Consider the following 57,671-nt stretch of genomic DNA (forward strand, 5'->3'; position numbering starts at 1 on the left):
GGAGCAACCCGAAAGGATAGGATATCTAGGAGCCGTATGAGGCGAAAACTTCACGTACGGTTCTGAAGCAGAGGTGCTTCCCTTAATAGGGGACATCGACTGTAACAATGCCCGGAGGGTAGGGAAAGTCCTCCTTAAAAACCCAATCATCAACTAACAATTGGTGTGTGAACCCAGCAAAAATACGACCCTCAGAAAAATAAATGGTACGGCGGGGCACGCCGAAACCAAGTGCAACAGAAAAGAAACGGACTTTATAAGGCACTTTTCAAAAAGTAACTAAACGCTATCGCGAGACTGTGCCCGCTGGGTCTTTCGTGAACTGACTAGAATCTTGGTCTTGACGGGGTTCAGGTTTAGATATTGCCATTTGGACACGGAGGTTTAAGGCCGGTCGTAGATCTAGGAATCCCCGTCTTTTTAAAGCGGGGAGTGTCAAAGAAAGGGAATGGCAAGCTATAGTTTGAGTCAAACCCCATTGATAACTAACTTCACCTACCGATGGATTTAAAATCTCTGATTCGCGATATCCCTGACTTTCCTAAACCAGGGATTGTATTTAGGGATATCACTACCCTCCTGAGAAATCCAGAAGGACTTCGCTACACTATCGATACCTTAGCTCAAAAATTTCAGCAAGCAGGAGTAAGCGCTGATTACGTTGTTGGTATGGAGTCTCGTGGTTTTATATTTGGACCACCCATAGCTTACCAACTCGGGGCTGGGTTTGTCCCAGTGCGCAAACCAGGTAAGCTACCAGCAGCGGTATACTCGGCTGAATATGATCTAGAATACGGCACAGATACGTTGGAAGTCCATCAAGATGCTTTCACACCTAACTCCCAGGTTGTGATTATTGATGATTTAATAGCTACTGGAGGAACGGCAGCAGCTACAGTCAAGCTGGTAGAACAAGCAGGCGGTCAAGTGGTAGGTCTTGGCTTTATCATCGAATTACGGGCTTTAGGTGGACGTCAGCAACTGCCTGATGTTCCCTTGATCACCCTGGTTGACTATTAGTTAACCATTACTTATTAGTCATTGCTCAAAAGATAAGTTTATAAGAATTAAGAATTAAGAATTAAGAATTAAGAATTAAGAATTAAGAATTAAAGGACTTTAAAGCAATGACGAATGACTAACAACTAACGACTATTATATGACTTCTTCTACTAGAGATTCTAGCATTATCAATCGGTTTGATGGGGCTTGGCATAGACTAAAACTTCTGGTCACGAGTGAGACCTTTCTGTATGTAGTTAAGCGACTGTTGCAGGGTCTTTTGACCTTGCTGTTGGCATCTGCTCTAAGTTTTGCCATTATTCAGCTTGCACCAGGAGATTTTTTGGATACCCTCAGGCAAAATCCCAAAATTTCCCCAGAACGAATCGAGGAACTCAAGGAGCAATTTGGTTTAGATCAGCCAGCAATTGTTCAGTATTGGCGTTGGCTAGTACGAGTTGTGACCAAGTTTGACTTTGGTACTAGTTTCGCTTACTTCCGTCCTGTGTCATCTTTGTTATTAGAGCGGATACCAGCCACCTTACTCTTAGCCGTAGCCTCAATCTTTATTACTTGGGCGATCGCTATTCCTCTCGGTATCCTGGCTGCTGTTAATCAGAATCGAACCACTGACCGATTCCTGCAAGTCATTAGCTACACAGGTCAGGGTTTCCCCAGCCTAATCACTGCTCTGTTGCTGCTCATACTCGCCCAGAATCTTTCCCCCTTATTTCCTGTCGGTAGTATGACCAGTATCAATCATGATGATTTATCTGCCATTGGAAAGGTTTTGGATATTGGCTGGCATATGATTTTGCCAACTATAGCTTTATCGATTACTAGTTTTGCAGGTCTACAGCGAATTACTAGGGGTGAATTGCTGGATGTGCTACGGCAAGACTATATTCAGACCGCTCGTGCTAAGGGACTACCAGAAAATCGAGTTATTTATATCCATGCCTTGCGCAATGCTATCAATCCTCTGATTACCATCCTTGGCTTTGAGTTTGCGTCTCTACTCAGTGGCTCATTTATTGCTGAAATTTTCTTCAACTGGCCAGGTTTAGGTCGTTTGATTTTACAGGCGGTAACTGCTCAAGACCTCTATCTGGTCATGGGAAGCTTGATGATGGGGGCTACAATGCTGATTTTGGGGAATTTGTTAGCAGACTTGCTTCTAAAAGTGGTTGATCCTCGAATACGTCTAGAAGATTTGAAATAGACAATGGATAATGAAGTCTCGAGGATGAAGTGGTAACTCTGTGTTTCCTTGTCCGAAATTCCCTTTTGAGATCAATTTTTGTTGACAACCAAAATAGAATAAGACCTTTGATTAAATCAGGAAAAAAAACTGAAACTATTGTCCCTAATACCTCCTGCCTTATGCCTTCAGCATAGCTGCCTTCCTAACTCGCGGACGTGCCTCAGCACTATTTTCGTAAGTATTCAGCCGTCAGCGATCAGCGATCAGCTATCAGCTAATGGGCTACCCGCACGCTAATTGATACCAAGTTGCGCTCAAAGGTACAACTTTCTCTTCCGCCAATCTCCCTATCTCCCTATCTCCCCATCTCCCTATCTCCCCATCTCCCCATCTCCCCATCTCCCCATCTCCCTATCTCCCTATCTCCCTATCCAACCAATCTACTCTCTTTGAATGCAACTCGGTATGATGTGCTAGCAGACACTTTCACTGCACTGGGTCGGATGAGTAAAATGAGCAGGGATTTTCAAGCAGCAGTACCACTCAGTAAGCTGATTTTATACCTTCCGTTGATTAGCTGACTGCTGACTGCTGATAGCTGAATGCTTACCTATTTTCAAGATGTTCACCCAAATTCATTATCTGATTCTTTCTAGAAGGAACGGTCGTTATCTAGTTGCCCAACCGAAAGCTGGTAGCCCAGAGGCTGGAGCTGGATATCTGTTGATGTTTCGCGAACACTTTGATGCCCTGAGTTATCTCAATACCCACGCTGCTGATTTAGCTGACGAATTTTCTGTAGAGTCGGTTTCAGGGAGTCAGTTGAAGAATTTGCTTGAACGGTGGGGGTTTGTTGGTGTGGGTGTTGTTCAAGATCCATTGGTCCCTCAAATTGAGTTTTTTTCTTACGGATAAGGGCTATTAGGTGACACAAGCAGACTATTCAACTAGTCCAAAAAATAGCGATCGCATTTTCCAAAGCTCTGTGGCTTGACTGTGGATAATTGATAGTCCTACAAACCGTCGTTCCCTGATTAATTTTTTTGAGCAGGCAATGATGGCGAGGGCTGGTTATTCTGTGATTGATATTTCCTCTTGCTTGTCCATCAGGACAACAATGATACCCCATCAGGGCATACTGTTGTTAATATGCATAGATTTTGTTTAAATTTTATTAAGGAGTAAATAAAGGAGTAACTATGAAAGACCTCACTAGTTATCGAAATATAGGTATCTTTGCTCACGTGGACGCAGGCAAGACAACTACGACGGAGAGGATACTAAAACTTACCGGGAAAATCCACAAAATTGGTGAGGTTCACGAAGGTGCAGCTACAACGGACTTTATGGAACAGGAACAAGAGCGCGGTATTACTATTCAGTCTGCCGCCACCAGTTGTTTCTGGAAAGACCACCAACTCAACATTATTGATACCCCAGGTCACGTAGACTTTACCATTGAGGTTTATCGTTCCCTCAAGGTTCTCGACGGTGGCGTTGGTGTTTTCTGTGGCTCAGGTGGTGTAGAACCCCAGTCAGAAACTAACTGGCGCTACGCCAACGACTCAAAAGTTGCTCGGATTATCTACGTAAACAAACTTGACCGTCTGGGGGCTGATTTCTACCGAGTTGTTAAGCAGGTAGAAGATGTACTTGGTGCTAAGCCTCTGGTAATGGTACTGCCGATCGGAACTGAGAACGATTTTGTGGGTGTAGTGGATTTGCTAACCCGTAAGGCATGGGTATGGGATGACTCTGGGGATCCGATGAACTATGAGCTTCAAGATGTTCCCGCCAACATGGTTGATGATGTAGAAACCTACCGCGAGCAGTTAATTGAAATGGCTGTGGAGCAGGATGACGACGTGATGGAACAGTATCTAGAAGGGGAAGAACCAGATCTCGAAAGCCTTAAGCGTTGCATTCGCAAGGGAACTCGTGAGCTGGCTTTCTTCCCTACCTACTGCGGTTCATCCTTCAAGAATAAAGGGGTGCAGTTGGTACTTGATGCTGTAGTTGACTACCTGCCGAATCCTACTGAAGTCAAACCCCAGCCAGAAATCGATCTAGAAGGTAACGAAACCGGTACCCTTGCCTATGTTGACCCAGAAAAACCTTTGCGTGCCTTGGCATTTAAGATCATGGATGACCGCTTTGGTGCTCTGACCTTTACCCGTATCTACTCAGGAACCTTATCCAAGGGTGACACAGTACTTAATACCTTCACCGGTAAAACTGAGCGTATTGGTCGTTTGGTAGAAATGCATGCGGATTCCAGGGAAGAAATTGACTCTGCCCAGGCAGGTGATATTGTTGCCATCGTTGGGATGAAAAATGTCCAGACTGGGCATACCCTCTGTGATCCCAAAAATCCTGCTACTCTTGAGCCCATGGTCTTCCCAGACCCAGTGATTTCCATTGCGATCGCACCTAAGAAAAAAGGTGGCTCTGAGAAAATGGGCATTGCCCTGAGCAAGATGGTACAGGAAGACCCATCTTTCCACGTTGAAACTGACCAGGAAAGTGGCGAAACGATCATTAAGGGCATGGGTGAGCTGCACCTAGACATTAAGGTTGATATCCTGAAACGGACTCATGGCGTTGAGGTGGAGGTAGGTAAGCCCCAGGTGGCATACCGTGAATCCATTACTAAGCGCATCGAAGACAGCTATACCCACAAGAAGCAGTCTGGTGGTTCTGGTCAATATGGTAAAATCGATTACATTATTGAACCTGGTGAAACCGGTACTGGCTTCCAGTTTGAGTCCAAGGTTACTGGTGGTAATGTCCCCAGAGAATTTTGGCCTGCTGTGCAAAAGGGCTTTGAAAGCAGTATTCAAAAGGGTCTGTTGGCTGGATTCCCTTGTGTAGACTTCAAGGTTACCTTGACCGATGGTGCTTACCACCCCGTAGACTCATCGGCTATAGCCTTTGAAATTGCGGCCAGGGCTGCTTATCGGCAATCCTTTGGCAAGGCTTCACCTCAATTGTTAGAGCCAATTATGAAAGTGGATGTATTCACCCCAGAAGATTACATGGGGGATGTAATTGGTGACCTCAATCGCCGCCGTGGGATGATTAAGTCTCAGGAGAAAACTCTTACTGGTGCTCGCATTAAGGCAGATGCGCCTTTGAGTGAGATGTTTGGCTATATTGGTGACCTGCGTACTATGACATCTGGTCGTGGTCAGTTCTCTATGGAGTTCTCCCACTACGCCCCTTGCCCAAATAATGTGGCAGAAGAGGTAATTAAAGAAGTGAAGGAACGCGAGGAAGCTGCTAAATAATATTTTGATTTAAGTAGAGTTCCTGGCTGGTTTGAGACTGGCCAGGAACATCCTTTTATCAATGATTAAGTCTGTGCGATCACCATGCCCATCAAGGCAATCACCGAAGCATTGTAATCAATAGCATATTCATTAGTAGCCCAAGACCGCTCATCATCTACATAACTCAACATTCCCAAGCCTTTAGGGGCAATCTCATCCTGGGCATCAGTATTAGGACCCCCTACCATCAGACCAGGGATAACAATTTTTTTAGCTCGGGAAATCCGGTGATGAACATTACGCACGGAGTTGCTACCAACACCGGTAATAAAGCAAAGATTAAAATGATTCCGCCCCAGCAAATAATCTAACTGCTCAACAGCTGCCTTGTAGTAGCCTCGATTCCCAGTGATGCGGTAGGCATAGAGCAGGGTAATTCCTTCTTCAGCTATCTTGTGATTAGATGCCCAATGGAATTTATCAATAGCTAAACGGTAGCCACTACGGTTAATCTTTTCCATAAGACTATCCGCCCTTCGCATCAGCCTAGCTGTGATTTCTAATTTCAGTTTGTCTGACCCCTTCCTTTGTTTCTGCACCAAATAGTTAACCATTGCTAGAGCAGACGGATCTTTCCAACCAAACTCACCATAGTCGAAGGCTTTGATAGTTTTAGCTAAGTATTTCTCGTAGCTAGTCTCCCCTGTAGTAATAAACAGTTCTACGGCTGCCCAGAAGCGGTCATCTTGATCTGTTTTTAAGGATTCTTGCTGATCCCACTCTCCAAAAAGATACTTACCTGAACCGGTGTCATCTCCTTCTTGCCAATCCACCTTCATAGATCGCTGTTTTTGGAGAAACCCCCAGGCTTTCTGAGCTGCTTGTAAGTAGGTTTGAGCCAGTTGCTTGTCAAAGGGAGTGTAAACTCTAGCAGCCATTGCCATTACTGCTGCAAACTTGCCAGTCTCAGGTGTCGAAATCCCAAAAATGTACCGTGCTTGAGTATCTTGATTGGGTAGAATTTCCCCTGGCCAATTTTTTCCTGACAGCTTGCGGTAGACAGCACCATCCTGCCGCTGCATCTTCAACAGCCAATCTAATCCTACTTTGACCTCATCGAGTAGGTCAGGTCTACCATTTCCGCTTTCTGGTATAGTTAACTGCTTGTCCCTAAATAATTTAGGATATTGCTCGTACAAGCTTAACAACCGTCCGATGGTAACTGTCATTGGCGCTACATATTTACCAAAATCCCCAGCATCATGCCAGCCACCTTGGGCAGATTTGAACTCACCAGCTTTATGAAACTCATCGTTGTGGGCAATAATCCCATCTTTGAGATGGCAGGGGGGATGTTTTACTCCAGATACTGAATCATTTACAGCAACACCACACCGTTGCAAATAGTAAGACCGGAGTAGCTTTGTAAAGGTATCCTTATAAATTTCTTTACCAATACCAAAGGGATAAGATTGACTATAGCCATATTTGAGGTAATAGCTACCTGATTTATCGAATTTAGTAAAATCAATAACTCTGATTTTATCATTACTGGCTTTATCCTTTACAGAGTTTCCGAGGTTGGTCACAAAAACCGTTTTGTGAGTGATTAAATCAACAAGTTCAACCTGCTTGTTTTCCGAATTGGGGGAATTGATTAAAAACGCCAACTTAGGTCCAGTTGGGTAATAACCTATTTGATTGATAACAATTTTTCCTCTACCTGCTGGATTATAGGGTTGAGCATTAACCTTGGAAAAAATTCCATAAGCGATCGCACTGATCCAGCCGATAAAAAATCTTCTATCTATTTTCATCGTGAAGCTTTTACTTGAATGATATCTTGATTATGGGTCTAATGGAAATTTTCCAGAACGAACCTCTGTACTAAACTCCTGCACGGCTTGGGTAATTACCTGGCGCAAATTGACATAAGACTTAGCAAAGGGTGGCTGACGCTCTGAAAGTCCTAGTAAATCTGCTGTCACTAACACCTGCCCATCACAGTGGGGTCCAGCTCCAATGCCAATGGTGGGAATAGTTAATTTTTGTGTAATTGACCTTGCTAAATCCGGTGGAATATGTTCTAAAACGATAGCAAAGGCACCAGCTTGCTCCAATGCGATCGCATCCTGTAAAATCCGCTCCCCAGTTTCCGGTGTTTTTCCTTGTTGCCGTAAACCTAGTAGATTAATAGACTGGGGTGTTAAACCTACATGACCCATCACCGGAATTCCCACAGCGGTAAGCCTCCCCACCGTTTCAGCCATGGCAGGATATCCTCCCTCCAACTTCACTGCCACTGCCCCAGTTTCCTTCAACACTCTACCGGCAGAGTGGATTGCCTGCTGAGGACTTTCCTGATAACTCAAAAACGGCAAATCACAAACCACTAATGCCCGTTTAACACCCCGACACACCGCTTTGGCATGGTGAATCATTTCCTCAAGGGTCACTGGCAGCGTTGTGGAGTAACCCAGGGTAACCATTGCTAGAGAATCCCCGACCATGATTATGTCTACTCCCGCTTCATCCAACAGCTGAGCGATCGCATAATCCGCAGCGGTCAGCACCACAATCTGGCGCTCCTGTTGTTTCCATTGATTCAACTGCTTGATAGTAACTGCCATAACCAATAAAAGTTTCAGTCAATCCAATTACTTATTCTGAAAGATGCTGATCAAAAAAACTAAACTGAACTATGGAAATCTTTGTAAAGAAGCGTCAACTAATGAATTCAGTGTAATCTCATCGTAAGCTCTCAGTTATCAGCTCTCAGCTGTCAGCTGAGAGCTATCAGCTCTCAGTTATCAGCTCTCAGCATTCAGCATTCAGCCATTCGCGTAGCGTGGCCACAGGCCTTGGCCTGTGGCCACGCTACACCCAGCTTTTGAATAAAATAAGCTGACGGCACCTCATGTAGCGTGAGCTAAAAGCTCACGGCTGACGGCTGACGGCTGACCACTGACCGCTGACCACTGAGCACTGACCACTGACCGCTGAATACTTACATGTCATCTGTACAATTGATTTATGACCCATGAACAGTATAGGGGTTAATTAAAGTAATCAAAAAGGTTGAAGAATCCTGGTTGAGTAGGGAATACTAAGAATGAAGCTTCCTCGATCAGGTTCCCTATGTCAGAGCCTCTAATTTCTGCCATCATCTGCACCCACAATCGTGAAGAATATTTGGGTGCCGCCATTGATAGCTTGCTACAGCAGGATTTTGCCGATTATGAAGTAATTGTGGTCGATAATGCCTCAAGCGATCGCACCCGTAACATAGTTGACCAACGCTTAGACAACTCTCGACTAAACTATGTTTATGAACCCGTACTTGGTTTATCCGTAGCTCGTAACACCGGGGCTGCCACTGCCTCTGCTCCTATTTTAGCTTATCTGGATGATGATGCCGTTGCCAGTCCCCGTTGGCTTAAGACAATTTACGAAGCTTATCAAAGTAACGAGAAACTAGCAATTGCTGGTGGTAAAGTAACCCTATTGTGGCCAGATGGCATTACCTCTCCCTCCTGGTTGTCACCAGACCTAGCCGGAAATTTGGGAGCTTATGACCTAGGTGATTCCGTAATTAAGATCCAAAATCCTGGTTTGACTCCCAGAGGTTTAAATTACTCGATCAGGCGGACTTTCCTGGAGGAAATCGGTGGTTTTGATGTCAATTTAGGTCGTGTGGGTAAAAATCTGTTATCTAATGAAGAGTTACATATGACAGAATTAGCTCTCCAGGATGGTTGGCAGGTTGCTTATCTGCCTGATGCTCTAGTAGCTCACAATGTTGCCCCAGAACGAATCAATAAACGTTGGTTTTTGAATCGTGGTTGGTGGCAAGGTATTAGCGAGTGTTACCGTGAACAATTGGTTGGTCGTGCTGGTACTGCCCAATTTTTACGGGGAGGTGAACGAATGATCCGAGGAATCTACAAATCCTTGAAGCACTTCCGCAATCCAGCTTTGCGCTTTGATAATTTGGTTTATGCCTATGGTCAAATCGGTTATCTGAGTGCAGTAATTAAAGGAATGCTACAAAGGAGCAAGTCCTCTCTATCCCACAACCAGTCCAGTCATTAATGAGACTGGATAATAGGTTATCTTATATTATATAGCAATCCGTGTAGGAATTGAGAGAATTTTGATGCGATATTCCCTACTCCCAGATCCGCTGTTCCCAGATCCGCTGTTCCCTGTTCCCTTTGCTATAGCACAGATAGTTTTGGTTTATTGTTGACTGTTAACTGTTGAATGATAAGCCTTAATTTTAGTTAAGGTTTGCTGTTAGTTATTATTGGCCAATATACTTTTCATAAAACTTCCACAATTGCAGGTGTTTAATTATGAAATCCCCTAACACTAAACTTCCGGTATCAGTTCTAATTCCAGCCAAAAATGAAGAAGCTAATTTACCAGCTTGTCTTGAGAGTGTTAATAGAGCGGATGAAGTCTTTGTTGTCGATTCCCAAAGTAGCGATCGCTCCATTGAAATTGTGGAAGAATACGGTGCAAACATAGTTCAATTCTATTTTGATGGGTTTTGGCCCAAAAAGAAAAATTGGAGCTTAGAAAATATTGAATTCCGTAATCAATGGGTATTAATTGTTGATTGTGACGAGCGCATTACTCCAGAACTTTGGGATGAAATTGCTGTTGCAATCGAAAATCCAGATTATAATGGCTACTATATCAATCGTAGAGTATTCTTCCTAGGACAATGGATTCGCTTTGGTGGCAAATATCCAGACTGGAATCTACGGTTGTTTAAGCACGAAAAAGGTCGCTACGAAAACCTGAAAACGGAAGGAATTCCTAATACTGGAGACAACGAAGTCCATGAACACGTTGTGCTACAAGGCAAAGCTGGCTATCTTGAAAATGATATGCTGCACATTGACTTTAAGGACATTTACCATTGGCTAGAACGGCACAATCGCTACTCCAATTGGGAAGCTCGTGTCTATCTGAATCTACTAACCGGGAAAGATGACTCTGGCACCATCGGGGGAAATCTGTTTGGAGACGCCGTGCAGCGTAAGCGGTTTCTGAAAAAAATCTGGGTTAGACTACCGTTTAAACCATTACTGCGGTTTATTTTGTTTTACTTTATACAGCTGGGCTTTTTAGATGGAAAAGCTGGGTACATTTATGGACGCCTGTTGAGTCAGTATGAATATCAAATTGGTGTCAAACTCTATGAGTTACAAAAGTTTAGCGGTAAGCTGAATGTAAAAAAAACTGAACCAGCACAGACACCAGTAACGCCAAAGCCATCAGTTGTCTCTCCAAATCCCTGAGACTCCATTTAGAATTAAGAATGTAGAATTAAGAATTAAGAATTAAGAATTGAGAATTAAGAATTAAGAATTAAGAATTCTACATTCGGCATTCGGCATTCTAAATTCTACATTCTACATTCGGCATTCTACATTCTACATTCTGCATATGACTAATGACTTAAGTAAACTACCAGCGTTAGATTTAGAACCCTTAGTGGATTTACGGCAGTACGACCAATCTTGGTTTGACCGAGGACGTCCGGGCTGGTTCATTTTATTTTGGTGGTTGGTGCAAGCGATCGCATTTCCCTTAAGTCCTCATAACTTGAATGGCTTCCGCCGATGGCTGCTACAACTATTTGGAGCCAAGATTGGTCCTAATGTGATCATTCGACCCACGGCTCGTTTTACTTACCCGTGGAAAGTAGAAGTTGGTCAGTACAGTTGGATTGGGGATGATGTGGTTTTCTACAGCTTGGATAGGATTCGCATTGGTAGTCATTGCGTTATTTCTCAAAAATGTTACCTCTGTACTGGTAGCCACGATATGAAAGACCCAGCCTTTGGTTTAATCACATCTGAGATTAGTGTTGGTAACGGAGTTTGGATTGCCGCCGATTGCTTCATTGCGCCCGGTGTTCAAATTGGAGCCAATGCCGTTATTGGTGCTCGCAGCACTGTGTTTAGTAATATCCCAGAGCAGCAAGTATGCTGGGGAATTCCAGCACGTCCCCGCTATCGACGGGAAATCGAAGAGATAGGGAATAGGGAGTAGGGTGTAGGGTGTAGGGTGTAGGGTTTAGGGTGTAGGGTTTAGGGATTAGGGAGTAGGGAGTAGCTTACAAGGGTAGGTTTTTTACGGCGAGTAGGTACTTTAATTACGTATAAATTCTCAAAAATATGTATTATATTATACAAGTATTTCCGTGATAATTCTCCCCATCTCCCCATCTCCCCATCTCCCCATATTCCCCTCCTGGGAGGGGTTAGGGGTGGGTTCCCATCTCCCCATCTCCCCATCTCCCCACACTCTTAATCATGGGTATTCAATCGGAGGAGATCATACAAGGGTAAGCTGACCAGATCCGGAAAAATTGTCGATAAGTTTCCGGATTTTCATTTTGCCAAAAGAAAAAGATAGTGGACCACTTTAAGTCAGGATTCCATAGTCATGGTTCACAAATTCATTTTCCAAGGTTCAGCTTACCTGTTGTCAGCGTCCGTGATGTGGCAAATGCTTCCCGCAACAGCCGGAATAGCACCTGGGAAGCATGACAATAGCAATGTTAGCACCTTCGAGATTGCTGGATTATTCGATGAGCTCCGCCAAATCCGTCGAGATGTTCAAGAGGTAACCAATACCATTCGTGAAGGCAGACGTATAATCCAAGGCACACGCAGAGCGGTTGATGAGTTTGATCAACTTGGCGACGACCTCAACTCTGGACGAGTGGTAAAGTCTTCTAACAATAATCCCTGTCGTAAAAATGGGTCTCAGAAATCCGTTGCTATCAATGAGCAGGTGATTTGCACCAAAGACGGAGCCTATGAGTTAAGTCAGGAATTGCGTAAGGTACTGATGATGACACAAACTCGAAACCTCTATATTGATGAGTTTTACGGCAATTTTTTGGACAAAGTCTTTAATCGTCCTGTTGAGTTTATGTTCGAGAATAAGGAGGAAATGACTTTAGAGAATCTTACGAAGGTGCTTGCTCTCTATGATCAGAAACGGTGGGATTATAGCAAAATCACACAGATTCTTTTCTCTCCCTCTACTAGTAAGGCTACTTTGATGTTTGGAAAGCGCACCCAACCGGAAATTGTATCTGTCCCTGATTCCATTGGTAAGTTTTCAGATTCCGTATTTAAAATAAAATCTAAGTCTCCATTGAATCAAGAATAACTTGACAGGTAAGCTATCAGTGGTCAGTGGTCAGTGGTCAGCTTATTTTATTTCGGACTTACGAAATTTAGTGGGTTTTGCCCCCCTAGCCCCCCAATTTTGGGGGGTAATGATGTCAAAGTCCCCCAGAATTGGGGGATTTAGGGGGCACTTGCGTAAGTCCTGTTATTCAAAAGCTGTTCGCGTAGCGTGCGCGTAGCGCTTAAGCTGATAACTGATAACTGATAACTGATAGCTGATAGCTGATGGCTGATAACTGATAGCTGATAGCTGTTCGCGTAGCGTGTGCGTAGCACATAAACTGATAGCTAATAACTGTTCGCCTTAATCACTAAAATTTATTTGTGGTCCTTTTGGAACAATACCAGAGGGATTAATAAAGGGATGACTCTTATAATAATGATCCTTAATATGGTCAATATTACAAGTTTTTTCTACCCCTGGCTGATGATAAAGGTCTTTGAGATAATTCCACAAATTGGGATAATCCAGAATTCGTTGCCAATTACATTTGAAATGGAAATAGTAAACTGAGTCAAAGCGTAGCAGAGTGGTAAACATACACAAATCGGCTTCTGTAATGCGATCGCCACAGAGATAAGGCTGTTTAGCTAACACCCCTTCCCAATAGTCAAGGGCATCAAAGAGGTCAGTTACTCCTTCTTCATAGGCTTGCTGAGTTGTAGCGAATCCGGCTCGATACACACCATTATTAATAGGTTGGTAAATGGCATCAATGGTTTTATCAATCTCTTCCCGTAAATTCTCCGGATAAAAGCTGATATCCGACTGAGCAATCCCGTCGAATTCGATGTCAAACATCCGAATAATTTCACGGGATTCATTATTAACAATCGTGCCAGTTTCCTTATCCCAAAGTACTGGAACTGTCACCCGTCCGGTACAGTTAGGGTCAGCTTTGATATAAACTTCCCGCAGATAGCGAGCACCATTGACTGTATCAGGGATACAACCAGGCCCATCGGAAAATTCCCATCCATCTTTATCCATCAATGGGTCAACAATGGACAGGGTAATCGCTTCCTTCAATCCCTTTAAGGCTCGCATAATTAGAGTGCGGTGCGCCCAGGGACAAGCATAGGAAACATAGAGATGGTAGCGTCCAGAGGCTGGTTTATAGTCTGTGGAACCATCAGCACGAATCCAATTACGAAACTTCGTAGGATTACGCATGAATCGCCCTTGGGGGTCTTGCTGATAGGCTTCGTTAGTCCATTGTCCGTTAACGAGCATCCCTGTTGCCATAGTTTTCCTCTGTTCGTGTAGCGTGGCCAACGGCCATGGTATTTTTTTTCATACTATCTATAGCTAAGGGAAAAGGGAGTAGGGAGTCGGGAGTGCATCCCTTAAAACCCTCTTTGCTATTGGCTTTTGGCTTTCTCGGCAACGCCATCCCAAGAAGGTTGGTAATTAAACAACCATTTAAATTGCAAATCTGCTAACCAGGTGGGAGTAAGTTTGTAAATATTGTTGCGTAAGAAACATCCCATTGCAGAGTTGCTTTGCCCTAAGTTACCTACTTGCCGGGACGTACTGAAAACACGATTTACCCTTGGACTGCGCTGACTTTCAAATTCACGTAATAGTGACGGAACCTGGTTATTGTTCAATGTCAGAGTAAGTATTTTAGCTAGTTCAAAGCCATCTTCCACAGCCATACAACCTCCCTGACCGATATTGGGTTGTACGGGGTGCGCTGCATCTCCGATTAAGCTTACCCTACCTCTTCCCCATTCAGTACCCTTTGGTTCCCGGTCAAAAATATCATCTCGGTAAATGCTGCTGTTATCTAAAGTCTGGATAATACTCGGCACAGGTTCCGCATAATCTGAAAATAGTGATTGTAATGCTTTGGATTTACCACCAAGTGTGTCATCATTACCGCCTCTGTCACAATTGTTGAAGGCGTAGAAAGAAAATCGTCCTCCTCCCACATCAAAATATCCAAAGCGATTTCCCCGTCCCCAATATTCCATCCAACTGTATCGCTCATCCAAGGTTATGTTTGAGGTATGGAAATATCCCCGCCAGCAAGTCATACCACTGTACACTGGCTCTTTTTGCCTTTCAGTACCATTTAGGCGAGCACGTACTTTTGAATAAAGACCATCAGCACCTACTAAAATATCTCCTGTAACTGTGCTGCCATCTTGAAAGTGAACCTTGACATTCTCCCCAGTATCTTCAAAGTCACAGAAGTCCATTCCAGTTCGTACTACTCCTGTAGGCAATGCTTCATAGAGAATCTGTTGCAGTTCAGGTCTCAAAAGACATACCCCTAGGTCTTCTTCCCCTACAAATTTGGGTGAATTAATATACAGAGGATTACCTTTTTTGCTAGAGAACCCACCTTTTAAAATTCTGCCTCCCTGCTGATATAAACGTTGATAAATCTTTCCTCCCCACAGTAGTTTGTAAACTCGCATTGCATTTCGTTGAATAAATATGCCCCCTGGTCCAGAGAGCATTCCATCCAGTTGACGCTTCTCATATAGCTCAACTTCTATACCCGCATCAAGGCAGGCACGGGCAAAAGTCAACCCACCAATTCCACCCCCAATGACAATCACCTTCTTTACTGAGGTTTCGATAGCTTTCCCGGATGTTTGCATGGCTTTCTTTCAATCGATGGATAATTCTTCCCTTGATTTACTCTACTATGAGGTGCATTTTTCTAGGGAGCTTCGGAGCTGGGAGTAGGGAAAAGAGGGCGTTGCTGAATCTTCGGATGAATATGAGTGGGGTAGGTATCCTGCCTGCTGGAAATATATTGAAACTGGCAAGATGCCAGTTCCACGCCTGATGCCCATTCCACCCCTGATGCCCGTTCCAATGCCCAGCTTGCAAACCTGGGAATTTTTTTATATAAAGGCAAGAAAGACCTGACGACTGGACTTATAGGTGATAATAAATTAAGGAATTACCTTAGCCCAAGTAATAAAATAACTTATACAAGCACATTAGGTGAGGTGAGCATATAAAGTTACTGAAAATCTCTATGTCATATTTATACCTAGTTAGTAACTATGAAGCTAAAGCAAATACTTAATCTAATCAAAGTATCAATGCCCAAGCTATTAAAAACTTCTCAGCAAGATATTGATATAATAGCTAAAAAAATTTATAATAACCGTAAAATTACAGGTGTCATATCAACTAAAATATAAGATAAGTATAAAGCTGACAAAATTGCTAAAAACCCTTTAAAATTAATATTATTTGAGTGTTATGATCCATTTATCAATTTACTGAAATTAGAAAATAAGTTTTTAAAACCAGTTTTAGAATACCTCAAGAGGTTTGCACTGCTAGAAATTTTAGGACTTGTCGGTAATCTATTTATAGTTGTTGGTGTAATTGTCTTTATTGATGGTGAGGAAAATCGACGAAATAGTGAAGTTTATCAAGCATGGCAGGTAATTACATCAGCTTATAATCAACCTGGTAGTGGCGGTAGAAAACAAGCTCTGGAATTTCTAAACTCAGAACCTAGACGTAGTCCCTGGTTTTGGTTGACCTGGGATAGAGAAAGTTTAGCAGGTTTAGAAGCTCCAAAAGCATATTTATTTAGAGTTCAGCTCTTGAATGCTAACCTAGCTTATGCTAATTTACAGGAAGCTAATTTATGGGAAGCTAATTTACAGGAAGCTAGTTTATGGCAAGCTAATTTACAGGAAGCTAATTTACAAGAAGCTAATTTACAAGAAGCTATGTTAATGGGAGTTAATTTACAGAAAGCTAACCTAACTTATGCTAATTTACAGAAAGCTAATTTAAATAATGCTAATTTACAGAGAGCTCTTTTACCTAGAGCTAATTTACAAAAAACTATATTAGGTCATACTAATTTAGTGGAAGCTGATTTAGTAAAAACTAATTTAAATGAAGCTAATTTAGGTGCTGCAAATTTACAGAAAGCTGATTTACAGGAAGCTAATTTACAAGAAGCTAATTTATGGGAAGCTAATTTACAAGAAGCTGATTTAGTATTCGCTAATTTACAGGAAGCTAATTTACGTAATGCTAATTTACATAAAGCAGATCTTAGAGCAGCTAATTTACCTTATGCTAATTTACCTTATGCTAATTTACCTTATGCTAATTTACCTTATGCTAATTTACAGGAAGCTAATCTAATTTATGCTAACTTACAGGAAGCTAATCTAGACCAAGCTGATTTAAAAAACGCACTTTATTCAGATGGAAATACATCGGAATCTGTATGTAAAGAAATTTATAAAAACTATCCATGTCCTACAAACTTTTCAGAAAACTTTGACCCAAAAGTCGCTGGAATGAAACTAGTAATAAATTTAAAAGATTTATCTAACTGATACGTAATCATTCAGCCGTCAGCTGTCAGCCGTGAGCTTTTGGCTCACGCTAAGCAAACAGCTTTGTGGTACAGGCCACAGTCGAGCTTGCTTCGGATTATTTCAATCGGAGATCAAGACAAATAGGGAGTAGGAAGATAGGGAAATGGGGAGAGCTGACCAAGTCCTATCCTCCCAAAATATCAGGAACGGGCAAGATGCCCATTCCACGCCTGATGCCCATTCCAGAAAACTCTTAAAATCGTTCCATTATTAAGCAAAGCCCCTCTTGCCCTAAGAAAGCTTCGTCAAGAATTCTAAAAATGTTTTAGTTCTTGGTGTTAAGAGGGTGCGGCGATAGGCATCTGCCGCTTTTTTAATTCCTTCTGCTTGAGTTGGATAGGGATGAATTACGCTGGAAAGCTTACTCAAACCAATCTTATGGACAATTGCTGTCGTCACCTCAGAAATCATTTCCCCTGCATGAGTTGCCACAATAGTTGCTCCCAGGATTTGATCTGACCCCTTCTTGTGGTGAATTTTAACAAATCCCTCTTCTTCGCCATCTGCGATCGCTCGGTCTACAGTACTAAAGGGAATTTTAATCGTATTAACATTAAACCCTTTCCCTTGAGCTTCATGTTCATACATTCCCACATGGGCAATTTCTGGATCAGTATAGGTTGCCCAAGGCATCACCAAATTACTCAGTTTATATTTACCCAAGCCAAAGGGAGAAAATAGAGTATTCTTAATCACAATCCGTGCTGCTGAATCCGCTGCATGGGTAAACTTCCAGTCCATGCAAATATCACCAGCAGCATAAATTTTGGGATTGGTAGTTTCAAGGTAATCATTCACCTTAACTCCTTTACGCTGGTCATACTCTACCCCGACCAGTTCCAAATTTAACCCTTCCACATTGGGCGCACGTCCAGCACCAATCAAAATTTCATCTACCGTGACCGACTCTTCCAAACCAGTGCAGCTATTGAAGTGTAAGGTTTTACCTGCTTCTGTCTTCTCGACCCGGTTCAATTGGGCACCCAGGACTAAACGGATACCTTCTTTTAAAAAGACTTTTTGAACAATATCGGCGGCGTCAGCATCTTCTTTATTTAAAATGTGAGAACCGCGATGGAACAGCACCACTTCACAACCTAAACGGCGGAAAGACTGAGCTAATTCACACCCAATTGGACCGCCACCAATAACAGCTAGTCGATTGGGACGTTCTGTCAGAGAAAATACCGTTTCATTGGTGAGATACCCCGCCTCTTCCATGCCCTCAACTCGGGGTCGCACTGCTCTTGCTCCTGTAGCAATTACCGCTTTCTTAAACTTGAGGGTAGTATCGTTTACTTCAATGGTATCATCACCGGTAAACCGACCATTGCCTAAATATATATCAATACCATAGGTATCTTTGAAGCGTTGAGCAGAATCGTGATGGCTAATCCCTGCTCGTAGCCGACGCATTCGTTCCATCACTGCGGGGAAGTCTACTTCAATATTATCTGGAACTTTAACCCCAAAGGCTCCCGCATTGCGCATCTCAGCCACTACCCGAGATGACCGAATCAAACACTTGGAGGGGACACAACCTACATTTAAACAATCCCCACCCATCAAATGCCGTTCAATCAACGCCACTTTCAAACCAACACCGATACCTGCTGCACCTGCTGCGGTAACTAATCCAGCTGTACCAGCACCAATAACTACTAGGTCATAACAATCAACAGGTTTTGGATTAACCCAATCCCCTGGATGAACGTAGTTAACCAACCTCTGGTTATACTCGTCCATGGGTGGAACAATAACTCTTTGGTATTGAGAACTTGACATTTATAATAACTCCTTTGATAGTTCAAAATTCAATTAATTTTTTAGGGAGCAGGGAGTAGGGAGTAGGGAGTAGGGAGTAGGGAGTAGGGAGTAGGGAGTAGGGAGTAGGGAATCGGGAATCGGGAATCGGGAGTCGGGAGTCGGGAAATTGAATGTATCTCATATGTATTAGAACCGCTATATACCTAAGCTGTCGCTAACAACACAGTCTTAAAATCTCTCGACCTTTAACTTCCTAACCTTTAACCTTTAACTTCCTAACCTTTAACCTGCTAACCTTCAACTTTCAACTTTCAACCTGCTAACCTTCAACTTCCTAACCTTCAACCTCCTAACCTTCAACCTTCTAAACTGTCTCCTTGGAAACGCTTTTGTCTAAAGCCTTCTTAGCCACATTAGTGACATAAAGTGTGACCGCAACAGTGGCGATAAAACCAATAATCCGAATTGCCCACTGGACAGTGGGATTGGTGGGTGCGTCACCACCACCGATCATGGCCAGGTCTCCAGCCAGGGAACCGATGTAAACGTACATCACTGTTCCTGGAATCATGCCAATGGAGCCTAAGACATAGTCTTTCAGAGAAACCCCAGTTAGACCATAGGCATAGTTTAAGAGATTGAAGGGAAATACAGGAGAGAGTCGAGTCAATAGGACAATTTTGAATCCTTCCTGACCTACTGCTTCATCAATGGCACTAAATTTGTCATTTCCAGCAATTTTTTGTGCAATCCAGTCCCTAGCTAGATAACGCCCCACCAGAAAAGCAGCCGTAGCTCCGATAGTGGCTCCGATGAACACATAGATTGAGCCTAAGACAACACCAAATACTACCCCAGCCCCTAGGGTTAGGATAGACCCAGGCAAAAATGCTACGGCAGCAATGATATAGATTCCGATAAATGCGATCGCTCCGATGGGTCCTAGACTATCAATCCACTGTAAAGCATTGCGCAATATTTCTTGGGGATTGAATCCTCCACTACTAGCGGATTCCTGTGCAAAACTAGGCTCAGCGTGTACCACCAGTACCATCACCATTGCCAGTAATGTTAATGAAACTAACTTGAAACCCTTCATGACCTTTCGGGGATGAGATTGACTGCTTCTTCTTGTACTTATCATGAGTTGGGAGCGTTGCAATTGAACTTGAGACATAGTAATCAAATTATCTACAGATCTGGTTATCTTAAATGGCTTGTTTGGGGATGAAATTAACAAAAGTTTATAAGTTGATAGGTAAGCTATCAGCTATCAGCTATCAGCTATCAGCGAACAGCGATTAGCGCACGCTACTTGAGGTGCTATCAGCTATCAGCTAATCCCCTACATTGGTTTAATCTCTGTTACCTCAGTTGACGGCTGACTTCTGACCGCTGACGGCTGACCGCTGACGGCAGTTAAGCATTTAGCCTTGAGCCTAGGGCGATCAGCTTTCTAGAGAGTGGCCAACAAACAATTGCAGTATCAATTGCTTGTTGATGATCATAATACAATACTTTTTAGGGGCTAAAGCTAGTGAAACTAATTGAAATTTAATAAGAATATTTGTGGTGATTTTTAAGCTTAAATTTAGCGGGTACTCAGGAAAAAATCAGGTTTATTAATATAGCTGATATTATCTATAAAAATTAGCTCTGAGAACAGACTTTTTTTAGTTATAACAAACAATTAACTAGTTCATCTAAATTAGAGCTGGATTTAAAGTTAAATAGGGGGTGTTATAAGTTACAATTAATCAAGAATATAGTGGTTTTTAGCCTATCGAGACCGTTTGTTTCTGTACTTGACCCAATTAACCCATCAAAAAAGCTGATTCCCTTTTTGCTAACCTATATAATAGACGTTTGTTAACACCTGTACCTATTTCCCCATGTCTGCTAAGGATCAATTCCATGATCTAGTTAAGGATGCTCTAATCAATGATGGTTGGATCATTACTCACGATCCTTATCGCATTGATCTGGGTTTTACCGATATCTACATGGATTTGGGGGCAGAATGCCTGATTGCTGCTGAACGCAATAATGAAAAAATAGCTATTGAAGTTAAAAGCTTTCTATCAGCTTCAAGAATTTCAGAATTCCATGGTGCAATTGGGCAGTTTATTAACTATCGTCTTGCCTTAGAAGATGAGGAGCCTGATCGAACACTTCATCTTGCGGTTCCTAACACTATTTACAGTGGTTTTTTCAGTTATCCCTTCATACAAAAGTCGATCAAGCGTAATCAGGTTCCTATTGTAGTTTATGACATTTCCCAACCCAGGATTAATCAATGGATAAACTAGAGGTATATCGACAGCACATTCAGGACTTGCTTAAAAAACGCGCCAGTATTAAGTCGGCGAATCCAGCCATCGAAACCCAGCTCATTTTTGATACGGAACGGGATCATTACCAAATGGTTCATACCGGTTGGAAAAATAACACCACACGTATTTATGGCTGTTCTGTACATGTCGATATTAAAGATGGCAAAATTTGGATACAGCATGATGGGTCGGAGATTGCGATCGCAGATCAGTTAGTTGAGCTAGGGGTACCAAAGCAGGATATTGTGTTGGCCTATCAGGCACCGATTATGAGGCAGTATACCGAGTTTGCGGTGGGGTGAGCGCACCCGCCATACAGTGATGGAACTAAAAAATCAGCGGTGTGAAGTGTTCTATGACAGGCGTTGCTAAACAGATGAAGGCCGCAGGGTTACCCCTGAAGGATATTGCACAATATACGGGGTTGAGCGTTGATCAGATAGATGGGTTGTAGGTTCAAACGGCTTCATCCAATCTTCGGATATGCAGAACCTCATTTTTCATTAATGACTCAATTTGTGACTCTGAAACCACTAAAACGGCGATCGTTTCCCCGATCCCATTGAAAACTTCCAGACTATAACCATCCTCTCCGTCTTGTATTGGATGGTGATCGACAATCGTTGCAATATCCCCTTGCTGCAACTTATGCTTGGGAAAATCTTCCCGCAGAGCCACCCGTGAAAATAACTCAAATGCCATTATCTAGCCTCCTTATCTGGGTACAGGGTGATAAACTTTGTCTGTTGAGTTTCATGCTCCACCATCCAAATTGTCTTGATGTCTAGTTCAACTCCATTTGGTCCTACTAAAATGCCCCGAATGGTATAAACATCGCCAAATCGGTTGGGTTCATCGCTCAAAGTCGCATCCAATGGCAAAATCTGGGAACGCAAATCTATTTCTAACTGTTGCCAGTTCTCTTGACTATAGCCTGCCTGAGCTAAAAATTTTGACTTATCATCGTTATCACGCCAAAGCAACAAATATCTGGTAAGTTTGGCCGTTGCAATGATGGCATCCTGTGGAAGTTTCATAAACCTATATGGTTATATGGTTATCCAGTTTTGGCGTTATCATCCCTAAACGTTATCATTAATTCCCAGTATATTGATTTTTGCACGTTAGTGTAGCCTATCGATCAAGGAATCGCACCCAACCTGGTTCCACGATGATGGCGTTGGGAATTTTATTCGCGATCGCTTATCTATTCTTGTCAAGACATCCGGTCACACAGGACTGACACTGGCCCTTTGATCCAGGGTTCTTTAGTAGAAGAAAGTAGGTTTTTTCGGTAGAGTGGGCAAAACTTACCCACCCCACTTAAATTCAATATTAAGTCTCTACTTGGAAGTAAACATCAACCATGTCGTGTCTAGTACTGACTCTCCCTGTAGTAAGGTAAAGTTGTAACTTATATGAACCAGTGGTATCTATCATCTAAAACTTGTTCTCGATGCTAACCCCAGCTAAGTAATTCATAGACTCTGCCATGATTGCCAATCCCCAGTCCCAGAAAATGACTGTCGAAGCTTACTTGGAATGGGAACCACACCAGGAACTTCGATACGAATTTATTAATGGTGACATTTTGGCTATGACAGGTGGCAGCATCCCCCACAATGATATTGCGATTAATCTACTTGCTGCGCTACGTCCCCACGTTCGTCCCAAAGGCTGTCGCATCAATATTGCTGATGCCAAAGTAAAGGTTACCGAATCTATCTACCGTTATCCAGATGTGGTGGTGAGCTGCGATCAGCGAGATAGAATAGCGATTAACGCGATCCAATATCCAAAACTTATCGTTGAAGTGCTTTCCCCCGGTACAGAAGCTCTCGATCGGGGCAATAAGTTCAAAGAATATCGCACTCTACCCAGCCTAGAAGAATACGTCCTGATCAGCTCTACCGAAATCAACGTCGAGATTTACCGGAGGGGCGAAGGGCGGTTGTGGCTATACAGGGCATACCAAGCTGGAGATGTGATCACCCTGGAGAGCGTTGGCTTTGAGTTTGCGATCGCACTCCTGTATGAGGATATCCCACTAGACCGGTGAACTATTTAAAACTAAGGTTTGGTGGTGCGATCGCCCAATACACTGAGTTTGCCGTTGATTAACTAGACTTCGGGCGTTGCTGAATCTTTCAATGAATAGCAGTAGAGTGGGCATCCTGCCCGGGCCAAAATATCGCCAAACAGGCAAGATGCCTATTCCACAGGATTTTTTCCCTGCTCCGAAGTCCCTGCTCCCTGCTCCCTAAAACCCAGAAGTTTGTACTTCACCAATTAAAAACCGCTATATTAATAATCATAAATAACAAGAGGAATTAAAGCCATGAGTAGCTCAAATCCAAAACACTATAAAAGAATCGGGAGTATCTATGATGATTTGTGGAGTTACTCAGAAGACTACATTAGATTTATGGGTTTAAGCATAATTGAATATTTACGCTTAACCCCAACAGATAGTATTGTAGATTTAGGCTGCGGTACAGGGCTTTTTACCCAAGCAATTCCTAAGGAAATACAGTTAGATAATCCGATTATCTGCGTGGATCCTTCTGAAGAGATGCTCTCACAAATCCCCTTAAGCCCCCAATACCAAATTAGAGCAGTAGATGCGATTACTTTTGTCTCTGAGACCTCAGGTTATAATAAGGTCTATATGAAGGAAGCCATTCATCATATAGACAATAAAGAATTACTATTTAGTAGTTTGTTTGAAAAGCTAACTAGTGGAGGAATTTTCTTGCTAATCCTTCTGCCTCCAACTATTGAGTATCCTTTATTCAAGGAAGCTTTAGAGCGATATGAAAGAGGGCAGCCTAACTATAACGATCTAAGTAGTTTACTAGAAAAAGTCGGCTTCAACGTCTCAGTTGATTTTGTTGAATATCTTCAGTCAATTCCTAAAGAACAATACTTGAAAATGGTAGCAAATCGCTATATGTCCTTACTGTCATTCTTTGATGATCAACAGTTAGAGGAAGGTCTAGCAGAAATCTCCGAAAAATATGCTCAACAATCTATCCTTGAATTTCCTGACCGTTTTGTTTTTATTACAGCAACTAAGTAGTTAAGCTATCAGCTATCAGCTATCAGCTATCAGCTATACCAAAGGGAACAGGGAACAGGGAACAGGGAACAGGGAGTAGGGAGTAGCGATGCAGCGCGGTCTTGGGGAGGCAGCGCGGTCTTGGGGGTTCCCCCCATGAGCGACTGCCGTGGTTTCCCCCACTCGCTATTGCATCAAGACGGGAGTAGGGAAAAGGGAACAAAAATTCTCGCAATTCCTACACGGATTGGTATATCAGTTATCAGCTATCAGCTATCAGCTAAAGGCCTTGGCCATAGGCCACGCTGCGCGAACGCGAATGGCCACGCTACGCGAACAGCTATCAGCTTATGCGCTACGTGCTGCATCCCTATTCCCTACTCCCTGTTCCCTATTCCCTGTTCCCTATTCCCTTTGCTGTAGTCGCGATCGCATCAGCTCTAGCATTCAATCGCTTGAGTAAGGTTGTATGGGAGAGGTTGGGATCATCCTCAAGATTGACCAGACCAAAACTAATCGGGGGTGTATGACCGGGCAAATCTACCCAACGATACCAGGTATAACCGACAAGAGCGGGATGAGTCAAAGCCCTGGCTAAGGACTTAGCGCCATTACGCATCATCCGTGACCTTTCGGAAAACCCGTCTTCTGGTTCATCGGGTAAGGCTCGTTGAGTAAACCTGGTGTGTCCCCAACTAAACTCAGTGTTGAGCACTGGCAATTTTGTAGCTTGGTAGTATAGGTCTATCCGCTCATACATGTTGTAGCGATAATTGTTAGCAGATACCACATCTACCCAAGGTCTTTTGATGGCGGAAAATACAGCATCAGAAGGAGGAGCCCCAAACCGACATCCCAGGATTAAATGATTGTGGTCATAGCGGTGGATTGCTGCTGCAGTTTCCTGAAAATAGCGTCGAGCAAATTCTGCTTGAAACCCATTCTGATCCACTAAGTAGCCTTTAGAAACAATCCCTTGTTTTGTCTTAGTCCATTCTTTAATCGTGTCTCTAGATTCAATAGGGACCTGCCAATCTTTAGCTAACTGCTCTAAACTATTACCATGGCGCTTTAAAACAAAATCCCAGGCAGCACTATAGGCGGGTTTTTCTTTATTGAGGCTAAGGCAAAATTGTAGTAAAGATGCCTTAGCGTTATTGGTCAACAACAACTCTGAGTTAACCTTTCGGTCTGCTGTTTCAGCGTGTGCCCAATTGAGTTCATTGTCAGTAAAATATCCCACTAGCAGCTTACTACTTGCCACCGGTGCTACGATTTCCTTAGCTTTAGCATCAATCCCTTCAATCCATTTCGGATCAAACACATCCGGTAACTTTAGCTTCCTGTCATCAACCCTAAGTTCACTGTCTGGAGCAGCTTTGACGAAATTTAGGATAACCGTGTAGGGCATACCCTGATCCCACAATTGAGGTGGTGTCCATGCTCCTAGGGCATTAAAATTCCAGCTCCGCAGCCGCTCAAAGGTAGCTTCCCGAAAGGCAGCGGGGTCTTGACCATATTTATCCTCGACAACCGGAACATAGGGAGCAGGATAGCCAAAGTTGACGGAGGTGACACCCCGGTAAAGGAAGGGTTTGCCATCGGGGTCAATCAACCACCAACGACCTTTGTGGGATTTGCCAACTCGGAAAAAATCCTGCTGACCTATTACTGTTTCGGTCTTGATGCGTACTTGGGCAAGAGGACTAGCAGCTTGGGAGGCAAGAAGACTATTGGGTAGGGCAGAGCTCAGCAGTACGATCACTGCTGAGAGGATGAATAGAATAAATCCGGATAATACTTTCCAATGTCGCATTTGAGTTTTGTTAATGCCTGATTGAGATCCCCCGTTGGTCCCCCTTAATAAGGGTAGGGCTGTTTCATTTCATTTATAAACCCTATATAGGCCGGCGTTGCTGAATTAAGGGATGAATGCGCGATTATCTGATTTTATTACAGCCCCCTAAATCCCCCAACTTTGGGGGACTTGTCTTGATGCAGTCGCTCATGGGGGAAACCACGCCAGTTGCTCATGGGGGGAACCCCCAAGACCGCACTGGCTCCCCAAGACCGCGCTGCATCGCTTGAGAGTTTTGTTCCCCCCAGAATTGGGGGGCTAGGGGGGCGAAAGCATACCCAAAATCAGCAACGCCATCAATTTTTGCAGAGATTGCGATCGCTCTCGTCAAGATTGGGGTTCGTCTCCAAATAGTCTCGCACCCAATTACAACCCTTGACTATTAGTTCATTGAATCGTAATATACGCCATAACTTGGCAGTTCCGGAACTGTCAAGAGTGGCTAGTACGCTGCCATCAGCACTAAAACTTATACTTGTAACTTCGCTTTTATGCCCATGTTCAAAAGCAGTCAATAATTTTCCTGACATATCCCATACATAGATATAACCCTTCTCCTTATCCTCCGAATCACGCTTCGACGCACTAACGACTAAGCCACCCTTGGTACTAAAACCGATACTATTCAAGCTGCGATTCAAGCTGCGATTAGCACTCTTAAACTTAACTAATTCCTCACCAGACTCCAATTCTTTTAAAAAGATATTACCTAGCTCTACATAGTGATCAGGTAAAGCATTCTGCGCCACTAACAGCTTGCCATCGGAGCTAAAAGCGATTTCACCCGATAGCCTAGGTTCATTTGTCCAGATTTTACTGTTCAAATTCAACCGATGGAGAGTACTATTTGTAGTATCATCATAAAGCTGCGGAGAAGTACTATCGTTCTCCACAACAAGCAATTGTGTACCATCAGGGCTAAAAAGAAGCTGGCTAATTATTTTATTAAAATTTTTAGATTTATACAACTGATTGCCATTCAAATCCAATAAGCGAATCCTATTATCTTGACCAACTCCAGCCAATTGTGTACCATCAGGGCTAAAAATGATTTGCCTTATTGTTGTTTTAAGATCTGGAAATCGCTTCAACTCCTTACCCTTCAAATCCAACAGACGAATAGTGTCATCAATTCCGACAACAGCTAGTTGCTTACCATCGGGGCTGATGCTGATACTTTTTATACTTTTTAATTTCGGACTTAGCTCTAACTCCTCTAATGGATTCTGATCTAGTTTCCACCAGACCAGGGTATTGTCATCACGACCTAAACTAGCAAGTTGTCTGCCGTTCGACGAGCTAGAAATAACCTCACGAACACCACCTTGATGCCCTTTAAGTTCAAATTCCAAGGCGTCTGACAAAGAAGAATAACTATATGGCTCATCATAAACACTAATAATACCCTCACCCTCTTGCCCAATAATCAGACGACTTTCGGTATCAAAAATGATACTGCTAGCTCTACTTATGGGTTTAAACTTATTATCCCAATACTTATTATCTAAACTACCAAAGTAGGCCATCCTTTCATCATTTCCAAAAAATCCTGCTAAGTATTCACCATTAGGACTAAAAACCAGATTTTCCGATAGCATATTATCAAAATTTTTAAACTCTGCCAACTGATTACGACTCCTGTAGTCCGACAATCTGAGGGTATTGCCAGATTCGTTAGCTACTACTAGCTGGTTCTTGGAGTTAAAGCTAATACTATGGAAATTGCCTTCCCGTTTCAATAGCTTCGGTTTATCTCCCGTTTCCCACAGGCAGATAGTACTGGAATCGCCCTTCTCAGTAAACCTTTGTAAATTGGCTAGAAGCTTCTTGCTATCAGGACTGAAACTGATCCCTCTGTTATATACACCGAAACCAGTAGGAAATAGATTTACATCAGTATATGTAAACCCTGAAATACAGTCTGTAAGCTGACGTGGCTCTTCCTGTTTTCCTTCTAAGTTCCAGAGGCGAAAAGTCCCTTGCTGGTCAATTGTTGCTAATAAGCGACTATCCGGACTAACATCAAGGTCTACGTCCACCTCATGTCCTGGAAATACTTTGGGTTGTTGTCTGCCTTGGAAGTCTTGTAAGCGGACAGTACCATCCTCTGCTGCTGTAGCAATCATTAACGTACCATCAGGCTTAAAAAACATCTTTTTAAAACCTTGAGGCACTTCTCTGCGGTTATATTCTCTAGTTGAATAGAATACCTTTCGCAAAGTTTGTAACACTTCAGTTTTAAGCTTACTGTCTGGCTTGAATAAGAATAAGTATCCTGGCCAATCTTGAAGAGATTTTGCTGCCCGTAAACTGGCAAGCAAAGCTTCTAACTCTTGATCTGATTGTAAGTTGGCTTCGGCTGTTTGCCGATCAGCCTTAATTTGACCGATCAGGGCATCTTTCTGACCAATTAAGGAGAATACCAAACCTGTAGCTAACCCCAGAATGACTACGATCGCAACACCCCAATTCCGACGAGTATTTAAGCTTTTTCGCCGGACGCTACGCTGCACAAACTCAACTTCTACCTGGTTAAACCAGTTGTCCTCAGAATTGAGTTCTTTATTCAATACATCGAGATAAGGATTGGCATTCCAAAGAAACTGTACGGGTTTCTCTCTCGAACCTTTTTGTTCATCCGATGTCCGTTGCCACAATCGAGCCAAGTTCGTATTTTCGAGGGTGTTTATTTTGTTAAGAAAGTTTTCAGCAAGGTCAAGTCTCCCATTCAACCAATTAATCACAGCTTCAGCCTTGACTTCAAAACCGGATGATTGTTTTTTGCTTTTAACACTTTTCCACTCCACCGCCGCAGGAGTCAACCGCCGTTGCAGAAGTAGGCTTTCCTCCTCCTGTTGCTTCCATCCCAGCAATCTTTGCCATCCCCGCACTAAAGCATCATGGGCTGGTTCTACATAGGGATTCCCCTCAGCATCTTGTCCTTCTACTAATAACCGTGCTGTGCTAANTCTCAATGATCCCAGCAATGGTACTGCAGTAGTGGATGACAATGGCACTGCTGGAGACTTAACTGATGATTTTGTGATTTACACTCCTGATGATGGTTTCAGTGGAGCTGATAGTTTTACCTATGAGTTAAGCAATGGTCTGATTACTAAGACTGCTACTGTTGACATTGACGTTGCTGCTGCTGTTGACGAGAACAGTCTGATTGCAGTAGATGACACCGCTACTACTGAAGAAAATGCAGCGGTAACCATTGATGTTTTAGCAAATGACACTGATATTAACGGAAACAGCACTCTGACCATTGTCAATAGTCCCAGCAATGGTACTGCAGTAGTGGATGACAATGGCACTGCTGGAGACTTCAGTGATGATTCTGTAATTTACACTCCTAACAATGGCTTTAATGGAGCTGACAGTTTGACCTATGAGTTAAATAATGGTCTGACTACTAAGACGGCTACTGTTGACATTAACGTTACTCCTGTTGAGGATGTTGCCTCTTCTGCGGATATTTTTTGGCGTAATTCTCAGATTGGAAGCAATCTTGCCTGGATCATGAATGGCACTGAGTTGGATCAGTCAAATCCAATTCAAGCGGAATCAGCTGATAGTCCCTGGGAGATGCGTGGTGCTGGAGACTTCGACGGCGATGGGCAAAAGGATATTCTCTGGCGTAATACTAATACCGGAGATGTGAACTTCTGGCTAATGGAAGGCTCTGAGTTCAAAAGCACAGCATCTAGCAGCCAGGTATCAGACCTCAACTGGGAAATCCGTGGCACGGGAGATTTCGACAGTGATGGAGAAGAAGATATTCTCTGGCGTAATACCAATACCGGAGAAAATGGGGTTTGGTTGATGAATGGTACGCAGCTGGATCAGGGAATCTTTATTACCAGACAGAATAATGGTGAGAATTTGCTGGTAGCGGAAGACGGTCTATGGCAAATGCAAGGTGCTGGAGATTTAGATAACGATGGTGACGCGGATATTCTGTGGCGTAATACTCAAAACCAAGATGTCTACTACTGGCGGATGGAAGGTACTGAGTACGTAGAGTCAGTGTTGATTGCCTCACTACCAATCAGCGGTGAGTGGGAAATTCGTGGTACTATGGACTTTGACAATAATGGTTTTGACGATGTCCTGTTGCGTAATGGCACTACCGGACAAAATGAGATCTGGCGGATGAATGAAACGGGGCTGCAGGAGGCAGTAGCCACCGAGTCCTTAACAGGGCAGACCTGGCAAAGCTATGTCTAATATGCCAGTCTGGTTAATCACTCATTAGTCAATAAGTCAGCATTCAGCATTCAGCAGTCAGCTGAATGCTGATGTGATCCAAAGCCTGATAACTAAAGTGATTAACCGAACTTGATATTAATGTAATGGTTTCAACGACTACTTACCAGTAGGAAAAGCACCAGGTCGCACAGTCAATTTGGTATCTCGTTGATTGCGACGCAACTCTAGGATTAAATCACTGCCTACTTTGGTTTTAGCCACAGACTTCTGAACTTCTGTTGCATCTTTGACTGGCTGATCATTGATTTTGCGGATCACATCACCCGCACGCAATCCTGCTTTGGCAGCTGGGGAATTAGGTATTACTTTGGCAATCAATACCCCTTGTTCTTCATCAACCATCAACCCAGCATTGGGATTACTGTTGATCTGTTGTTTAACCTCTGGGGTTAAGGTTACCATCTGGATGCCCAAGTAAGGATGTTCTACTTTACCGTCAACAATCAGTTGTTCAGCAATTTCTTCCACCGTATTAATGGGAACGGCAAATCCTAATCCTTGAGCACCCCGAATAATGGCTGTGTTCATGCCAATCACTTCACCGGAGGCATTGAGCAGGGGTCCACCGGAATTACCGGGGTTAATAGCAGCGTCGGTTTGGATAAATTCCACTCGCTTATCAGGAACACCGACTTGAGAGCTAGAACGACCGGTAGCACTAATGATGCCAGTGGTTACAGTACTATCTAAACCAAGGGGATTACCAATTGCGATCGCCCATTCTCCTGGGGTGAGTTGATCAGAATCACCGAGAGCAACGGTAGGTAAGTTTTCTGCCTCGATCTGGATCACAGCTACATCTGTCAAGGGATCGCTTCCCACTACCGTCCCTTTAAATTGGCGACCATCCTTGAGGATTACATTAACACTATCCGCACTATCGACTACATGGGCATTGGTGAGAATATAACCATCGGTATCGATAATGAAACCTGAACCGGTACCCTGTTCAACTCGCTCTTGGGGTACATCGGGAAATGGGAACCTAAAAAATTCCCGGAACATCGGGTTTCTAAAAGTATCTGGGACTCTACTGGTGACGGTTCTAGAAGCGTTAATCCGCACCACTGCTGGTCCAACTTGTTCTACCACATTGGTGATAAAGTTAGGATTTTCAGTCACCACAGGTTTAGTGCCTGGAAGCCTAGCTGTTTTGTTCTGAGGGACAATTGCTTGAGGGGATGTGGATTGGGGAACAGAGTTACGTAATGCTACATAACCGCCGGAAAAGCCTAACCCTGCTCCCAGTAACAACAGTGATACATAAGTTCCTGCTTTTTTTAAGGGATTACGGGTGGTGTGATTAGATTTGGGGGTTTGATGGTCTACTAGCATAAGATTCTGTTGACACAAGGGTAGATCGACATCGGAGGCAGTGGGCTTGATAGTGGTTTTGAATCAGTGTCTTGATGCAGTCGCTCATGGGGGGGACCACGCCAGTTGCTCATGGGGGGAACCCCCTTTGGCGGCACTGGCTCCCCAAGACCGTAATGGTGCGTTTGACCCGTAATTAAATTCGCCACGGGTAGCACCTGAGGCATCGCTATAAATCAAAGGTTGAAATAGGTGTAATCACCTGTATAAAATCGGTTGGCGGCGTAAGTCCTATAATTTAATCTAGACATCTTCTGTTAATTTTCTGTGAGAGCAGTGTTTAACTTAGATTAAAATTATTGAGGGTCGGGACCTGAATACAATTGGCAATACAATTAGCAAGGGAAGCCACCCTTCGCTTCGGAGGCTATACCATAAGGGCAACGAGGCAGAAATAGTCCCTATCCAATATGATCATTAGTCTAGCGCATTCGCCTAGTCATGGAGGTTGACAATACTACCAATATGTGATGGGTTAACCGAACATGCATACACTTCTAAGATGAAATAGTGTCAGGAATGTTACCGATAGTGAGTTGGTAAGGGATAAAGGTTAGTTGGTGATTCGCTAACTATTACTGATTACCTATGACTTGTGTTCAAGGGTAACTTTGATTCAGATAATTTTGGTTTAAGGACACGAAAAATATTGGAGGTTTATCAAAAAAAAAATCTATTTAATAGTAGGTTTAATAAGAAAGATAAAGTTGGTAAATTGCTCAATAAATCCCGATAAAAAATTATAAATTAAGGTATAATATACCTAGCATCTGTTGTTGATAAAAAACTAAAAACTATAAATTATTGTAAGTTAAACAGATGGTGTGAAACTATGCAGATTTATCGACTTCCAGCCCTTTCTGACAACTATATCTTCTTATTACACGACCCCAAGCGGAATATTGCTGCTGTGGTTGATCCAGCCGAGGCTAAACCGGTGGTAAAGCGTCTGAAAGAACTGGATGCCGAATTAGTGGCTATTTTCAACACTCACCATCACATGGATCATGTGGGGGGAAATCGACAGTTGATCCAGCAGTTTCCAGATGTCTGTGTATATGGGGGAGCTGAAGACCGGGGTCGGATTCCTGGTCAACAGGTGTTTTTAAACGAATGCGATCGCGTCGAGTTTGGTGATCGCCTTGGTGAAGTATTATTCGTTCCCGGACACACCAGAGGACATATTGCCTACTACTTTCCCCCAGTAGTCCCTGGTGAAACCGGTGAACTCTTATGTGGCGACACCCTATTTGCGGGCGGCTGTGGCAGACTATTTGAAGGAACACCAGGCCAAATGGTAGAATCCATGAGCAAGCTAAGGGATTTACCAGATAATACACGAGTATGGTGTGCTCATGAATACACCCTGAAAAATCTCCAATTTGCCCTGAGTGTCGATGGTGAAAACCTGGACTTACAAGGGAGATTTGCCCAAGTCCAAGAGGCGCGTGATCGTAAAGAGGCAACGGTACCTTCCCACTTAGGGGTTGAAAAGCACACCAATCCATTTTTACGTTGGGATGAGCCTGCCCTACAGTCGGCTGCTCAAGCAAAAGAACCCGTTAAGACATTTGCACGGTTACGGGAAATGAAAGACCGATTCTAAGATTATTGATAAAGCCTTGATCAAGGGACATATTTCCTTGAGAATATGTCCCTTGATTAGTTGGACTATAATCAAGGTTGAGTTAAGAAATTTAGTTAATCCAAGCAATAGAAAAAACCCATGCTTAGCGAATTGCAGCAGAAAAAATTGACCCGGTTGTTTAACCTGTACGATCAGCAAACAAACGGTGTTTTAACCCAAGCCGATTTTGAACGGATTACTGATAACCTTGCTGGGATCAGGGGTTGGACACCGGGCTCGCCATATTATGACAATCTTCTTGCTATTTACATGAGGATTTGGAATGGCGTGCAAAAATTTACCGACCAGAATCAAGACCAGCAAGTGACCTTGGATGAATGGTTGACTTATCACGAAAATGTACTGAGTGACACCGACGGGAATGAAGCAGTAGTCAATGCTAAAGCGGCAGGGATTATTTTCCTATTGGATTCTGATAAAGACGATAAAGTTACTCTGGAAGAATACCGACAATTTTTTAAGGCTTACGGTATTGACGACAGTCAAATTGAAGAAATTTTTGGACGCTTCGATCAGAACAATGATGGTTACATTGACAAACAAGAGATATTAGATCTAGTTACCGAATTCTATTACAGTCAAGATCCAGAGGCTCCAGGAAACTGGATTTTCGGTTCCTACTGATGATTTAGGTTTGCCTATTGGCGGATATGTTATCCCCGAAAGGGTTTAACAAGTGTTTTAATTGACACCGAGCCCTCAGGAATCAGCAATCAGCAATCAGCAATCAGGAATCAGCAATCAGCCCTCAGCTCTCAGCCCTCAGCCCTCAGCTCTCAGCACTAAGTTGCGATCGCTTACAAATTGTCGTAAGATGGAATGTTTGTCGAAGCATTATCCTTCACTATAAACTATACCCGAAATTAAACACTATGGTAAAACGTGTACAAGTCGTTTTAAGCAAAGACGTTCACAAACTCGGAAAAGACGGTGATCTCGTAGAGGTAGCTCCCGGCTATGCTCGCAATTATCTCATTCCCCAAGGAATTGCAGTTAGGGCTACCTCTGGTGTTCTCAAGCAAGTTGAGCGGCGCAGAGAGCAAGAACGGCAGCGTATCCTCGAAATCAAGCGACAAGCTGAGTCGATGAAGACTGCTCTACAAACCATTAGCCGCTTTACTATCGCGAAGCAGTTGGGTGAAGATAATGCTATCTTCGGTACTGTTACCAGCCAAGACTTGGCAGATGCCATCCAAGAGTCTACTGGCAAAGAAATAGACCGCCGAGGTATAACTATACCTGAGATTAGTCAACTTGGTTTCTATAATGCAGAAATTAAGCTTCATCCAGAAGTTACAGCCACTGTAGAAATTCATGTTGTTCCCAAATAAGTTAATTAATAGTTTGTTTAGTTTCTTGAGAGTTGACTGTTGATTGTATCATCCTGTCAACTCTCAATTAAACAACAGGTGCTTCATTTGTTCAGGTTGTATGAGTCAGCTAAAGGCTGATAGCACCTCAAGTACCGTGGCACAGGCTTCTAGCCTGTGACATAGCCCATTAGCTAATAGCTGACCTTTACCCTGAACTCAATAGACGACTAGTTGACTATGACTCAAAAACCAGATTTTTCAGCGTTTGGGAACTCTATACCACCCCAAAATATTGATGCCGAAGAGTCTATTATCGGAGGCATTTTATTAGATCCAGAAGCCATGGGTCGAATTGGTGATTTCCTGAATCCAAAAGCCTTCTACGTCCGGATTCACCAAACCATTTACGAAGCTGCTTTATTACTTTATAGCCAGGGTAAACCCACGGATTTGATGAGTGTTACTACCTGGCTTTATGACAATGACTTATTAGAGAAAGTTGGGGGTCAAGCTAAGTTAGCTCAGCTAGTTGAACAAACGGTTTCAGCGGTCAATATTGACAGGTTCGCTAAGTTAGTGATGGACAAGTACCTGCGCCGTCAGCTAATCGAAGCCGGTAACGAGATTTTTAAGTTGGGTTATGAGACATCCTTGGAATTGGAAACGGTCCTTGACCAAGCGGAACAGAAAATTTTCAGCCTCACCCAATTGCGTCCTCAGCAAGGTCTCATCCCGATTTCTGAAACCCTAGTCCAGACCTTCCAAGATATAGAAAATCGGAATCAGGGTATTGATTTGCCTGGTATTCCATCAGACTTCTATGATTTGGATGCCCAAATTGGGGGATTAAGTCCGTCTGACTTAATTATCATTGCTGGTAGACCATCCATGGGAAAAACTAGCTTAGCGTTAGGAATTGCTCGTAACGTAGCTGAAAAAATGCCAGTGGCGATCTTTAGCTTGGAAATGTCAAGAGAACAACTAGTGCAGCGGTTGTTAGCTAGTGAAGCGAAAATTGACAGTAACTTTCTCAGAGCTGGGCGCATTGCTCAAAATCAGTGGGCACCACTGAGTGAGGCAATCGGTATGTTATCAGAGTTGCCGATTTATATTGATGATACCGCTAACCAGACTGTGATGCAAATGCGATCGCATGCTCGTCGTCTTCAAGCAGCCCAAGGGAGCCCGTTGGGATTAATTTTAATCGATTACTTACAGTTAATGGAAGGCAGTGGTAGTGAAAATCGAGTTCAGGAGTTGTCTCGGATTACTCGCTCTCTCAAAGGATTAGCTCGGGAACTGAAAGTCCCAGTGGTTGCTCTGTCTCAGTTAAGTCGGGCTGTGGAATCTCGCACTAATAAACGACCCATGATGTCGGATTTGAGAGAATCGGGTTCAATCGAGCAGGACTCGGATTTAATCATGATGCTTTATAGAGATTCCTATTATAATCCAGATTCACCAGATGGAGATACCGCAGAAGTCATCATTGTTAAAAATCGTAATGGTCCGACAGGAACGGTGAAACTTATCTTTAAACCTGGGTTAACCAAGTTCCTGAATATGGCAAATCAAAGAGTGTGAACTACCGTAGTTACAACTGTTTCACAAATAGGACACGATTTTGCCCTGAACCATCATAGTTTGGATAGTATGAAATACTGTTGTATTTGCAATCACTGGATTCGATTTTAAATCCCATCCGCAAATGATAAGCAATCGAGTTTTTATTAATCTCAGAGGTAACACATCTTACTCGGATACGACCAAACTTACGAACAGTTTTAAAAAACTGTTCGTATAGGAGACGACCAATACCTTGTTTTCTAAATTTAGGATGGACACCTAAAAAATGAATATATGCCTCATCCGAATATGTCTGTGATAGAAAACCAATTAAAAATCCAGTTATTTCTTGATCAGTTTCTGCAATAAAACTTGTTTCACAAAAATGCACGAAAAAGAGCTTTGGAAGCATATCACTCATTTTTCGTCCACCCCACCATTCATCTAGAATGGTAATTATTTGTTGGTAATCATCAGGACAAATGTTACGAATATTCATTCTACATCCAAAGCCACCGAACATACTCGATAATCACCAGGTTCCAACTCCTTTCGATAGGAGTAACAAATAGTTCAACAAGTTTTTCTCTCTTAACTAAAACTCCCAATTAGCAAGAAGTCACTAACTGGGAGCAAGTATTCAGTTCATCGCTGAATAAGTTAATCAATCCAGGTTAAGTTACTAGTTAATTTTTAACAATTCCACATCAAAATTCAGCGTAGCATTAGGCGGAATTACCCCACCCGCGCCACGGGCACCATAACCCAAGTCTGGGGGAATGATAAGCTTACGACGACCACCAACCTTCATAGAACCAACCCCTTCATCCCAGCCTTTAATCACTTGTCCTATACCGATTCTGAAGGAAAAAGGACTATTGCGATCGCGAGAACTATCGAACTTGGTGCCATCCTTCAGCGTACCAGTGTAGTGAACCACTACCGTTTGTCCCCTCTCAGGACTTGCTCCCTCACCCTCAACCACGTCGATGTACTGCAAGCCCGAATCTGTTGTAACCGCCTGATCCATATTGGTTTCACTTTCTGAACTAGAATCCATAGCTAGATCTTGTTTATCATTAACATCTGGGTTAGCACTGTTAGCTGTTGTAACTACTTCCGGCTGAGTGTTGGTAATTTCTCCAGCAGTGGTAGATTTGTTACCCATACCCACTTGAGCCACAACCAAAAGCAACCCAAAGGCTACTATAACGCCTATGCTGATCAGAATTTGTTTCAAAATCTGTTCTCCTAATTGATTATCAACGCCAGAGCTTATTTTCTAAATCCCGCACCTGACGCTCCAGACGGTCAATACGACCTCGCAATTCATCCATTTCTGATTGGCGAGGAACCCCTAAATCCTGCAACATATTGCGCAACTGCCGTTCCATGTTGCTCTCAAAGTTACCCTGCTCTGACTTGATCTGATTCATCAGATCATCCACAAAAGCGGTAGCTTGGTCGGAGTTGATTTTACCATCTTTAACCCATTCATCACTTACCTCTCGCAGTTTTTCGGCAACCATTGAGGTTGTGCCAACCCCAACCAACAATAACTGCTTGAGCCAGTCGTTATTATCCATAATTGTTATCCTGTTATCCTGTCACTCGGCACTTTATGGGGCTGGGATCAGCTAGGCTTTCCTATGATTGGACAAGTTTCATTGATTCCCAGCCTACAGTTCTATTCTGTGACATCTTTCCTAGAACAGGAGAAGAGGGAGAACAGTCGGAGGAGAACGGAGGAGGTGCAAGAAGGTGCTATATATAAAGCAACCTAATATAAAGCAACCTACTAAAATGCTCTGGTGAATCAGTGGTGATGGTGATGGTGATGATGGTGCTCTGATGCCTGCACAGCTGCCAACTGGGGGTTGATAGATAGAGCATTTTCTGATAGAAGTACCTCAATTTGAGGATTAGCCCATTGCGCTGCCATCTCTAAGAATTCTGGATGATCATTAACACAGGGCATCTCTACGTAGGTAACCTCTGAGTTACGACGTTTTAGACCGTGGACAATGTGATGCACATCTAAGAGGGTTTCGTGATTCTCTGTGGCAAAGCCAATAGGCATAAACACAATCGCCTTAGCCCCTAAGTTAATCAGGTTCTGGGCTGCTAACTCCGTGTGAGGCTGAGTCCACTTAATTAAGGGAGTTTGGTGGTTAAGCCAGCCCACAGAGATTAGGGGATACTTATACATCAACTTTTCCCGTACTGCCTCATACAGTGCCTGACTTTCGTCAATCCCAGACACAAATCCTTTAGCTTCATGGGGACAGCCATGGTTCATCAGGACAATGCCAATTTGGGAGGGCAGATAGGCTGCTGCTAAATCGGTAGTAATTTTCTCTTCCACCAATTGAGCAGTTAGATTAATGTACTCTGGTTCGTTATAGAAAGACGGGATGTAACGCAATCCCTGAACCCAGTGTTGATCTTTATCCTCTAATTTCTCGAGGGCTTTATTGACTTGTTCCACCGCAATGCCGCTAGTAAAGATGGAATCCACCACTAGCAGGGGATAGATCAGCAGTTTTTGGAACCCTTGCTCCTTAATTTCACTGAGGACTTGTTCTGGCAAAAAGGGAGCGCAGAAGTTAAAGGCTTTGAATACCTGCACCTGATCGCCCCATTTAGCTTGCAGTTGTTTTTCAATACCTGCCCGTTGCTGTTCAAAAATCTTGTTGTGGGGTGAAATAAAGTTGTCATGCTGGTGCCCCCACTCGTGGAAGTCAAACATTGCCAAAATTTTGGCTAAGGGTGGATAGATCCAGTTGGGGACTGGGGCAAATTTGGCAGTGAGCAAGTTTAAGGCTTGTTCGTTGTAGTTGGCGAAGTCTTCGTAGCTTTCGACTTCTCCATAACCCATGAGTAAAACCGCAACTCGTTCGTGACCATGGCTTGGGGAAGGTTTGACTGATTGAGATTTTTCTGGAGTGGCAACCACTGGGTATTCCTACTGGCTAAACGTCGATTGCTGGGGTATCCCTGCCTTGTCTTGGGTGCAGAATGTACCCCTGGCATTTATTAGGCTAACATCCCCCATAGGGGGATATAGGAGGTAGCACAATACCCTGGAAAGTTCGGTAAAGATACTAATAACAAAATCTCGATTAGGTTATAATAGGATTTCTGGTCTTAATTAAATCTTATTAAATGAGCTGATCAGTTCGAGATTAGCCCACTAGCCTCTACCAAAGGCGCAAGTGTCGTCCTGTGGGCGAAGCCAGTGGGGTACTTTTGGACGCAGAGCTCAGTTCAGGTTTTGTCTAATAAATTATAATGGATATAAATTGGGGTGAATTTATGTCTATTTGATAACCAAAGCCGAAAATGCCCTTGGTTATTGAGAGTAGACCGAAAACCTGATTGCAATAGAGCAATTAAAATCAGATAAGATTCAGAAACTTGGCGGTGGGGCATCCCGTCAATAGTAAAGCTTGTCGAGTACCCGAATGCGGATCGGTTTCCTTAAGGAAATGGCGATAGCTGGGGTTGGCGAGAAGCCCACACCTACCCCCGACCCCCCAACAGGTGTGGGAGATGTCACAAGTAGGACAACGCAATGTCGGTGTAAACAGCACAATGCTGACGTGCTTGTACATCAACAGGAGGCATAGTCATTAAAACCAAATCAAACTAGGACAAACAACGCACATGCTCAGTCAGAAAACAAAAACTACAGATATAGGATTCACTCACGAAGATTTTGCTGCCCTTCTGGATAAGTATGATTATCATTTTAGCCCAGGGGATATAGTTCCGGGTACGGTATTCAGTCTAGAGCCGAGGGGCGCTCTGATTGACATTGGTGCGAAAACCGCCGCCTATATTCCGATTCAGGAAATGTCAATAAATCGAGTTGATAATCCTGATGAGGTTTTACAATCCAACGAAACACGGGAATTTTTCATCCTGACCGATGAAAATGAAGATGGACAGTTGACTCTCTCTATCCGTCGCATTGAGTATATGCGAGCGTGGGAGCGAGTGCGCCAATTACAAGCGGAGGATGCTACGGTGCGTTCTCTGGTATTCGCCACTAACCGTGGTGGAGCGTTGGTACGTATTGAAGGGTTGCGCGGTTTTATTCCTGGTTCTCATATTAGCACTCGGGCAGCCAAGGAAGATTTGGTGGCCCAAGAACTGCCCCTAAAATTTCTGGAGGTAGATGAAGACCGTAATCGTCTGGTACTATCCCACCGTCGTGCTCTAGTCGAGCGCAAGATGAACCGCCTAGAAGTCGGAGAGGTGGTGATTGGCTCAGTACGAGGAATCAAACCTTACGGTGCATTCATTGATATTGGCGGGGTCAGCGGATTGCTGCACATTTCCGAAATTTCCCATGATCATATTGATACGCCTCATAGTGTGTTTAATGTCAATGATGAACTAAAAGTGATGATCATTGACTTGGATGCTGACCGAGGTCGGATTTCTCTGTCAACAAAGCAGTTAGAGCCAGAACCGGGAGATATGATTAACAACCGGGAAGTGGTCTTCGAGAAGGCAGAAGAAATGGCTCAGAAGTACCGGGAGAAAATGCTAGCACAACAGCAAGGTATAACTCCAGAAAGTATGACTCAACAAGAGTCCCCAGAGCCACAAGAGTCCCCAGAGCCCCAAGAGCCTGTTCAGGCTCAAGAGCCCCAAGAGCCTGTTCAGGCTCAAGAGTCCCCAGAGCCCCAAGAGCCCCAAGAGTCCCCAGAGCCCCAAGAGCAGGTTCAGGCTCAAGAGTCCCCAGAGCCTGTTCAGGCTCAAGAGTCCCCAGAGCCTGTTCAGGCTCAAGAGTCCCCAGAGCCTGTTCAGGCTCAAGAGTCCCCAGAGCCCCAAGAGTCCCAAGAGTCCCCAGAGCCTCAAGAAGACGCAGTGCCAGAGGGAGAGTTTGTAGCAGCTGCCATCGACGAGTAACAACTAGGTGCAGCCACAAGAATTAGCCGTTAGCTAAGGCTAATGGCTAATCTGTATTTATCGCCCTGTTCCGGAACAAGAGTAAAGAACTTGGCAGGTGCGAATCTTGAACAACGACCTAGTAGAATGAAGTTGATTACAATCAACAACGGCATAAACCCTTGGTAACCATTCGTTGTGGGAAGGTGACTTTCCCCAATATTGAAGCAGTCATATTTGATAAAGACGGTACCTTAGAGGATTCACAGGTTTATTTAAGAGAACTAGCCTATAAGCGATCGCGTTTAATCGATGCCCAAATCCCTGGTATTGGAGAACCCCTGCTGATGGCATTTGGTGTCCAAGATGACACCCTTGACCCTACCGGGTTAATGGCAGTGGGTAGCCGTCGGGAAAATGAAATTGCGGCTGCGGCTTATATTGCTGAGACTGGTCGGGGATGGTTAGAGTCATTGGAAATTGCTGGCAGTGCCTTTGTTGAAGCCGAGAAGTACTTGCCAGATGGGGCTGGGACTTCCCCAATGTTTGCCGGTAGCCTGGAAGTCCTTAAATTCCTCTCAGAAGCTGGTTTAAAGCTAGGTATTCTCTCAGCAGACTCTACGGCTGGCGTACAAGCCTTTGTCCATCGAAACCAGCTAGACCCCTATATCCAATTACAGCAAGGTGTGGATTCTGAAATCAGTAAGCCTGATCCCAGGTTGTTCCTACAAGCCTGCCAATCTTTAGGGGTGAAACCTGTTTCCACTCTAATGGTAGGAGATTCAGCCGGTGATATTGAGATGGCAAAGGGTGCTGGTGCAGGGGGTTGCATTGGTATTTGCTGGGGAAAGCCAGAAGCTTCCCATTTACAGGGAGCTGATATAGCGATCGCGAGCCTGGATGAGATGAAAATTATTTGAAGTAAACTATAAGGGACTAGTATTTATAGCGCTACGGTTATAAGTGTCAAGTGTTATTTTCAATTTTAAAGTTTCAATAAGCACAACTCCCGCAGCCTTGGTGCGATCGCACCAATTGGTAAAACCTCTTTGGCTGCTCCGAGAGCGATCGCTTCTTTAGGCATGCCAAACACCAAGGAAGTCGCTTCATCTTGAGCGATGGTCAAGCCACCAACCTCAGCGATGGTATGCATTCCAGTCGCTCCATCTCTACCCATACCCGTCAACAATATACCCACTGTAGCTTTGCGATAAAACTTGGCTACAGACTCAAATGTGACAGTTACGGAAGGGCGATGTCCTTCCAGTGGTTCTGAATCAGAACAGATAAATCGACCCATAGCATCGAATTCTAAATGCTGCTGTTCTGGTGCGAAATAAATTCTTCGTGGTTGTGGCATATCTCCTGGTTGAGCAATCTGAACTGGCAAGGGACAATGACTAGCTAACCAATCGATCAATCCCTGCAAAAAACCAAGACTAATGTGTTGAACGCAAATTACTGGTAAAGGAAAATCCGACGGTAGCTGAGTGAATACCTCGTTTAGGGCTTGGGGTCCACCTGTAGATGCACCAATCACAACTATTCTTGGTTTAGAAGAGTAATTAGAATAGAAAGCAGCACGATTTCCTGTCTGTGATACTCCACCAATTTGATTGTGATTGGTGCTGTAGTCCATTTCCGGAAGCTTCCCTTTCCCAGAACTCCCCTGCTTTTGTGTACCTAATATAGACGTTCGGTTTTTTGTAAAGACCTTGACCCCAGATAGAATTTTAATCTTATTGATCAATTCCTGCTGGATCAACTGATTTTCCCTTGTCATTCCTGCGGACGGCTTAGGAAAAATATCCACTGCTCCTGCATCTAAAAGCTCAAAAATCTGATCAGTATCCTCTTGCTGCACCGAAACACTAATCACCAGAATCGGTCTAGGATAGAGCGCCATAACTTTAGATGTCAACTCCAGACCATTCATGTGGGGCATATGGAGGTCTGTACAAATGACATCTGGTTGAACTTTGGGAATTAAGTTCAAAGCTTCTAAGCCAGTTCTAGCTTCTCCCACCACTTCAATCTGCTCTGATGAATTCAGAATCCTTTTCAGGACTACTATAGCAAGCGGTGAATCTTCAACTAATAAAACTCGAATAGTCATTGATGATTTTTAAATTTAAAATTTAACCTAACCTTCAACCTTCAACCTTCAACCTTCAACCTTAAAGCTTAACTAGTAACATTAAAATTAACTATTAAACAAGTCTTTGTAACGTTTCGATGAGAAACTTTTGATTAAATTTTCCTTTAGTTATATAGGCATTAGCCCCCGCTTCGGCACCTTTTATCTTATGTTCATCAGAAGCCAAAGATGTTACCAGAATTATGGGTAATTCGTTATACTCTTGATGCTTACGAATTCTAGCAGTTAGGGAAAATCCGTCTAGATTGGGCATTTCTACATCAGATATTACGGCATCAAAGTGACGGGTGTTTAATTTGTTATAGCCATCTAATCCATCTACAGCTGTCACTACTTCATACCCAGCCCTTTCTAGTATCCGTTTTTCTTGGGTGCGAACGGTAATCGAGTCATCTACTAGGAGAATTACTGGCGTGCTTTCAACGATTTCCCTTAGTTTGGTTGAGACTGTGGATGTGGTTGGCTGATAGGATTGCAATGATGTGAGCAAATCTGGAGGGTTAAGAATCATGCAAACTTCCCCTGTACCGAGAATAGTTGCTCCACTGACATTACGCACCCGCTTTAATAACTGACTCTGAGGTTTGATCACCACCTCTTGAGTATCCAAAAGGTCATCGATAAACAATCCAAATTGTTCGTCTGCCACCTTAAGCAGGATACATGGTCGCCGATCGCTTTTTTGTTGCTTAAGTGTGGCGATAGAGGTATAACCAATCGAGTTAGACAACTCCAGCAAATCAGCTAGGTTTGCTACAGCAATAGCTTGACCGTCTAAGGCGATGGTTTCTCGACCTTCAATCGTAAATATTTGCTCCCGGGAAACTAGTAAAGTCGTTTCCACAAACTCAATCGGTAGCCCATGGATAATCCCGTGAACATCTACCAGCAGTACATTAGCAGTGGACAAGGTTGTGCGTAGCTGGAGGCGAAAGGTGCATCCAAGACCAGGGGTTGATTCGATCTCGATATTGCCGTTAAGCTGCTCAACCTTGGTGCGTAGGACATCTAAGCCGATTCCTCTGCCAGAAATTTCTGTAATAAATGTCCGGGTTGAAAAGCCAGGAGCTAAGATCAGGTCGTTAATCTGTCTGGGAGTCATTAGTTCCAGTTCTTCGTTTGTGCAGAGTCCACGCTGGACAGCAGTTTGCTTAATTTTATCGATATCTAATCCTCGTCCATCATCTACTACTTCAATAACAATGGTGTTGGTTTTTTGGTAGCCCCTCAACCAAATCGTGGCCGCAGCAGACTTGCCAAGTTTTTCTCGTTCAGTGGGAGTTTCAATGCCATGGTCGATGGCGTTGCGAACTATGTGCATCAAGGGGTCTTTGATTTCTTCCAGGATGCGTTTATCAGCAGTGGTTTCTCCTCCTTCGATGATTAATTCGACCTCTTTTGATTGTTGTCTGGCTAAATCCCTTACCATACGGGGAAATAACTGAAACACAGTGAAGAGGGGGAGAAGCCGGAGGGTGCGAATTTTTTCGTCTAATTCCCCAGCAATGATGTCTAGTCTTGTAGTGTTTTCCTGAGCTATTCTTCTTAGAGAGTTAATCTTTTGTTCTAGGCGTTGTACATACGAATTGGTTCCTATGGATGAAGACTCCAGGTATTGCCCTTGGCAATGAACGACTTTCCACTCTTCCCATAGGGTTGCCACTTCCTCAATTTCAGCCATAGCATGAGCCATGCCAATTTTGGTGACTGTTAGTTCCCCGGTTTGTGTCATTAAGGCATCAAGATAGGGAGTTGGAACCCGAATGGTGTCAATCCGGTAGGGTTCACTAAGATTCGATGAAACCTCTGGAGTTACTATTAAAGGAGTTTTGTTAGGAAGCAATGGTAGAGTCGGTAATAGTGGAGACTCCTCAATAGTTGCTTCAGTTGGTTCACATTGAGCTACTTGAGGGGGTGAGTCATCAGGGGGTGAGTCATGGTCTTGACCTACATCTGGAACTGCTGTGATCAAATGGTCAAGTATCTCGGCGGTATCAACCCCACTGATAGAACCAGTAACTGCTTCGTATACTAAGAGGCGGATGGCATCTATGGCTTGATAAATGCGATCGCTAACCTGTGGGGTTAAAAAGGTCTGTTCACATTTGATGCTGTCGAGAATGTTTTCCACACCATGGGCGAGGGTTTCTACATTCTCTATCCCCGCTATTTTGGAGTCTCCTTTGAGGCTTTGGGCTTCCCACAGCAACTTGTCCAAGGTAGCGTTGTCCTGTGGGTACTTTTCTAAATGCAGTAAACCGACTTCCAGTTTCTCCAAACGTTCTTCGCTACTAATTTTATAAATATCTCGCAAGTCTTCATCTTCTATAACAGTTGGTGCCAGTTGGGAAACATGGCCATTTTGTAGAGCAGCTTCTTGGTCTGGCTGCAATGGCTGTGAAACTGTTGCCATCAAGTAGTTAAGCATCAAGGGTGTATCAACACCACTTGCGGAACCAGTAACTGCTTCATATACCAGCAGACCCATAGCATCTATGACTTGATAAAGGCGATCGCTAACCTGTGGGGTTAAAACTGTTTGTTGACGTTTGATGCTGCCAAGAATGTCTTCTACACCATGAATAAGGGTTTCTACATTCTCTATCCCCGCTATTCTGGAGTCTCCTTTGAGGCTGTGAGCTTCCCGCAGCAACTGTTCCAAAGTAGCGTTGTCCTGTGGGTACTTTTCTAAATGCAGCAAACCAATTTCCAATTTCTGCAAACGTTCTTCGCTGGTAATTTTATAAATATTTCTGAGTTCTTCGTCTTCTATCATGGTTACTCATTTTTTAATTGAAATAGAAAAAAGAATATTACCGATGAATTGTTGTCAAAGGGAACAGGGAACAGGGAACAGGGAACAGGGAACAGGGAACAGGGAGCAGGGAACAGGGAACAGGGAACAGGGAACAGGGAACAGAAAATTTTTTGATTTGTAGAAAATAGTTAACTATTTTTTAGTCATTAAAATAGTTTTTAAATGAAACATTAAGAAATAAATAACTTTTTTAAAAAACACGATCTTCCTTCCTATATTAAACCTTTAAATTATTTTGATTTCAAGGAAATTTGCACCAGTAAAAAAAAATAAGATCGGAAGTAATAACAATCTATTTAAGTAATAATCAAATATTCTTACTGTTTTCTATTCCCGATTCCCGATTCCCGATTCCCGATTCCCGATTCCCGATTCCCGATTCCCGATTCCCGATTCCCGATTCCCGATTCCCTACTTTTACAACAGATAAAGGTTAAACTTGGTACAATATCTGAGTTTAACCTTTACTACACCATGCGCTTGAGTTCCACAGCAGCTTGCTTAAGTTGCTCAGTACCCACTCTACTTTGAGTGATGCCAATAACAGTTTCTTTTGCCCCCTTGTTAACAGTGCTCATTGCTTGGAGGACTTGTTGAATGCCATCGACTTGCTGTTTGAGATTCAGAGAAATTTGTTGATTGTTTAACACCACATTGTTGACCGCATCTGCTACCCCAGTGAAGGCTTGAGCTGTTTTTTGAGCGATTTGCACTCCGGTCTTTACTGTCTTAGTTCCTTCATCCGTAACCATCACCGTTGAATTAATCTCGTTCTGGATTTGAGAAACTAAAACATTAATCTTTTGGGCAGATTGTTTACTCTGGTCTGCTAATTTACGAATCTCTGCAGCAACCACTGCAAAGCCTTTACCATGCTCTCCCGCACGCACCGCTTCTACTGATGCATTCAGTGCCAACATATTGGTTTGGTTAGCCAATTCAGAAACCAGCTCGGAGATGTCACCAATTTGATTGGTTTGCTGGCTCAGACGCATACTCTGTTGAGCGATCGCATCCACTTTCTCTTCCAAAGTAGACATGCCGTGGAGGGTTTCTCCCACCGCTTGGGTACCGTTCTGGGTGAGCTGAAGTGCCTGCTTTGCAGCAATAGCGGCAGCATCGGCTTGCTCAGCGGACTGTCGGCAAGACGCTTCCAGCTCATCCATGGTGATGGTGGTTTGATTCACCGAGGCAGCTTGTTGACCAGCAATGCGTTCTTGCTGTTCGAGGGTAGAAAACATTTCCTGACTAGAGGTGGAGATGCCATTAACCAGTTGCTTAATCAGATTCGCCAGTTGGCGTAACCTGACCATTGCCAGTGGCAGTACTGTGGCTATAGCAACCAAAATAATCAGGGTGGCCAGGATTTTAAAGGAGTTGACAGAGGCAAAAACTTCCCCCTTAGAAACGTGATTGATAACGAATAAGGGTTGCCGCTGCTCGCCATTCGGAACAACTTTATAGTAACTGATCAGCTTATTAGTTCCTTGGTCAATCAGTCCCTGTTCACCCCTGAGAATTTGCTGGGCAATGTGTTTCGGATAATCTTTTTTCAAGTTCTGATCCGTGTTGAGTTCAAAACCCCACTCCTTTTTGGGGTTGGGATGAGAGAGGTAGTAGCCATCTTTATTAACCAGTAATGCCTCTTCTCCCTTGACTGCTAATTCTGTATCTGCAATAAATTTTATGAATTCCTCGGCAAATACATTAGCGATCACAATTCCTCTTTGTACCCCAGCTGAATCAAAAATCGGTGTAGCGTACCGAATCACTGGTTTATAAGGCTGTTTAATCACACCATTTTCCCGATGCAGCTCCACGGGTGACACATAGATACTGCCAGGAGACAACTTAATTGTCTGACTAAAAAATGAACGCTTTGCTTTATTTTTTAGCTGGGTTTTGGGGATAACTATGATTTTAGTGCCATCGGAATCGACTCGCACCATTTCATTGCCTTTCTCGTCCAAATACCTCAGCTCCATATAATAGGGTTTCGCTTGCATCATCACAGCAAAGATGGTCTGCAACCGCTTAACCCAAGTATCGTAAGAAGAGTTATCTTGCTTATCTACTCCACCACCAGCTTTAGCTCGGATTATCCCTTGAATCGGGGGAACTTTGCTCAAAAACAGAACATCATCATTGATAGAATTTAAAAATGCCAGGATATTTCCGGCTTCGTCAGCTACCTCTTCCTCTAGCTCATTTTTAGCTAAGTTTGATAAGGCATCGCTAGAGGAAGAAATACTATACCATCCCACAACAGAGAGGGGAATAACACTACTTAAAAACAGCAGGAGCAGTATTTGATTCTGAAGTTTGCTGAAAAATTTTTGGGTAGATTTGGCAAACATAGCTGGTTACCTACAATTAGAGAATCCACAATAGAAAAGCCATTCCTCTTTAGGGGATGGGATAAGAGGCGAGGAAACTGATTGATTTAGCAATCTGTTGAGGCTACACTCATAGAATTCCCAACAAATATTGCCAAAGTCACAATGTCTGTTGTTTTTTGCCGCTTAAGCAGTCAGCTATAAGCAGTCAAATATAATTAGTCAGCTATAAGCACCTCAAGTAGCACCTCAAGTAGCACCTCAAGTAGCGCATTAGCTGTTCGCGCAGCGTGCGCGTAGCACATTAGCTTACTACTGGATCGGTTTCACGACATGAGTCAGACCACTAAATAAGGTTAGATTCTCACTCATCATTTGTGCTGTATTCTCGCTGTTAAATTGGTGTGCCTCTGTGCCATTTTCTGTGTATCTTGTCTCGCCAGCTTTCACAGCCGCCACATATTTCTGATCTGTAACGTTGTAGACTACATACTTGACCATTTTTCACCGGACCCTGAATTTTATTATTTTCAACGGAGCGACGGTTAAACACTTGTCACTCCACTACAGTTAGCTGTGATACCAAATCCGGCTTAAAAACCCTCTTTATAACAAAGTTTGTATAGCCGCAACTTCGTTCTCGTCTGAGTGCTTAGGCGGGAAATCATGGGCGGATTCGGTGTCAATAGCTACAAATAAGTAGATAACGCTGAATGATGAACAATAGATAATCACTGATGATTCATCATTCTTAATCCATTTTGCATCGGAAGCTGTTACTTGGGCGTAAATTGCTGGGAACTATAGATATGTAACTCCTGAGATTTATCCCTTAACCAGTACAGTTAACCAGTACAAATGATACTAATAAGACTGATTGAAGAATTAGAAAAATTAGGTAAACAGAGAACTATTGGAGAGCTAACTCTAAGCAACCATAGCGTCGTTTGGAAAGTTTACCTTGTCTATGGTCAATTGCTCTATGCCACCGATGGGGTTCATCCTGTGAGGCGCTTTTACAGAGCCTTAAAGTCCCATTGCCCTAACTATGTTGTTGAACTCTACGAGAAGTCGGACTATCAGCCCTGGGAATATCAGCTTCTAGAGCAAGGAATTAACCAAAAGCAACTTAGCCTAATCCAAGCAAAGTTAATGATTCGTTCCATTGTCCAAGAATGTTTTTTTGAACTAAGTGGCTACACAGACTTAAAAAACAACTGGCAACCGAGTCAAGAAAAAACATCGACTCTTGGCATGGGTTTAGCCTTGTCTTCCAGGGAAATCCAAACTGTTCTCGCTCAAGCAAACCAGAATTACCAAGAATGGCAAGCTGCTGATTTTGGTCACCTCAGCCCCAATCTCTCACCAGTTTTGAAACCTGGAACAGATCCTAAATTGCTCCCAGGTTTGAACAAGTATCTCAATGGTAAGTTAACCCTGTGGGATATTGCCTGGGAGCAAAAAACATCGGTGACAGAGGTGACTCGCTCTTTGCTCCCTTTGGTTGAGAAGAGTATGCTGGAATTCCAAAGAATTCCAGATTTAGCACTACCAACTGTCAAAGCGCCAGTCAAAGTCCCTGTCAACCCACCAGTCAAAGCCCCTGTCAATCCACCAGTCAAAGCCCCTGTCAATCCACCAGTCAAAGCCCCTGTCAATCCACCAGTTGTAAGAACGCCACCCCCATCAGAAACTCAACCGACCAAATCCGCCAAGAGACAGCCTTTAATCGCCTGTATTGATGATAGTCCTGTGTTGGCTCACAGTTTAAAAACAATCTTGATACCAGCCGGTTATCAAATGTTGAGTATTGAAGAACCGATGCGAGGTTTCTCCCAACTGATTGAACACAAACCTGATTTAATTTTGCTAGACCTGAATATGCCAAATGCAAATGGCTATAGCGTCTGTAAATTTTTGCGAGAATCCCCAGTTTTCAATAAGACCCCGATTATTATCCTGACAGCTCAGAATACCACAATTGACCGCGCCCGGGCTAGACTAGTCGGTGCAACTGATTTTTTAGGTAAGCCCCCAGATTCCCAAGAATTGCTACGAATAATTCATAAATATCTAATCAAAAGTTTAGAAAAGTCGGGAATCGGGAATCGGGAATCGGGACCTTTGGCTCAGGGAAGATAGAAAAAATTATGTATACCTCATTAGGAGAAAAACAGCTATGCCAATTTCAAATAAATATTGGTACCCACTAATCATTTATAGCACTACCCATTAAGATGTTTGACATTTCTAAACTCCGAAACCTAGTCCTAGCTTATTTTTGACTTCTGACTTTTAACTCTGGTTGACTGACAAAACTTATTGAGGTGCATATTGGTAAGTCAGTACCTTAAACTCTAGGCGATAGAGTCGTTTTTCCTGTTGCTTGCGTGATGCCTTATCTAGCTCTGGGTCGAGGTGGCTGATGAATCGAACTCGACGGATGAGTTGCCAGCCATTTTCATTTGGCAGTTCTGACCCATTTGCAGCCAATACGGAAATAACTGTTGCCTCGTGCGCCAATGAGTGTCAACCCATCGCCGTCTGCCAGTGTCAACAACTTCAACTCCAAGATCCGTAACATAAAGGGTAGCGACTGCCAGCAATATTCCAGAGACGTGATCAGGCACATACAGAACGCAGCTCAGATTTCTGGATATTCCAGCCATTGGACTGGTCATCCAAAAAAGCTTCCTCAATTGTTTTACCGTAAGCCGTATTCCTGAAAAGTCTGTAGAGTAGTCTTCTGATCACTTACAATCCCCCAGAACTCGACCTTGACATTGTTGCGACCAAAGATGATGTGAACCGGGCCGACGCCACTGCTGTTTGTGCAACTTGAACGGGTGTTAGCATAGGGCTTCACCTGGCTTGAAGTGAAAGTCTTGCAACTGAGACCAGCCTTTGCCCTGCCGCCAAATCCAGGCATTTTTCTTGAGGCGAATTCGGATTTGCCTTCCCCATTGGGCTGTTGCCGCTCTCATTAAATCTGCTTAGGGCTTAGCCCCGATCTGCCAGTAAGACAACCTTGACACCAAAAGGCAGCCGCTCAACTGCTTGCTGGAGCATCTCACGGTAATCAACAAATGAGACTGATGCACTTTTATACTCTATCACTCGCGCCTTCCACAGGCAAGGCACGACCTCGATACACTACTGCCAACCTGATCAGGCAATATTCATCCCAGAATAGAGAGGTGTAATGACTTAATATAGATACATTCCTATTTCCAGTCTTCTAAGGCTGCTTGAATTAACGGCTTGTACAACCGATGCACATTAATCGGGGCATTATCCAGCCAACGGCGTACCCGTCTTTGCTTACGCAAGGGCATACTGACCTCGACTTCGCAGGTAGGGAATCCAACGGGTCAGATTCACAACTGGTGTCTGTATCAAAGCCGCCACCATCCACAGGCAAGTCGTCAGATGGCCCTGATGGCTCCTTGGGCAGACTTGACCTAACCAGGTGTTCAAGGCATTGTAAAGTTGGGAGTTTTTTTCACAGCATTTCTAGAGTATGAGTGGTATCAACTCCATTGATTGCTGGCTCCCTTCAACTTTTGTCAATCCCTCTATCCTACTCCTGGCAAACTCTTGGGGCAATTGACTTCTAGTTTTTGTCAGTCAACCAGGTATAAAACCGCGCTTATTGCCGACTAGGTCTGATGGTCGGGGGGATTTATAGAAAATCATTCTATTAAAAACTCAAACTCCCGCCCAATCAGCATTATACTAATTATTTCATAACATTTTTACACAGCAAGTTCGGTAGAGCCGTTTTTTCGTTCACTTTCTCCCAATAATCCCCCGCTGGTAGTGCCTAAACTCTTTTCTTTGAGCTTTTGTGTGAAAGATATCATCAAAACGCTTGCACCATCTCAAGGGAGCATGGAGGCATTGCTGTGGAAACAGTTTCTTTCATGGGATTGGAGGGAAAAGTAACCAACCTACAAAACTTACCCTATATAGCATAGCACTATTTATGCTTTGAATTATCGCTAAAGTCCCACTAGAAGAAAATAGCTGCCCTGATTATGAAAGAAGCGATAAGTTTGATTGCTAGCTATCTGTATAGAAAAAACTTCTAGCAGTTGTCAGTTAAGAAGTTTGAGTTTTTTCTCTACTGCAAAACTCGGTGAGGTGTGTGGAGATTGCGATCGCGCCAAAACAACAAACCCCCAGGTGTTACCTATGGGGGTTTTCAAACTTTAAAATACTAAAGTTGAGCCTAGTTTCTCATCGTTTCTAATATCCACCTTTTTTTTGCCCACCTGTTTACCATTGACATTCAGGTTGATGGTTATTTGCAGTCCTATTGTCGGACATTTGATTAGTACTGAGAGTCTGAAATACTTGCAATTTTTGATTTGGTGTTCCGTTCCACCGTGTTTGTAAGTCATTGTAAGCAGGGTTTGGAACGTAAAATTGACGACATTTAAAAGCCGGTGTATCAAAATTATCACGTGGATCGTTGGTTCGTTGTGATGGTCCGACCACAAGATTTCCTTGCATCCAAGCAAATAATTCAGAAACAGTTTCTTTTGCAGACGATTCGCCTTTGAAGTACCCTTCTACCAGTTCCTCTACATTTTTATATTCCCCGAGATTTGCCTGATTTATACTGTTATAGCTGTTTAGAAAATTAGTTAGCTTTTGTTGGGTATTGTATTCTTGTTGACCAAAATTTTTTAACTCTTGCCAAGGGATCATGTGATGTCTTGTTTGTCCTGTTTGCAGTGAATAAGGATACGTAGCATTCCAAGGATAACTAGGTCGAGCAGCCAATGCTGTTTCTGATAATTGAGACAGAGTAATTAGAATTACCACGGTTAAAACGAGTAGTTTTTTCATTTATGTATCCTCAAAATTTCAAGGTTACGCGATGCGCAGTTTTTCCACAGAATAATCAGGGGGTTTGGGTCTTTCGCTGAAAATATGATTCTCAAAACTCCGTAAATCTCCTGACTTGGAAAAAGTTGCATATGGCGTTTTAAACCTACAGTCTAACACAACCCATATTCCCTCAACACAGCCAACTCCTCCACAGTTAGCTCGGCCTTACTGGCTAGATGACGAAACAAACCTACGACCTCCCAAAGTGATCGCTCCGGCAAACCCCCCAACCAGGGCTATTTCATTCTAATTGAGGAACTGATCTGATATTGAAGCCGTCTATGATAGCGATCTTTAGATGTCTCAACCTGCCATTGTCGCAGCCAAAGCCTACCTACCAGATAGTCGGCGCACTGCTTCGGCAGCGCCATAGTCAAGCCCAATGCCACCGCATTATTCACCCTGGCAGTTGCGGCGGGCAATCGAGGGTTTCTTGCCATTGGGGATTGGTTGAAAGCCTCAATACGATCAATTGGTTGCTTTATTTTCACCTCCCTTTAGGACGCAAACCCGTCCTACAGCAAGATTCGACGGACGTTGCTACGGGTGGAATATCCGATGTATTCTGCCTGTTTATCTCGGTTTTTTGGGGTTCAACCCGGAGACGAAACCTTAGAATAAGGCAGCCTTTATGGTTGGGAGGCTTGGCTGAAAGGGTTAAAACTTTGAGGCGCGACCCATGGCGAATTTAATTACGGGTCAAGCGCGCCTCCATGATTAAGGCTGCCTTATTCTTGCGGTAACTTCTGACCCTGCCAGGATTAACCATTGCCACCGATGGGCAAAGTGCTACGGGGGTCTTATGAAGCGATCAGCGATGACCCACAGGTGGATTATCCCATACGCCATTATGCTGGTTACCGCTTACATTGTGGAACTTCGACTGATTCTGTGTCCCTTGATGGTGGATTCAAAGACGAATGAAATTACCGCCTTACCAGCATTTATCCAACAGATGGCTCTTTTGAATGTGGTGTTTGCCTTTGATGCCATCAGCACCCAAAAAAACGGTAATGGTCATCCTCGAGAGCGGGAACGATTACCAAGGGAGCACTCAAAGGAAACCAATCGAGGTTACTGAGTGCTGTCAAAGCGTTCCTTTCAAGCCCAACAGACCGTTTTGCAGATCAATTTGGGGCATGGTCGGATTGAAAAACGCACCGTCAGTAAAGCGTGATCAACTTGACGGTATACTTGATTTTCCCACGACTGAGCACCCTGATTCGAGTGGAGTGGTGAACGTCGAATCTATCGGGCTTTTCTGATTGAAGTTTCCCACGAAACTCGCGCTCTTTGTTGCCTCATTTATCGATACGGCTGACGCTTTTGCCAAACGGATTCGAGGCTATTGGGGAGTGGAGAACAAAGTGCATTATGTCCGTATCGGTAACTCAAGGGGAAGATGCTTCACGGATTCGTACCCCACCTAGGCGTACAAATTTGGGCACTGGCACGCAACTTTGCCTCTGAATTTAGATCGGGACAATGGTTTTCAAAATATGGCTCAAGCCCAGCGTCGGGCTGGTTAATGCCTTAACACACTCAAAAACCTATTTAGAATGAAATAGCCCTGACAGGTAGACACATGTCAAACAGATATAGTGACCTCTGGAGAAGTCAAAAGTGGAAGCAACTCCGCCGGAACCTTTTCCGCCTACAAAAGAGAGTATATAAAGCGGTTCAAGCTGGCGACCTGAGAAAAGCTAGGTCTCTACAGAAACTGATTCTAAAATCCCGCCCGGCGCAATTGCTGGCTATCAGACAGGTGACCCAATTAAATCAGGGTAAGAAGACAGCCGGTATAGACGGCAAAACAGCCCTCAAATACCGGGAGCGATTTGAGCTACTGGAAATGCTAGTGTCTAGTGCGGAAAATTGGACGCACCAAGGACTCAGAGAAATCCCAATTCCTAAGAAAAACGGAGGCACGAGAATACTGAAAGTATCTACAATCGCCAACAGAGCATGGCAATGTCTAGTAAAATTTGCCCTTGAACCCGCGCACGAAGCGACCTTCCAAATTGTTCAATCGCTTCGTAGAACCAATCAGCGTATAAACCTCTGTCTGTAGTGACAATCACCAACCAGTCGGTTCGCGTAGCGTGGCCGAAAGGCCAAGGAACATCCTCTTGAAGAGAATCTAAGAGTTTGAGCCAGTAGGGTTTCCAACTGCCTTTTTCGTTTGCTCTCACTATTTTCCCTCGCTACAGGAATTCCACAACCTCGATCAACCACACTAATAACTAATAAAGTAAAACGCGCTACCAATGTGGAAGCATCCGCAGCTAAGACTAAACTTTTTTCCTCTGATGAGCACCAACTTAATATAAGCGCGTAACAACGGGACAAAGCTATGTTCGACCTGGATTTCTCTACGCTTTCTTCCGTTTTTATCGACTTTACTATTATACCACTGCCTTAATCTTTCTCGAATTGTGTTCTCTGGTTGCTCTAGAATTTCCCCCAAAAACACAACCGCAGTAGATAAACCACTGCGGATGAGTCATCGCAATAGCAAAGCTCCACATTCCTAATACTACTGCTTGTTGTTTGCTTAAATGAGGCATTTTTTTGATGACCACCCTTAACCATTGTTGATAAGTAATTGGACGATTTTTGTTCACTGTGATTGGTGTCACGCGGGTTTAATGTACAATAGTTATTTTACTGTTATGGAACACATTTGATAAATTCCTTGTTTCTGACTACTATTTAATGTCATTTGCTCCGCGCCGGGCGCGGGTACGTCATGGTGGCACCAGTACAAAAAAACGCGGGTAACGTTCGTGTAGAAAAGAAATTTCAGTACTCCAACAGTCGCTCTGTGTGACTATCCCCGAAGTTCTTTTGTCAATAGTTACCTACCAAAACCAATTTCTTGTGTCTCAGCCATCGCCCCGTCAGGGGATAGCCATCAAGCAGAAGTAGTCACTTAATGATTTTTATTGAATACTCAAATCCTTCCTGGGGTTTGGGTTTCAAAATGTATTTCTGTTGAGTAATACCTAGGCGAATGCCGAAATCTAAAAAACATACCCTTGAAAGGCTTCAGAGTAGGAGTAACTAAGTTGAGTGTAGCTGATAAGTATGATCAAGCTTATATGTTGGATTACAAGAGGTCTAATGATTAATAACTAACCCACCATTCAGTAAAATTTGTTGCAAATTCAGAATACTCATTATTTTTTCCTGATAGGGAGCTACTCCCTGAATGTATTCATATTGACCTGAATTGATCCCAGTTGGCACTGCTTTTATTTCCTGTGGATTCAGGAAAATTACATCACATACCTCTTCCATGGTTATACCAGCAACGATATCCTCAAGCTTTACAACCATTGCTTGAGAACTATCAATTCTCTCCATCAGCGGTAGATTTAATACTCCGCGAATATCAACTAACGTAAGAATCTCCCCTCGTAGGTTCATATTCCCAATGATATGGGCTGGACAGCAGGGAATAGGAGTGACTTTGCAAATAGGGGTAAACTCCCTCACCATTTTTAAATCAATGCCAAATAATTCACCATGTAAAATAATTATCGCTAGGGGAATTAAATCCTTTACATCTTGACTGTCTTCCGACTGCCTTAGCTGATCAGCTCGTTTACGAAAAACGTCTCGTTCTGACCGAGTAGCATTTGGGCAAAATACAGGCTTTTGGACTAATAACAATTCAGATTCATGGTGATTATTATCCTGAATTTCTTTTTCCAGGGAGTCTTCAACGGAGGCAAGCTTTTGTGTCTCTACATACTGGAGTAAACTCTCTGGATTACTCAGAATTAAAATATCTTCTCCACTCCTGGCAATACCAGCGATGAATTTTTTTTCCTCAATTCTTGCCCAGTCTCGACCATGATAAAGTTCAGTGCTAATTTCCGACGGGGATATATGTCTTACTTCATAGACTTCATTAACAATGATGCCTACTCGTACCTTTTCCGATTTTAAAACTACTACACTATCTGTTAAGCGATAGCCTGGTGATTGATAATTAAAGCTGAGATTAAGATCCATGACTGGCAAAATCTCTCCCCGGAGATTAATCACACCAACGAGATCAGGATCTGCTTCTGGAATCGGTGTCAACTCTGGCAGAAAAAAAATCTCTTCTACGTAAACAGTGCTGACGCCATAAAGGCAGTTATTTAAGCTAAAGGTTAGATAGTGACACTCTTTCATTTTCTGGCTCTATTGACTAAATATTAAATATCAATGATCAATTTAAAATAAACTAATTTACCGGATTCATTGTATATAGCAATCCCTCTAGTAATTGTGATAATTATTGTTTCCTGTT

Annotated in this window: 56 protein-coding genes and 2 pseudogenes; 25 read left to right on the forward strand and 33 right to left on the reverse strand. The window is 43.3% G+C overall.

Annotated elements, in window-relative coordinates; all coding sequences use genetic code 11:
* The first annotated feature begins 501 nt into the window (after positions 1-501).
* The 3 genes from F6J99_RS03470 (at position 502) to F6J99_RS03480 (ending at position 3,121) form a co-directional block, all read left to right on the forward strand.
* The gene (locus F6J99_RS03470; RefSeq protein ID WP_293111718.1) at positions 502-1,020 is read left to right on the forward strand and encodes an adenine phosphoribosyltransferase; all 519 of its coding nucleotides are present in this window, start codon (positions 502-504) and stop codon (positions 1,018-1,020) included.
* 139 nt (positions 1,021-1,159) lie between these two features.
* A complete protein-coding gene (locus tag F6J99_RS03475; protein WP_075904827.1) occupies positions 1,160-2,224 on the forward strand; it encodes an ABC transporter permease in 1,065 nt (354 codons plus the stop codon).
* 603 nt (positions 2,225-2,827) lie between these two features.
* The gene (locus tag F6J99_RS03480; RefSeq protein ID WP_293054391.1) at positions 2,828-3,121 is read left to right on the forward strand and encodes a hypothetical protein; all 294 of its coding nucleotides are present in this window, start codon (positions 2,828-2,830) and stop codon (positions 3,119-3,121) included.
* Positions 3,122-3,149: 28 nt separating this feature from the next.
* On the opposite strand, the gene F6J99_RS03485 is transcribed toward F6J99_RS03480, so the two are convergent.
* Positions 3,150-3,335 carry a hypothetical protein gene (locus tag F6J99_RS03485; protein WP_293111719.1) on the reverse strand — a complete coding sequence of 62 codons (186 nt, stop codon included), beginning with the start codon at positions 3,333-3,335 and terminating at the stop codon, positions 3,150-3,152.
* A gap of 70 nt (positions 3,336-3,405) precedes the next feature.
* Here F6J99_RS03485 and fusA point away from each other — a divergent pair, with 70 nt between their 5' ends.
* Entirely contained in the window at positions 3,406-5,493 is a 2,088-nt protein-coding gene (gene fusA, locus F6J99_RS03490) for an elongation factor G (RefSeq protein ID WP_293111720.1), read from the forward strand.
* A gap of 65 nt (positions 5,494-5,558) precedes the next feature.
* Here the strand turns inward: fusA and F6J99_RS03495 are convergent, their stop codons facing one another.
* The gene (locus tag F6J99_RS03495) at positions 5,559-7,292 is read right to left on the reverse strand and encodes a glycoside hydrolase family 9 protein (RefSeq protein WP_293111721.1); all 1,734 of its coding nucleotides are present in this window, start codon (positions 7,290-7,292) and stop codon (positions 5,559-5,561) included.
* Positions 7,293-7,322: 30 nt separating this feature from the next.
* Positions 7,323-8,105: a 3-methyl-2-oxobutanoate hydroxymethyltransferase gene (panB, locus tag F6J99_RS03500; protein ID WP_293111722.1), complete on the reverse strand. Its 783-nt coding sequence runs from the start codon at positions 8,103-8,105 to the stop codon at positions 7,323-7,325.
* Between the two features lie 508 nt (positions 8,106-8,613).
* Between panB and F6J99_RS03505 the strand changes: the two genes are divergently transcribed.
* The 3 genes from F6J99_RS03505 (at position 8,614) to hpsU (ending at position 11,541) form a co-directional block, all read left to right on the forward strand.
* Entirely contained in the window at positions 8,614-9,567 is a 954-nt protein-coding gene (locus tag F6J99_RS03505) for a glycosyltransferase family 2 protein (protein ID WP_293111723.1), read from the forward strand.
* Between the two features lie 263 nt (positions 9,568-9,830).
* The gene (locus tag F6J99_RS03510) at positions 9,831-10,784 is read left to right on the forward strand and encodes a glycosyltransferase family 2 protein (RefSeq protein WP_293111724.1); all 954 of its coding nucleotides are present in this window, start codon (positions 9,831-9,833) and stop codon (positions 10,782-10,784) included.
* 148 nt (positions 10,785-10,932) lie between these two features.
* Entirely contained in the window at positions 10,933-11,541 is a 609-nt protein-coding gene (gene hpsU / locus F6J99_RS03515; protein ID WP_293111725.1) for a hormogonium polysaccharide biosynthesis acetyltransferase HpsU, read from the forward strand.
* Between the two features lie 38 nt (positions 11,542-11,579).
* Here hpsU and F6J99_RS03520 read toward each other — a convergent pair whose 3' ends face one another.
* Entirely contained in the window at positions 11,580-11,717 is a 138-nt protein-coding gene (locus tag F6J99_RS03520) for a hypothetical protein (protein WP_293111726.1), read from the reverse strand.
* Positions 11,718-11,937: 220 nt separating this feature from the next.
* On the opposite strand from F6J99_RS03520, the gene F6J99_RS03525 reads away from it, so the two are divergent.
* Positions 11,938-12,672, forward strand: a complete 735-nt coding sequence (locus F6J99_RS03525; protein WP_293111727.1) for a hypothetical protein — start codon at positions 11,938-11,940, stop codon at positions 12,670-12,672.
* 324 nt (positions 12,673-12,996) lie between these two features.
* Here the strand turns inward: F6J99_RS03525 and F6J99_RS03530 are convergent, their stop codons facing one another.
* From F6J99_RS03530 to F6J99_RS03545, 4 genes are all read right to left on the reverse strand, one after another.
* Positions 12,997-13,938 (reverse strand): glutathione S-transferase family protein, encoded by a 942-nt coding sequence (locus F6J99_RS03530; protein WP_293111728.1) that lies wholly within the window; start codon positions 13,936-13,938, stop codon positions 12,997-12,999.
* Positions 13,916-14,080, reverse strand: a complete 165-nt coding sequence (locus tag F6J99_RS03535) for a hypothetical protein (RefSeq protein WP_293111729.1) — start codon at positions 14,078-14,080, stop codon at positions 13,916-13,918. The genes F6J99_RS03530 and F6J99_RS03535 overlap by 23 nt, the downstream gene beginning before the upstream one ends.
* Positions 14,055-15,305 (reverse strand): FAD-dependent monooxygenase, encoded by a 1,251-nt coding sequence (locus F6J99_RS03540; protein WP_293111730.1) that lies wholly within the window; start codon positions 15,303-15,305, stop codon positions 14,055-14,057. The genes F6J99_RS03535 and F6J99_RS03540 overlap by 26 nt, the downstream gene beginning before the upstream one ends.
* A gap of 62 nt (positions 15,306-15,367) precedes the next feature.
* Entirely contained in the window at positions 15,368-15,568 is a 201-nt protein-coding gene (locus tag F6J99_RS03545) for a hypothetical protein (RefSeq protein ID WP_293111731.1), read from the reverse strand.
* A gap of 637 nt (positions 15,569-16,205) precedes the next feature.
* Between F6J99_RS03545 and F6J99_RS03550 the strand changes: the two genes are divergently transcribed.
* Positions 16,206-17,027 carry a pentapeptide repeat-containing protein gene (locus tag F6J99_RS03550; RefSeq protein ID WP_293111732.1) on the forward strand — a complete coding sequence of 274 codons (822 nt, stop codon included), beginning with the start codon at positions 16,206-16,208 and terminating at the stop codon, positions 17,025-17,027.
* Positions 17,028-17,300: 273 nt separating this feature from the next.
* Here the strand turns inward: F6J99_RS03550 and F6J99_RS03555 are convergent, their stop codons facing one another.
* The 3 genes from F6J99_RS03555 to F6J99_RS03565 all read right to left on the reverse strand — a co-directional run bounded on the left by F6J99_RS03555 (position 17,301) and on the right by F6J99_RS03565 (position 19,890).
* A complete protein-coding gene (locus F6J99_RS03555; RefSeq protein ID WP_293111733.1) occupies positions 17,301-18,854 on the reverse strand; it encodes a mercuric reductase in 1,554 nt (517 codons plus the stop codon).
* A gap of 22 nt (positions 18,855-18,876) precedes the next feature.
* A complete protein-coding gene (locus F6J99_RS03560; RefSeq protein ID WP_293111734.1) occupies positions 18,877-19,017 on the reverse strand; it encodes a hypothetical protein in 141 nt (46 codons plus the stop codon).
* Positions 19,018-19,200: 183 nt separating this feature from the next.
* Positions 19,201-19,890 (reverse strand): TVP38/TMEM64 family protein, encoded by a 690-nt coding sequence (locus F6J99_RS03565; RefSeq protein ID WP_365972549.1) that lies wholly within the window; start codon positions 19,888-19,890, stop codon positions 19,201-19,203.
* Positions 19,891-20,728: 838 nt separating this feature from the next.
* Between F6J99_RS03565 and F6J99_RS03570 the strand changes: the two genes are divergently transcribed.
* Positions 20,729-21,145, forward strand: coding sequence for an element excision factor XisH family protein (locus tag F6J99_RS03570; protein ID WP_293111735.1), 417 nt, complete (start codon positions 20,729-20,731; stop codon positions 21,143-21,145).
* A complete protein-coding gene (locus tag F6J99_RS03575) occupies positions 21,133-21,471 on the forward strand; it encodes a XisI protein (protein WP_293082735.1) in 339 nt (112 codons plus the stop codon). The genes F6J99_RS03570 and F6J99_RS03575 overlap by 13 nt, the downstream gene beginning before the upstream one ends.
* Positions 21,472-21,625: 154 nt before the next feature.
* On the opposite strand, the gene F6J99_RS03580 is transcribed toward F6J99_RS03575, so the two are convergent.
* Complete coding sequence (locus F6J99_RS03580) at positions 21,626-21,871, reverse strand: DUF4926 domain-containing protein (RefSeq protein WP_070395932.1); 246 nt, start codon at positions 21,869-21,871, stop codon at positions 21,626-21,628.
* A complete protein-coding gene (locus tag F6J99_RS03585) occupies positions 21,871-22,206 on the reverse strand; it encodes a DUF6883 domain-containing protein (RefSeq protein ID WP_293111736.1) in 336 nt (111 codons plus the stop codon). Before F6J99_RS03585 ends, F6J99_RS03580 begins: the two co-directional genes overlap by 1 nt.
* Before the next feature lie 455 nt (positions 22,207-22,661).
* Here F6J99_RS03585 and F6J99_RS03590 point away from each other — a divergent pair, with 455 nt between their 5' ends.
* The 3 genes from F6J99_RS03590 to F6J99_RS03600 all read left to right on the forward strand — a co-directional run bounded on the left by F6J99_RS03590 (position 22,662) and on the right by F6J99_RS03600 (position 24,650).
* Entirely contained in the window at positions 22,662-23,228 is a 567-nt protein-coding gene (locus tag F6J99_RS03590; RefSeq protein WP_293111737.1) for a Uma2 family endonuclease, read from the forward strand.
* A gap of 279 nt (positions 23,229-23,507) precedes the next feature.
* Positions 23,508-24,248 (forward strand): methyltransferase domain-containing protein, encoded by a 741-nt coding sequence (locus tag F6J99_RS03595; RefSeq protein WP_293111738.1) that lies wholly within the window; start codon positions 23,508-23,510, stop codon positions 24,246-24,248.
* Positions 24,249-24,383: 135 nt separating this feature from the next.
* Positions 24,384-24,650, forward strand: coding sequence for a hypothetical protein (locus F6J99_RS03600; protein WP_293111739.1), 267 nt, complete (start codon positions 24,384-24,386; stop codon positions 24,648-24,650).
* On the opposite strand, the gene F6J99_RS03605 is transcribed toward F6J99_RS03600, so the two are convergent.
* Together F6J99_RS03605 and F6J99_RS03610 are read right to left on the reverse strand one after the other, a co-directional pair.
* Positions 24,619-26,043 carry a hypothetical protein gene (locus F6J99_RS03605; RefSeq protein ID WP_293111740.1) on the reverse strand — a complete coding sequence of 475 codons (1,425 nt, stop codon included), beginning with the start codon at positions 26,041-26,043 and terminating at the stop codon, positions 24,619-24,621. The two genes, F6J99_RS03600 and F6J99_RS03605, sit on opposite strands and share 32 nt — an antisense overlap.
* Positions 26,044-26,381: 338 nt before the next feature.
* Complete coding sequence (locus tag F6J99_RS03610) at positions 26,382-29,060, reverse strand: WD40 repeat domain-containing protein (protein ID WP_293111741.1); 2,679 nt, start codon at positions 29,058-29,060, stop codon at positions 26,382-26,384.
* Between F6J99_RS03610 and F6J99_RS03615 the strand changes: the two genes are divergently transcribed.
* On the forward strand, positions 29,047-30,318 hold the full coding sequence (locus tag F6J99_RS03615) for an Ig-like domain-containing protein (RefSeq protein WP_293111742.1): 1,272 nt from the start codon (positions 29,047-29,049) through the stop codon (positions 30,316-30,318). The two genes, F6J99_RS03610 and F6J99_RS03615, sit on opposite strands and share 14 nt — an antisense overlap.
* A gap of 138 nt (positions 30,319-30,456) precedes the next feature.
* On the opposite strand, the gene F6J99_RS03620 is transcribed toward F6J99_RS03615, so the two are convergent.
* Positions 30,457-31,695 carry an HhoA/HhoB/HtrA family serine endopeptidase gene (locus tag F6J99_RS03620; protein WP_070394256.1) on the reverse strand — a complete coding sequence of 413 codons (1,239 nt, stop codon included), beginning with the start codon at positions 31,693-31,695 and terminating at the stop codon, positions 30,457-30,459.
* Positions 31,696-32,566: 871 nt separating this feature from the next.
* Between F6J99_RS03620 and gloB the strand changes: the two genes are divergently transcribed.
* The 4 genes from gloB (at position 32,567) to dnaB (ending at position 36,279) form a co-directional block, all read left to right on the forward strand.
* Entirely contained in the window at positions 32,567-33,340 is a 774-nt protein-coding gene (gene gloB / locus F6J99_RS03625; RefSeq protein WP_293111743.1) for a hydroxyacylglutathione hydrolase, read from the forward strand.
* 120 nt (positions 33,341-33,460) lie between these two features.
* Positions 33,461-34,006 (forward strand): EF-hand domain-containing protein, encoded by a 546-nt coding sequence (locus F6J99_RS03630; RefSeq protein WP_293111744.1) that lies wholly within the window; start codon positions 33,461-33,463, stop codon positions 34,004-34,006.
* A gap of 248 nt (positions 34,007-34,254) precedes the next feature.
* Complete coding sequence (gene rplI, locus F6J99_RS03635) at positions 34,255-34,713, forward strand: 50S ribosomal protein L9 (protein ID WP_070394253.1); 459 nt, start codon at positions 34,255-34,257, stop codon at positions 34,711-34,713.
* Positions 34,714-34,932: 219 nt separating this feature from the next.
* Positions 34,933-36,279, forward strand: coding sequence for a replicative DNA helicase (gene dnaB, locus F6J99_RS03640; protein ID WP_293054445.1), 1,347 nt, complete (start codon positions 34,933-34,935; stop codon positions 36,277-36,279).
* Positions 36,280-36,289: 10 nt separating this feature from the next.
* Here the strand turns inward: dnaB and F6J99_RS03645 are convergent, their stop codons facing one another.
* The 4 genes from F6J99_RS03645 to F6J99_RS03660 form a co-directional block, all read right to left on the reverse strand.
* Positions 36,290-36,760, reverse strand: a complete 471-nt coding sequence (locus tag F6J99_RS03645) for a GNAT family N-acetyltransferase (protein ID WP_293111745.1) — start codon at positions 36,758-36,760, stop codon at positions 36,290-36,292.
* Between the two features lie 183 nt (positions 36,761-36,943).
* The gene (locus F6J99_RS03650; protein ID WP_293111746.1) at positions 36,944-37,501 is read right to left on the reverse strand and encodes an FKBP-type peptidyl-prolyl cis-trans isomerase; all 558 of its coding nucleotides are present in this window, start codon (positions 37,499-37,501) and stop codon (positions 36,944-36,946) included.
* 22 nt (positions 37,502-37,523) lie between these two features.
* Positions 37,524-37,847 carry a phasin family protein gene (locus F6J99_RS03655; RefSeq protein WP_008180024.1) on the reverse strand — a complete coding sequence of 108 codons (324 nt, stop codon included), beginning with the start codon at positions 37,845-37,847 and terminating at the stop codon, positions 37,524-37,526.
* Positions 37,848-38,077: 230 nt separating this feature from the next.
* Complete coding sequence (locus F6J99_RS03660; RefSeq protein ID WP_293111747.1) at positions 38,078-39,217, reverse strand: ferrochelatase; 1,140 nt, start codon at positions 39,215-39,217, stop codon at positions 38,078-38,080.
* Between the two features lie 710 nt (positions 39,218-39,927).
* On the opposite strand from F6J99_RS03660, the gene F6J99_RS03665 reads away from it, so the two are divergent.
* A complete protein-coding gene (locus F6J99_RS03665; RefSeq protein WP_293111748.1) occupies positions 39,928-41,181 on the forward strand; it encodes a S1 RNA-binding domain-containing protein in 1,254 nt (417 codons plus the stop codon).
* Positions 41,182-41,342: 161 nt separating this feature from the next.
* Positions 41,343-42,080, forward strand: coding sequence for an HAD family hydrolase (locus tag F6J99_RS03670; protein WP_293111749.1), 738 nt, complete (start codon positions 41,343-41,345; stop codon positions 42,078-42,080).
* Positions 42,081-42,145: 65 nt separating this feature from the next.
* On the opposite strand, the gene cheB is transcribed toward F6J99_RS03670, so the two are convergent.
* Positions 42,146-43,276, reverse strand: a complete 1,131-nt coding sequence (gene cheB / locus F6J99_RS03675) for a chemotaxis-specific protein-glutamate methyltransferase CheB (protein ID WP_293111750.1) — start codon at positions 43,274-43,276, stop codon at positions 42,146-42,148.
* A 94-nt stretch (positions 43,277-43,370) separates the two neighbouring features.
* A complete protein-coding gene (locus F6J99_RS03680; RefSeq protein WP_293111751.1) occupies positions 43,371-46,094 on the reverse strand; it encodes a hybrid sensor histidine kinase/response regulator in 2,724 nt (907 codons plus the stop codon).
* On the opposite strand from F6J99_RS03680, the gene F6J99_RS03685 reads away from it, so the two are divergent.
* Entirely contained in the window at positions 46,093-46,257 is a 165-nt protein-coding gene (locus F6J99_RS03685) for a hypothetical protein (protein WP_293111752.1), read from the forward strand. The two genes, F6J99_RS03680 and F6J99_RS03685, sit on opposite strands and share 2 nt — an antisense overlap.
* Before the next feature lie 346 nt (positions 46,258-46,603).
* On the opposite strand, the gene F6J99_RS03690 is transcribed toward F6J99_RS03685, so the two are convergent.
* Both F6J99_RS03690 and F6J99_RS03695 read right to left on the reverse strand, forming a co-directional pair.
* Positions 46,604-48,493: a methyl-accepting chemotaxis protein gene (locus F6J99_RS03690; protein ID WP_293111753.1), complete on the reverse strand. Its 1,890-nt coding sequence runs from the start codon at positions 48,491-48,493 to the stop codon at positions 46,604-46,606.
* Between the two features lie 291 nt (positions 48,494-48,784).
* Positions 48,785-48,973 carry a hypothetical protein gene (locus F6J99_RS03695; RefSeq protein ID WP_070394244.1) on the reverse strand — a complete coding sequence of 63 codons (189 nt, stop codon included), beginning with the start codon at positions 48,971-48,973 and terminating at the stop codon, positions 48,785-48,787.
* A gap of 357 nt (positions 48,974-49,330) precedes the next feature.
* Between F6J99_RS03695 and F6J99_RS03700 the strand changes: the two genes are divergently transcribed.
* Positions 49,331-50,614 (forward strand): response regulator, encoded by a 1,284-nt coding sequence (locus F6J99_RS03700; RefSeq protein ID WP_293111754.1) that lies wholly within the window; start codon positions 49,331-49,333, stop codon positions 50,612-50,614.
* Between the two features lie 260 nt (positions 50,615-50,874).
* On the opposite strand, the gene F6J99_RS03705 is transcribed toward F6J99_RS03700, so the two are convergent.
* The 6 genes and pseudogenes from F6J99_RS03705 to F6J99_RS03730 form a co-directional block, all read right to left on the reverse strand.
* A complete protein-coding gene (locus F6J99_RS03705) occupies positions 50,875-51,153 on the reverse strand; it encodes a hypothetical protein (RefSeq protein ID WP_293111755.1) in 279 nt (92 codons plus the stop codon).
* Positions 51,154-51,321: 168 nt separating this feature from the next.
* Entirely contained in the window at positions 51,322-51,456 is a 135-nt protein-coding gene (locus F6J99_RS03710) for a hypothetical protein (protein WP_293111756.1), read from the reverse strand.
* Positions 51,457-51,472: 16 nt separating this feature from the next.
* Complete coding sequence (locus F6J99_RS03715) at positions 51,473-51,613, reverse strand: hypothetical protein (protein ID WP_293111757.1); 141 nt, start codon at positions 51,611-51,613, stop codon at positions 51,473-51,475.
* A gap of 638 nt (positions 51,614-52,251) precedes the next feature.
* Positions 52,252-52,397: pseudogene (locus F6J99_RS03720) on the reverse strand (IS701 family transposase); the annotation flags it as partial.
* A 353-nt stretch (positions 52,398-52,750) separates the two neighbouring features.
* Entirely contained in the window at positions 52,751-53,326 is a 576-nt protein-coding gene (locus F6J99_RS03725; protein WP_293111758.1) for a hypothetical protein, read from the reverse strand.
* 278 nt (positions 53,327-53,604) lie between these two features.
* Positions 53,605-53,859 carry a hypothetical protein gene (locus F6J99_RS03730; protein WP_293111759.1) on the reverse strand — a complete coding sequence of 85 codons (255 nt, stop codon included), beginning with the start codon at positions 53,857-53,859 and terminating at the stop codon, positions 53,605-53,607.
* Between the two features lie 311 nt (positions 53,860-54,170).
* On the opposite strand from F6J99_RS03730, the gene F6J99_RS03735 reads away from it, so the two are divergent.
* Positions 54,171-54,449, forward strand: coding sequence for a hypothetical protein (locus F6J99_RS03735; RefSeq protein WP_293111760.1), 279 nt, complete (start codon positions 54,171-54,173; stop codon positions 54,447-54,449).
* Positions 54,450-54,953: 504 nt separating this feature from the next.
* Positions 54,954-55,211, forward strand: a pseudogene (locus F6J99_RS45395) (reverse transcriptase N-terminal domain-containing protein); the annotation flags it as partial.
* A 103-nt stretch (positions 55,212-55,314) separates the two neighbouring features.
* Here F6J99_RS45395 and F6J99_RS03745 read toward each other — a convergent pair.
* From F6J99_RS03745 to F6J99_RS03755, 3 genes are all read right to left on the reverse strand, one after another.
* The gene (locus F6J99_RS03745; RefSeq protein ID WP_293111807.1) at positions 55,315-55,560 is read right to left on the reverse strand and encodes a hypothetical protein; all 246 of its coding nucleotides are present in this window, start codon (positions 55,558-55,560) and stop codon (positions 55,315-55,317) included.
* 213 nt (positions 55,561-55,773) lie between these two features.
* On the reverse strand, positions 55,774-55,992 hold the full coding sequence (locus tag F6J99_RS03750; RefSeq protein ID WP_293111761.1) for a hypothetical protein: 219 nt from the start codon (positions 55,990-55,992) through the stop codon (positions 55,774-55,776).
* A 496-nt stretch (positions 55,993-56,488) separates the two neighbouring features.
* Positions 56,489-57,553, reverse strand: a complete 1,065-nt coding sequence (locus F6J99_RS03755; RefSeq protein WP_293111762.1) for a chemotaxis protein CheW — start codon at positions 57,551-57,553, stop codon at positions 56,489-56,491.
* Positions 57,554-57,671: the final 118 nt, after the last annotated feature.

Origin of the sequence: Moorena sp. SIO4G3 (assembly GCF_010692305.1) — a bacterium.
Taxonomy (GTDB): domain Bacteria; phylum Cyanobacteriota; class Cyanobacteriia; order Cyanobacteriales; family Coleofasciculaceae; genus Moorena; species Moorena producens_A.

Excerpts from the sequence above, each read along its gene's own strand:
- F6J99_RS03470 (WP_293111718.1), top strand. The coding sequence starts at position 502 with ATGGATTTAAAATCTCTGATTCGCGATATCCCTGACTTTCCTAAACCA.
- F6J99_RS03475 (WP_075904827.1), top strand. The coding sequence starts at position 1,160 with ATGACTTCTTCTACTAGAGATTCTAGCATTATCAATCGGTTTGATGGG.
- F6J99_RS03480 (WP_293054391.1), top strand. The coding sequence starts at position 2,828 with ATGTTCACCCAAATTCATTATCTGATTCTTTCTAGAAGGAACGGTCGT.
- F6J99_RS03485 (WP_293111719.1), bottom strand. The coding sequence starts at position 3,335 with ATGGGGTATCATTGTTGTCCTGATGGACAAGCAAGAGGAAATATCAAT.
- fusA (WP_293111720.1), top strand. The coding sequence starts at position 3,406 with ATGAAAGACCTCACTAGTTATCGAAATATAGGTATCTTTGCTCACGTG.
- F6J99_RS03495 (WP_293111721.1), bottom strand. The coding sequence starts at position 7,292 with ATGAAAATAGATAGAAGATTTTTTATCGGCTGGATCAGTGCGATCGCT.
- panB (WP_293111722.1), bottom strand. The coding sequence starts at position 8,105 with ATGGCAGTTACTATCAAGCAGTTGAATCAATGGAAACAACAGGAGCGC.
- F6J99_RS03505 (WP_293111723.1), top strand. The coding sequence starts at position 8,614 with ATGTCAGAGCCTCTAATTTCTGCCATCATCTGCACCCACAATCGTGAA.
- F6J99_RS03510 (WP_293111724.1), top strand. The coding sequence starts at position 9,831 with ATGAAATCCCCTAACACTAAACTTCCGGTATCAGTTCTAATTCCAGCC.
- hpsU (WP_293111725.1), top strand. The coding sequence starts at position 10,933 with ATGACTAATGACTTAAGTAAACTACCAGCGTTAGATTTAGAACCCTTA.
- F6J99_RS03520 (WP_293111726.1), bottom strand. The coding sequence starts at position 11,717 with ATGGGGAGATGGGGAGAATTATCACGGAAATACTTGTATAATATAATA.
- F6J99_RS03525 (WP_293111727.1), top strand. The coding sequence starts at position 11,938 with ATGGTTCACAAATTCATTTTCCAAGGTTCAGCTTACCTGTTGTCAGCG.
- F6J99_RS03530 (WP_293111728.1), bottom strand. The coding sequence starts at position 13,938 with ATGGCAACAGGGATGCTCGTTAACGGACAATGGACTAACGAAGCCTAT.
- F6J99_RS03540 (WP_293111730.1), bottom strand. The coding sequence starts at position 15,305 with ATGCAAACATCCGGGAAAGCTATCGAAACCTCAGTAAAGAAGGTGATT.
- F6J99_RS03555 (WP_293111733.1), bottom strand. The coding sequence starts at position 18,854 with ATGTCAAGTTCTCAATACCAAAGAGTTATTGTTCCACCCATGGACGAG.
- F6J99_RS03560 (WP_293111734.1), bottom strand. The coding sequence starts at position 19,017 with ATGAGATACATTCAATTTCCCGACTCCCGACTCCCGATTCCCGATTCC.
- F6J99_RS03565 (WP_365972549.1), bottom strand. The coding sequence starts at position 19,890 with ATGGTACTGGTGGTACACGCTGAGCCTAGTTTTGCACAGGAATCCGCT.
- F6J99_RS03570 (WP_293111735.1), top strand. The coding sequence starts at position 20,729 with ATGTCTGCTAAGGATCAATTCCATGATCTAGTTAAGGATGCTCTAATC.
- F6J99_RS03575 (WP_293082735.1), top strand. The coding sequence starts at position 21,133 with ATGGATAAACTAGAGGTATATCGACAGCACATTCAGGACTTGCTTAAA.
- F6J99_RS03580 (WP_070395932.1), bottom strand. The coding sequence starts at position 21,871 with ATGGCATTTGAGTTATTTTCACGGGTGGCTCTGCGGGAAGATTTTCCC.
- F6J99_RS03585 (WP_293111736.1), bottom strand. The coding sequence starts at position 22,206 with ATGAAACTTCCACAGGATGCCATCATTGCAACGGCCAAACTTACCAGA.
- F6J99_RS03590 (WP_293111737.1), top strand. The coding sequence starts at position 22,662 with ATGATTGCCAATCCCCAGTCCCAGAAAATGACTGTCGAAGCTTACTTG.
- F6J99_RS03595 (WP_293111738.1), top strand. The coding sequence starts at position 23,508 with ATGAGTAGCTCAAATCCAAAACACTATAAAAGAATCGGGAGTATCTAT.
- F6J99_RS03600 (WP_293111739.1), top strand. The coding sequence starts at position 24,384 with ATGAGCGACTGCCGTGGTTTCCCCCACTCGCTATTGCATCAAGACGGG.
- F6J99_RS03605 (WP_293111740.1), bottom strand. The coding sequence starts at position 26,043 with ATGCGACATTGGAAAGTATTATCCGGATTTATTCTATTCATCCTCTCA.
- F6J99_RS03620 (WP_070394256.1), bottom strand. The coding sequence starts at position 31,695 with ATGCTAGTAGACCATCAAACCCCCAAATCTAATCACACCACCCGTAAT.
- gloB (WP_293111743.1), top strand. The coding sequence starts at position 32,567 with ATGCAGATTTATCGACTTCCAGCCCTTTCTGACAACTATATCTTCTTA.
- F6J99_RS03630 (WP_293111744.1), top strand. The coding sequence starts at position 33,461 with ATGCTTAGCGAATTGCAGCAGAAAAAATTGACCCGGTTGTTTAACCTG.
- rplI (WP_070394253.1), top strand. The coding sequence starts at position 34,255 with ATGGTAAAACGTGTACAAGTCGTTTTAAGCAAAGACGTTCACAAACTC.
- dnaB (WP_293054445.1), top strand. The coding sequence starts at position 34,933 with ATGACTCAAAAACCAGATTTTTCAGCGTTTGGGAACTCTATACCACCC.
- F6J99_RS03645 (WP_293111745.1), bottom strand. The coding sequence starts at position 36,760 with ATGAATATTCGTAACATTTGTCCTGATGATTACCAACAAATAATTACC.
- F6J99_RS03655 (WP_008180024.1), bottom strand. The coding sequence starts at position 37,847 with ATGGATAATAACGACTGGCTCAAGCAGTTATTGTTGGTTGGGGTTGGC.
- F6J99_RS03665 (WP_293111748.1), top strand. The coding sequence starts at position 39,928 with ATGCTCAGTCAGAAAACAAAAACTACAGATATAGGATTCACTCACGAA.
- cheB (WP_293111750.1), bottom strand. The coding sequence starts at position 43,276 with ATGACTATTCGAGTTTTATTAGTTGAAGATTCACCGCTTGCTATAGTA.
- F6J99_RS03685 (WP_293111752.1), top strand. The coding sequence starts at position 46,093 with ATGGTTACTCATTTTTTAATTGAAATAGAAAAAAGAATATTACCGATG.
- F6J99_RS03680 (WP_293111751.1), bottom strand. The coding sequence starts at position 46,094 with ATGATAGAAGACGAAGAACTCAGAAATATTTATAAAATTACCAGCGAA.
- F6J99_RS03690 (WP_293111753.1), bottom strand. The coding sequence starts at position 48,493 with ATGTTTGCCAAATCTACCCAAAAATTTTTCAGCAAACTTCAGAATCAA.
- F6J99_RS03695 (WP_070394244.1), bottom strand. The coding sequence starts at position 48,973 with ATGGTCAAGTATGTAGTCTACAACGTTACAGATCAGAAATATGTGGCG.
- F6J99_RS03700 (WP_293111754.1), top strand. The coding sequence starts at position 49,331 with ATGATACTAATAAGACTGATTGAAGAATTAGAAAAATTAGGTAAACAG.
- F6J99_RS03705 (WP_293111755.1), bottom strand. The coding sequence starts at position 51,153 with ATGACCAGTCCAATGGCTGGAATATCCAGAAATCTGAGCTGCGTTCTG.
- F6J99_RS03710 (WP_293111756.1), bottom strand. The coding sequence starts at position 51,456 with ATGAGAGCGGCAACAGCCCAATGGGGAAGGCAAATCCGAATTCGCCTC.
- F6J99_RS03725 (WP_293111758.1), bottom strand. The coding sequence starts at position 53,326 with ATGAAAAAACTACTCGTTTTAACCGTGGTAATTCTAATTACTCTGTCT.
- F6J99_RS03735 (WP_293111760.1), top strand. The coding sequence starts at position 54,171 with ATGAAGCGATCAGCGATGACCCACAGGTGGATTATCCCATACGCCATT.
- F6J99_RS03755 (WP_293111762.1), bottom strand. The coding sequence starts at position 57,553 with ATGAAAGAGTGTCACTATCTAACCTTTAGCTTAAATAACTGCCTTTAT.